The organism is Streptococcus sp. HMSC073A12, assembly GCF_001812815.1.
GTDB lineage: Bacteria > Bacillota > Bacilli > Lactobacillales > Streptococcaceae > Streptococcus > Streptococcus vaginalis.
In genome coordinates this window covers 1-57,106 of record NZ_KV810537.1, presented here as the reverse complement: position 1 = coordinate 57,106, position 57,106 = coordinate 1, and the positions used below count along the sequence as shown (strand labels likewise).

50 protein-coding genes, 8 pseudogenes and 2 riboswitches are annotated in these 57,106 nt (G+C 40.2%); of the genes and pseudogenes, 41 read left to right on the top strand and 17 right to left on the bottom strand.

All coding sequences use genetic code 11. From position 1 onward, the window contains the following. Positions 1–313: 313 nt before the first annotated feature. Positions 314–1,528 (bottom strand): serine/threonine transporter SstT, encoded by a 1,215-nt coding sequence (gene sstT, locus HMPREF2876_RS05265; protein WP_101749808.1) that lies wholly within the window; start codon positions 1,526–1,528, stop codon positions 314–316. Between the two features lie 155 nt (positions 1,529–1,683). On the opposite strand from sstT, the gene HMPREF2876_RS05260 reads away from it, so the two are divergent. Further along, entirely contained in the window at positions 1,684–2,541 is an 858-nt protein-coding gene (locus HMPREF2876_RS05260) for a mechanosensitive ion channel family protein (RefSeq protein ID WP_024052463.1), read from the top strand. A 17-nt stretch (positions 2,542–2,558) separates the two neighbouring features. Further along, entirely contained in the window at positions 2,559–3,146 is a 588-nt protein-coding gene (locus HMPREF2876_RS05255; RefSeq protein ID WP_024052462.1) for a DUF4352 domain-containing protein, read from the top strand. 71 nt (positions 3,147–3,217) lie between these two features. Here the strand turns inward: HMPREF2876_RS05255 and gdhA are convergent, their stop codons facing one another. Beyond that, entirely contained in the window at positions 3,218–4,564 is a 1,347-nt protein-coding gene (gene gdhA / locus HMPREF2876_RS05250; RefSeq protein WP_070242075.1) for an NADP-specific glutamate dehydrogenase, read from the bottom strand. A 337-nt stretch (positions 4,565–4,901) separates the two neighbouring features. Between gdhA and HMPREF2876_RS05245 the strand changes: the two genes are divergently transcribed. The 3 genes from HMPREF2876_RS05245 (at position 4,902) to HMPREF2876_RS05235 (ending at position 8,608) form a co-directional block, all read left to right on the top strand. Beyond that, positions 4,902–5,837, top strand: a complete 936-nt coding sequence (locus HMPREF2876_RS05245; protein ID WP_070584433.1) for a dihydroorotate oxidase — start codon at positions 4,902–4,904, stop codon at positions 5,835–5,837. A gap of 116 nt (positions 5,838–5,953) precedes the next feature. Continuing rightward, positions 5,954–6,889 carry a peptide-methionine (R)-S-oxide reductase MsrB gene (gene msrB / locus HMPREF2876_RS05240; protein ID WP_024052459.1) on the top strand — a complete coding sequence of 312 codons (936 nt, stop codon included), beginning with the start codon at positions 5,954–5,956 and terminating at the stop codon, positions 6,887–6,889. A gap of 227 nt (positions 6,890–7,116) precedes the next feature. Then, positions 7,117–7,219, top strand: a riboswitch (purine riboswitch). 123 nt (positions 7,220–7,342) lie between these two features. After that, entirely contained in the window at positions 7,343–8,608 is a 1,266-nt protein-coding gene (locus HMPREF2876_RS05235; protein WP_024052458.1) for a TRZ/ATZ family protein, read from the top strand. Between the two features lie 186 nt (positions 8,609–8,794). Here the strand turns inward: HMPREF2876_RS05235 and HMPREF2876_RS05230 are convergent, their stop codons facing one another. Then, on the bottom strand, positions 8,795–9,973 hold the full coding sequence (locus HMPREF2876_RS05230) for an ROK family transcriptional regulator (protein ID WP_024052457.1): 1,179 nt from the start codon (positions 9,971–9,973) through the stop codon (positions 8,795–8,797). Positions 9,974–10,145: 172 nt separating this feature from the next. Here HMPREF2876_RS05230 and HMPREF2876_RS05225 point away from each other — a divergent pair, with 172 nt between their 5' ends. The 6 genes from HMPREF2876_RS05225 to HMPREF2876_RS05200 all read left to right on the top strand — a co-directional run bounded on the left by HMPREF2876_RS05225 (position 10,146) and on the right by HMPREF2876_RS05200 (position 16,675). Further along, positions 10,146–11,411 (top strand): PTS sugar transporter subunit IIC, encoded by a 1,266-nt coding sequence (locus tag HMPREF2876_RS05225; protein WP_024052456.1) that lies wholly within the window; start codon positions 10,146–10,148, stop codon positions 11,409–11,411. Positions 11,412–11,423: 12 nt separating this feature from the next. Then, positions 11,424–12,320 (top strand): DUF7916 family protein, encoded by an 897-nt coding sequence (locus tag HMPREF2876_RS05220; protein WP_024052455.1) that lies wholly within the window; start codon positions 11,424–11,426, stop codon positions 12,318–12,320. Between the two features lie 38 nt (positions 12,321–12,358). Beyond that, on the top strand, positions 12,359–12,679 hold the full coding sequence (locus HMPREF2876_RS05215) for a PTS sugar transporter subunit IIB (protein WP_021002125.1): 321 nt from the start codon (positions 12,359–12,361) through the stop codon (positions 12,677–12,679). 9 nt (positions 12,680–12,688) lie between these two features. Then, the gene (locus tag HMPREF2876_RS05210) at positions 12,689–13,012 is read left to right on the top strand and encodes a PTS sugar transporter subunit IIA (RefSeq protein ID WP_003070913.1); all 324 of its coding nucleotides are present in this window, start codon (positions 12,689–12,691) and stop codon (positions 13,010–13,012) included. A gap of 319 nt (positions 13,013–13,331) precedes the next feature. Then, on the top strand, positions 13,332–15,254 hold the full coding sequence (locus tag HMPREF2876_RS05205; protein ID WP_070584430.1) for a beta-glucoside-specific PTS transporter subunit IIABC: 1,923 nt from the start codon (positions 13,332–13,334) through the stop codon (positions 15,252–15,254). Between the two features lie 155 nt (positions 15,255–15,409). Next, positions 15,410–16,675: a CapA family protein gene (locus tag HMPREF2876_RS05200; RefSeq protein ID WP_070584428.1), complete on the top strand. Its 1,266-nt coding sequence runs from the start codon at positions 15,410–15,412 to the stop codon at positions 16,673–16,675. A 79-nt stretch (positions 16,676–16,754) separates the two neighbouring features. Here HMPREF2876_RS05200 and HMPREF2876_RS05195 read toward each other — a convergent pair whose 3' ends face one another. Next, positions 16,755–17,264: an HXXEE domain-containing protein gene (locus HMPREF2876_RS05195; protein ID WP_024052452.1), complete on the bottom strand. Its 510-nt coding sequence runs from the start codon at positions 17,262–17,264 to the stop codon at positions 16,755–16,757. Positions 17,265–17,278: 14 nt separating this feature from the next. Then, a complete protein-coding gene (locus HMPREF2876_RS05190; RefSeq protein ID WP_024052451.1) occupies positions 17,279–18,148 on the bottom strand; it encodes an AraC family transcriptional regulator in 870 nt (289 codons plus the stop codon). Between the two features lie 111 nt (positions 18,149–18,259). Between HMPREF2876_RS05190 and HMPREF2876_RS05185 the strand changes: the two genes are divergently transcribed. Together HMPREF2876_RS05185 and HMPREF2876_RS05180 are read left to right on the top strand one after the other, a co-directional pair. Next, on the top strand, positions 18,260–19,699 hold the full coding sequence (locus HMPREF2876_RS05185; protein ID WP_024052450.1) for a glycoside hydrolase family 1 protein: 1,440 nt from the start codon (positions 18,260–18,262) through the stop codon (positions 19,697–19,699). After that, a pseudogene (locus HMPREF2876_RS05180) lies at positions 19,689–19,898 on the top strand (VOC family protein); the annotation flags it as partial. The gene HMPREF2876_RS05185 and the pseudogene HMPREF2876_RS05180, both read left to right, overlap by 11 nt. 289 nt (positions 19,899–20,187) lie before the next feature. Here the strand turns inward: HMPREF2876_RS05180 and HMPREF2876_RS05175 are convergent. Beyond that, the gene (locus tag HMPREF2876_RS05175; protein WP_024052449.1) at positions 20,188–21,333 is read right to left on the bottom strand and encodes a cobalamin-independent methionine synthase II family protein; all 1,146 of its coding nucleotides are present in this window, start codon (positions 21,331–21,333) and stop codon (positions 20,188–20,190) included. Between the two features lie 354 nt (positions 21,334–21,687). Here HMPREF2876_RS05175 and HMPREF2876_RS05170 point away from each other — a divergent pair. From HMPREF2876_RS05170 to HMPREF2876_RS05145, 6 genes and pseudogenes are all read left to right on the top strand, one after another. After that, a pseudogene (locus tag HMPREF2876_RS05170) lies at positions 21,688–22,317 on the top strand (HAD-IIB family hydrolase); the annotation flags it as partial. Between the two features lies 1 nt (position 22,318). Continuing rightward, a pseudogene (locus HMPREF2876_RS05165) lies at positions 22,319–23,452 on the top strand (thiamine pyrophosphate-binding protein); the annotation flags it as partial. Between the two features lie 255 nt (positions 23,453–23,707). After that, positions 23,708–24,560: pseudogene (locus HMPREF2876_RS05160) on the top strand (alpha-hydroxy-acid oxidizing protein). A 254-nt stretch (positions 24,561–24,814) separates the two neighbouring features. Then, positions 24,815–26,254: a 6-phospho-beta-glucosidase gene (locus tag HMPREF2876_RS05155; RefSeq protein WP_024052444.1), complete on the top strand. Its 1,440-nt coding sequence runs from the start codon at positions 24,815–24,817 to the stop codon at positions 26,252–26,254. A 201-nt stretch (positions 26,255–26,455) separates the two neighbouring features. Then, positions 26,456–27,133, top strand: coding sequence for a response regulator transcription factor (locus tag HMPREF2876_RS05150; RefSeq protein ID WP_024052443.1), 678 nt, complete (start codon positions 26,456–26,458; stop codon positions 27,131–27,133). Positions 27,134–27,135: 2 nt separating this feature from the next. Then, the gene (locus HMPREF2876_RS05145) at positions 27,136–28,002 is read left to right on the top strand and encodes a sensor histidine kinase (protein WP_024052442.1); all 867 of its coding nucleotides are present in this window, start codon (positions 27,136–27,138) and stop codon (positions 28,000–28,002) included. Between the two features lie 50 nt (positions 28,003–28,052). Here HMPREF2876_RS05145 and HMPREF2876_RS05140 read toward each other — a convergent pair whose 3' ends face one another. Together HMPREF2876_RS05140 and HMPREF2876_RS05135 are read right to left on the bottom strand one after the other, a co-directional pair. Beyond that, positions 28,053–28,811 carry an ABC transporter permease gene (locus tag HMPREF2876_RS05140; protein WP_024052441.1) on the bottom strand — a complete coding sequence of 253 codons (759 nt, stop codon included), beginning with the start codon at positions 28,809–28,811 and terminating at the stop codon, positions 28,053–28,055. Between the two features lie 13 nt (positions 28,812–28,824). Further along, the gene (locus tag HMPREF2876_RS05135; protein WP_024052440.1) at positions 28,825–29,733 is read right to left on the bottom strand and encodes an ABC transporter ATP-binding protein; all 909 of its coding nucleotides are present in this window, start codon (positions 29,731–29,733) and stop codon (positions 28,825–28,827) included. Between the two features lie 222 nt (positions 29,734–29,955). Between HMPREF2876_RS05135 and dexB the strand changes: the two genes are divergently transcribed. After that, positions 29,956–31,563, top strand: coding sequence for a glucan 1,6-alpha-glucosidase DexB (dexB, locus tag HMPREF2876_RS05130; protein ID WP_024052439.1), 1,608 nt, complete (start codon positions 29,956–29,958; stop codon positions 31,561–31,563). Positions 31,564–31,631: 68 nt separating this feature from the next. On the opposite strand, the gene HMPREF2876_RS05125 is transcribed toward dexB, so the two are convergent. Genes HMPREF2876_RS05125 through HMPREF2876_RS05115 form a run of 3 tightly spaced genes read right to left on the bottom strand, consistent with a single transcriptional unit; the run spans position 31,632 to position 34,178 of the window. After that, positions 31,632–32,285, bottom strand: coding sequence for an energy-coupling factor transporter transmembrane component T (locus HMPREF2876_RS05125; protein ID WP_070584426.1), 654 nt, complete (start codon positions 32,283–32,285; stop codon positions 31,632–31,634). After that, positions 32,282–33,616 carry an ATP-binding cassette domain-containing protein gene (locus HMPREF2876_RS05120; protein ID WP_024052437.1) on the bottom strand — a complete coding sequence of 445 codons (1,335 nt, stop codon included), beginning with the start codon at positions 33,614–33,616 and terminating at the stop codon, positions 32,282–32,284. Before HMPREF2876_RS05120 ends, HMPREF2876_RS05125 begins: the two co-directional genes overlap by 4 nt. 1 nt (position 33,617) lies before the next feature. Then, a complete protein-coding gene (locus HMPREF2876_RS05115) occupies positions 33,618–34,178 on the bottom strand; it encodes an ECF transporter S component (RefSeq protein ID WP_024052436.1) in 561 nt (186 codons plus the stop codon). A gap of 82 nt (positions 34,179–34,260) precedes the next feature. Then, a riboswitch (TPP riboswitch) is annotated at positions 34,261–34,348 on the bottom strand. A 265-nt stretch (positions 34,349–34,613) separates the two neighbouring features. On the opposite strand from HMPREF2876_RS05115, the gene metE reads away from it, so the two are divergent. The 7 genes and pseudogenes from metE to HMPREF2876_RS05085 all read left to right on the top strand — a co-directional run bounded on the left by metE (position 34,614) and on the right by HMPREF2876_RS05085 (position 40,810). Continuing rightward, a complete protein-coding gene (metE, locus tag HMPREF2876_RS05110; RefSeq protein WP_083306997.1) occupies positions 34,614–36,782 on the top strand; it encodes a 5-methyltetrahydropteroyltriglutamate--homocysteine S-methyltransferase in 2,169 nt (722 codons plus the stop codon). Positions 36,783–36,984: 202 nt separating this feature from the next. Further along, positions 36,985–37,851, top strand: coding sequence for a methylenetetrahydrofolate reductase [NAD(P)H] (gene metF, locus HMPREF2876_RS05105; protein ID WP_070242010.1), 867 nt, complete (start codon positions 36,985–36,987; stop codon positions 37,849–37,851). Between the two features lie 307 nt (positions 37,852–38,158). Continuing rightward, positions 38,159–38,613: pseudogene (locus tag HMPREF2876_RS11060) on the top strand (family 1 glycosylhydrolase); the annotation flags it as partial. After that, entirely contained in the window at positions 38,571–38,747 is a 177-nt protein-coding gene (locus tag HMPREF2876_RS11135) for a family 1 glycosylhydrolase (protein ID WP_117625225.1), read from the top strand. The pseudogene HMPREF2876_RS11060 and the gene HMPREF2876_RS11135, both read left to right, overlap by 43 nt. A 12-nt stretch (positions 38,748–38,759) precedes the next feature. Further along, a complete protein-coding gene (locus HMPREF2876_RS05095) occupies positions 38,760–39,602 on the top strand; it encodes a Cof-type HAD-IIB family hydrolase (protein ID WP_024052432.1) in 843 nt (280 codons plus the stop codon). Positions 39,603–39,613: 11 nt separating this feature from the next. Then, complete coding sequence (locus HMPREF2876_RS05090) at positions 39,614–40,207, top strand: histidine phosphatase family protein (protein WP_024052431.1); 594 nt, start codon at positions 39,614–39,616, stop codon at positions 40,205–40,207. Next, a complete protein-coding gene (locus HMPREF2876_RS05085) occupies positions 40,208–40,810 on the top strand; it encodes a histidine phosphatase family protein (RefSeq protein WP_024052430.1) in 603 nt (200 codons plus the stop codon). A gap of 226 nt (positions 40,811–41,036) precedes the next feature. Here HMPREF2876_RS05085 and HMPREF2876_RS05080 read toward each other — a convergent pair. The 3 genes and pseudogenes from HMPREF2876_RS05080 to HMPREF2876_RS05070 form a co-directional block, all read right to left on the bottom strand. Further along, positions 41,037–41,456 (bottom strand): annotated as a pseudogene (locus HMPREF2876_RS05080) (hypothetical protein). After that, positions 41,431–42,336 (bottom strand): phosphodiester glycosidase family protein, encoded by a 906-nt coding sequence (locus HMPREF2876_RS05075; RefSeq protein WP_024052428.1) that lies wholly within the window; start codon positions 42,334–42,336, stop codon positions 41,431–41,433. The pseudogene HMPREF2876_RS05080 and the gene HMPREF2876_RS05075 overlap by 26 nt, the downstream one beginning before the upstream one ends. Beyond that, positions 42,333–43,375 (bottom strand): annotated as a pseudogene (locus HMPREF2876_RS05070) (GtrA family protein). The gene HMPREF2876_RS05075 and the pseudogene HMPREF2876_RS05070 overlap by 4 nt, the downstream one beginning before the upstream one ends. 267 nt (positions 43,376–43,642) lie before the next feature. On the opposite strand from HMPREF2876_RS05070, the gene rpsF reads away from it, so the two are divergent. Genes rpsF through rpsR form a run of 3 tightly spaced genes read left to right on the top strand, consistent with a single transcriptional unit; the run spans position 43,643 to position 44,712 of the window. Further along, positions 43,643–43,933, top strand: a complete 291-nt coding sequence (rpsF, locus tag HMPREF2876_RS05065) for a 30S ribosomal protein S6 (protein WP_003026325.1) — start codon at positions 43,643–43,645, stop codon at positions 43,931–43,933. Between the two features lie 11 nt (positions 43,934–43,944). Beyond that, positions 43,945–44,436 (top strand): single-stranded DNA-binding protein, encoded by a 492-nt coding sequence (locus HMPREF2876_RS05060; RefSeq protein WP_003026323.1) that lies wholly within the window; start codon positions 43,945–43,947, stop codon positions 44,434–44,436. Positions 44,437–44,472: 36 nt separating this feature from the next. Then, complete coding sequence (rpsR, locus tag HMPREF2876_RS05055) at positions 44,473–44,712, top strand: 30S ribosomal protein S18 (protein ID WP_000068664.1); 240 nt, start codon at positions 44,473–44,475, stop codon at positions 44,710–44,712. A 179-nt stretch (positions 44,713–44,891) separates the two neighbouring features. Here rpsR and HMPREF2876_RS05050 read toward each other — a convergent pair whose 3' ends face one another. Then, a complete protein-coding gene (locus HMPREF2876_RS05050) occupies positions 44,892–45,569 on the bottom strand; it encodes a DUF1129 domain-containing protein (protein WP_024052425.1) in 678 nt (225 codons plus the stop codon). A 15-nt stretch (positions 45,570–45,584) separates the two neighbouring features. Further along, positions 45,585–46,529 carry a magnesium transporter CorA family protein gene (locus HMPREF2876_RS05045; RefSeq protein WP_003030529.1) on the bottom strand — a complete coding sequence of 315 codons (945 nt, stop codon included), beginning with the start codon at positions 46,527–46,529 and terminating at the stop codon, positions 45,585–45,587. Between the two features lie 122 nt (positions 46,530–46,651). On the opposite strand from HMPREF2876_RS05045, the gene uvrA reads away from it, so the two are divergent. Beyond that, positions 46,652–49,477 (top strand): excinuclease ABC subunit UvrA, encoded by a 2,826-nt coding sequence (uvrA, locus tag HMPREF2876_RS05040; protein WP_024052424.1) that lies wholly within the window; start codon positions 46,652–46,654, stop codon positions 49,475–49,477. A gap of 117 nt (positions 49,478–49,594) precedes the next feature. On the opposite strand, the gene HMPREF2876_RS05035 is transcribed toward uvrA, so the two are convergent. Then, entirely contained in the window at positions 49,595–50,347 is a 753-nt protein-coding gene (locus tag HMPREF2876_RS05035) for a DeoR/GlpR family DNA-binding transcription regulator (RefSeq protein WP_024052423.1), read from the bottom strand. A 175-nt stretch (positions 50,348–50,522) separates the two neighbouring features. Between HMPREF2876_RS05035 and HMPREF2876_RS05030 the strand changes: the two genes are divergently transcribed. The 10 genes and pseudogenes from HMPREF2876_RS05030 to HMPREF2876_RS10905 all read left to right on the top strand — a co-directional run. Then, positions 50,523–51,041, top strand: a complete 519-nt coding sequence (locus tag HMPREF2876_RS05030; RefSeq protein ID WP_070584423.1) for an RpiB/LacA/LacB family sugar-phosphate isomerase — start codon at positions 50,523–50,525, stop codon at positions 51,039–51,041. 38 nt (positions 51,042–51,079) lie between these two features. After that, positions 51,080–52,435: a PTS galactitol transporter subunit IIC gene (locus HMPREF2876_RS05025; RefSeq protein ID WP_070584422.1), complete on the top strand. Its 1,356-nt coding sequence runs from the start codon at positions 51,080–51,082 to the stop codon at positions 52,433–52,435. A gap of 24 nt (positions 52,436–52,459) precedes the next feature. Continuing rightward, the gene (locus tag HMPREF2876_RS05020; RefSeq protein WP_024052420.1) at positions 52,460–52,750 is read left to right on the top strand and encodes a PTS sugar transporter subunit IIB; all 291 of its coding nucleotides are present in this window, start codon (positions 52,460–52,462) and stop codon (positions 52,748–52,750) included. A gap of 9 nt (positions 52,751–52,759) precedes the next feature. Continuing rightward, positions 52,760–53,158 (top strand): PTS sugar transporter subunit IIA, encoded by a 399-nt coding sequence (locus HMPREF2876_RS05015; protein WP_024052419.1) that lies wholly within the window; start codon positions 52,760–52,762, stop codon positions 53,156–53,158. A gap of 71 nt (positions 53,159–53,229) precedes the next feature. Beyond that, a complete protein-coding gene (gene hxlB / locus HMPREF2876_RS05010; RefSeq protein WP_024052418.1) occupies positions 53,230–53,769 on the top strand; it encodes a 6-phospho-3-hexuloisomerase in 540 nt (179 codons plus the stop codon). Positions 53,770–54,153: 384 nt separating this feature from the next. Continuing rightward, positions 54,154–55,215 carry a M24 family metallopeptidase gene (locus tag HMPREF2876_RS05005; RefSeq protein WP_024052417.1) on the top strand — a complete coding sequence of 354 codons (1,062 nt, stop codon included), beginning with the start codon at positions 54,154–54,156 and terminating at the stop codon, positions 55,213–55,215. A 58-nt stretch (positions 55,216–55,273) separates the two neighbouring features. Next, positions 55,274–55,834, top strand: a complete 561-nt coding sequence (gene efp / locus HMPREF2876_RS05000; protein WP_003026309.1) for an elongation factor P — start codon at positions 55,274–55,276, stop codon at positions 55,832–55,834. A gap of 109 nt (positions 55,835–55,943) precedes the next feature. Next, a complete protein-coding gene (locus HMPREF2876_RS04995; protein WP_003037725.1) occupies positions 55,944–56,333 on the top strand; it encodes an Asp23/Gls24 family envelope stress response protein in 390 nt (129 codons plus the stop codon). Beyond that, a complete protein-coding gene (nusB, locus tag HMPREF2876_RS04990; RefSeq protein ID WP_003037723.1) occupies positions 56,326–56,751 on the top strand; it encodes a transcription antitermination factor NusB in 426 nt (141 codons plus the stop codon). The genes HMPREF2876_RS04995 and nusB overlap by 8 nt, the downstream gene beginning before the upstream one ends. A 216-nt stretch (positions 56,752–56,967) precedes the next feature. Further along, positions 56,968–57,106 (top strand): annotated as a pseudogene (locus HMPREF2876_RS10905) (sigma-70 family RNA polymerase sigma factor); the annotation flags it as partial.

Genomic DNA, 57,106 nt, shown 5'->3' with positions numbered 1-57,106 from the left:
GGCAAACTGATTGTCGTTCACTCCGTCCGCCCGGCAGACGAAGCAAACAAAAAGTAGTTGAGGTCATCCGCCGCGCTGACGGAAAAAGGAGAAGTCATTGAAACAGTCGCTTTAAGTGACAAGTAAAAAAGGAAAGAAGGAATTTATGAAGCAAGAAAAGCTCATTGGATTTAAAATTAGTAACCTTCCTTTCCGTGTTCAATAACAGCCGCAAGCACTATGCGGATATCCTTGCCCGTCGCAAGGGCAAAGAGCCTAAAGCAGAATTGGGTTAATTAAAAAATGAGGTTGGGACTTTTCCAACCTCATTGTATTACGCTTTTTTCCTTTTTCCCCAAATACTTTTTTCTGCAACTGCAGTAAAGAGGGCATCCGTTGAGGAATTGAGCGCCGTTTCACAGGAATCTTGGATAACTCCAATGATGAATCCTACCCCAACGACTTGCATGGCAACATCATTTGAAATACCGAAGAGACTACAAGCAACAGGAATGAGCAAAAGAGAGCCACCTGCCACCCCGGAAGCGCCACAAGCAGAGATAGCGGCGACAATACTGAGGATTAATGCTGTCGCAAAGTCGATCGAAATGCTTAATGTATTGACTGCAGCAAGGGTGAGCACATTGATGGTAATAGCTGCTCCAGCCATGTTAATAGTGGCACCAAGAGGGATAGAAACGGAATAAGTATCTTTGTTGAGTCCTAGTTCTTCACAAAGTTTCATGTTGACAGGAATATTAGCAGCTGAACTACGTGTGAAGAAAGCTGTCACACCACTGACTTTTAAACACCGCAAAACAAGTGGGTAGGGATTTTTTCTCATCAGAACAAAGGCAATGAAAGGGTTGACGACCAGAGCTACAAAAAGCATGATAGCGATTAAAACTGCTAATAAGCTGCCATAGTTAGCCAACACCGCCAACCCTTTGTCAGAAATCGTCTTAAAGACCAAACCAAGAATCCCAAAAGGAGCCAGATTGATAATCCATTCAACGACCTTAGAGGTTACACTTGCCATAGTTTGCAAAAGCTCTTTACTGCTTTTGCTGGCTTCACGCATGGCAAGTCCAAATACCACCGCCCAAGATAATATTCCAATATAGTTTGCGGTGATGAGAGCATTGACTGGATTGTCCACTACTTTGAGCAATAAATTACTGAGGACTCGCCCAATCCCATCTGGTGGTGTAATCTTGGTCTTTGACGCTGTGAGTGTGATGTGTAAAGGAAAAAGGTAGTTAGCTAGCACTGCGACTAAAGCTGCTGAGAATGTTCCCAAAAGATACAAGATAATGATAGTTTTCATGTTGGTTTCTTGTCCTTTTCGATGTTGTGATAGAGCATTGGTCACCAAAGCAAAAACCAACAGTGGAGCAATGCCCTTTAAGCCACCAACAAATATATCTCCCAATAAGCCAATTGCTGACAGCTTAGGACAGGTCAAGCCGAGGACAGCCCCTAATGCAATCCCGATAGCAATACGCTTAATCAAACTAGATTTTTTCCAAGCCAAAACTATTCTTTTCATATCATATAATCCCTTCATGATCATAATGTCTCCCATTATAGTATAAATATTCTGAAAAATCAATCTGTTTTAGATAGAATACACTGGGGGAGTTCGCATTCCCCTGATTCAATTAGGCTCAGATATGGTATAATAGAAATAAGTAGGAGGTAGCTATGCTATTTGCGAACAAGAATGTATTCTCTCGTTATTTTGAAAAACTCAACTGGTCTCATTTGGTAGATGATGTCTTTAGCAAGCTCGTTTCACTTTTGCTCTTGCTAGCTCTCTTTTACCTCGCTAAAAAGCTGGTACATGTACTCGTAAGAAAGATTATCTCACCCTCTTTGAAACTCTCCAGTCAAGACGAAGGGCGGCAAAAGACCCTCACTCGTTTGATTGAAAATTTGCTGAATTACACCCTTTACTTTCTCTTGATTTATTGGATATTAGCGATTTTAGGTTTGCCGGTGTCTAGTTTACTAGCAGGAGCTGGGATTGCTGGGGTGGCAATCGGGATGGGAGCGCAAGGCTTCTTGTCTGATTTAGTCAATGGTTTCTTTATTTTGTTGGAGCGGCAGTTGGATGTCGGAGACAGCGTTCGTCTGACTAATGGATCGATTAAAATTGCAGGAACAGTTGTGAGTGTCGGAATTCGGACGACACAAGTGCGCGATGCAGATGGCGCTTTGCATTACGTTCCTAATCGCAACATTACCGTCGTCAGCAATTTCTCACGCGGTAATATGCGAGCGCTCATTGATATTCCATTATACGCTCAGACGGATTTGGAGAAGGTCACTCGGATTATCCAGCAGGTCAATCAAGAATATGCGGGCAATCAAGTAGAAATTTTGCAGGAACCGACGATTTTAGGTCCGCAAGTTAGCGAAAATGGTCAATTTTATTTTCGTATTAGTATCACCGTCCAAAGTGGTAGCCAAAGCATCGTTTACCATCAATTTTACAGGCTGTATCATGACGCTTTATTAAAGGAAGGAATTGATTTGCCAACGATTTATGCACCAGCGTAAGCAGAAAGGAGATTATTATGGAAGAACAAGTACCGCATGAAATAAAAACCCCTGCCGGTCACGTCTATCGCTTGAAACAGCCCCTGTATAAGCAGCCTTTGTTTTGGACGACCATCATTAGCTGTGTCATGCTTGTATTCATGACCCTCGTGGTGGCTGGTTTAAGTATTTTTAACTTTGCCGTTCTAGGGCATGGTGCTCGAACTGCAGTTTATCAAGATAGTTATAAACATCACCGTCTGGGAGACAGCGTGCGTTTTGAAAATGGAATAAAAATCACTGTTCAATACATTCATGTGGACTCCAAAGAGCGGATGAAAGGGCAAGCAACAGGAGCAACGATTACCGCCAAAGTCATTATCGAAAATACCTCTAGCGAATCTCTCCCTCTCAATGTCTATGACTTTGATTTACAAGACGAAATGGGAGAATCCTATGTCTTGGATGACGCTACTTTTGACACTGCCAACATAAAAGAGGAGCTTGCGGTGGGCGAAAAGGTGGAATGGAAGCTGATGTATGACGGTGAGGACGGCTCGCAGCAGCCCTATACTCTCGCTTATGACAATGTCAGGTGGGGAGAAGCCAAAAGCGTGAAGTTTTAGAAATTTTCAGCAGAAGAACAGTAAAAGACTGTGGACGAATCTGTCCACAGCCTTTTATCATGCATGTTCGTTTAAACAATCCCTTGAGCAATCATAGCATTGGCGACATTTTCAAAAGCAGCGATGTTTGCTCCTGCTAGATAGTCTTTGCCAAGATTGTAGTTTTCAGCAGTTGTTTTAGCAGTGTTGAAGATGTTGGTCATAATGTCTTTCAGACGAGTGTCTACTTCTTCACGCGTCCATGAGAGACGGAGACTATTTTGGCTCATTTCGAGTGCAGATACAGCAACTCCACCAGCATTGGCGGCTTTAGCAGGACCATAAAGGAGATTATGTTCTTTGTAAACAGCAATGGCGTCAAGATTACTTGGCATGTTAGCACCTTCTGATACACAGAATACGCCTTGCGCTACCAAGCGTTTCGCTGCTTCACCATCGATTTCATTTTGAGTGGCACATGGCAGGGCAATGTCGAATGTACCGTCGTAAGTCCAGACAGAGCCTTCGTGATAAGTAGCACTTGCTCTTTCAGCAGCGTATTCTGTCAGACGAGCACGACGTTTTACTTTCACATCTACCAGAAGATCAAAGTCAATTCCGTCCTTGTCAATGATATAGCCATTTGAATCAGACACAGAAATGACTTTGGCACCGAGGGCAGTTGCTTTTTGCACAGCATATTGAGCTACATTTCCAGCACCGGATACGACAACGGTCTTTCCGTCAAAACTTTCACCGTTTGCTTTGAGCATTTCTTGCGTATAGTAAACAAGACCGTAACCAGTTGCTTCTGGACGGATTAGAGAACCTCCAAATCCAAGTGGTTTACCAGTCAAGACACCAGCATCAAATTGGCGTAGGCGTTTATACTGACCGTAAAGATAGCCAATCTCGCGTCCGCCAACCCCAATATCACCAGCAGGAACGTCAAGAGAAGGACCGATGTATTTTTGCAATTCTGTCATGAAGCTTTGGCAGAAACGCATCACTTCAGCATCTGTCTTGCCTTTCGGATCAAAGTCAGACCCACCTTTACCACCACCGATTGGCAGTCCAGTCAAAACATTTTTAAAGATTTGTTCAAATCCGAGAAATTTCAAAATCCCTTGATTAACCGTTGGGTGGAAACGAAGACCGCCCTTATATGGTCCAACTGAGGAATTAAATTGCACGCGGTAACCGCGATTGACTTGAACTTTGCCGTCGCGATCAACCCAAGGAACACGGAAACTAATCACACGTTCTGGCTCGGTAATGCGTGCCAGAATGTTTTCTTCAATGTATTCAGGATGTTTTTCAAAAACGGGTTCAAGCGTGTTTAAAAATTCTTCCACCGCTTGCAGAAATTCTGCTTCGTGAGCATTGCGAGCTTTCACCAATTCAAAAGTGTTTTGGATATATTCTTTAGCAGTTGTCATAGACTTCTCCTTAAATAAGATACGAGGACGAGTAAAAATCGTACAAAATAGGAGGCTGACGCCGTGTTCGATGAACACAAGGGAGCCTATCTTTTTTGCTAGACTTTCGTCCGAGTTCAGTGTATGTTATATTTTGTTACGTGTGTCATTATAGCAGAAAATTTTTGTGCTGTAAAGAAAAAGTTGAATTTTCTGAAAATTCCGACATAACATTTACAACAAAATCCTGCTCAGCAAAAATTCATTTGCTTATCCCGAACATTTTTTCCTTCTATTCCGTTAAAAGAGTCAGATTTTTGCTTTTAATGGTACAATAGAAAAATGAAAGGAGTATTTCATGTCATCAACTCAAACACAAATCGCTGGTTTTTCTTTTGACAACTGCCTGATGAATGCGGCTGGAGTGGCCTGCATGACGATTGAAGAGTTAGAAGAAGTTAAAGACTCAGCTGCGGGAACCTTTGTCACCAAAACAGCTACTTTGCAAGCGCGAGCAGGAAATCCCGAACCGCGCTACCAAGATGTGCCGCTTGGCTCGATCAATTCAATGGGGCTGCCCAATCATGGACTGGACTATTATTTGAATTACTTGTTAGAATTACAACAGACAGAACCAAACCGAACCTTCTTTTTGTCGCTGGTAGGTCTGTCGCTAGAAGAAACCCATGCTCTTTTGAAAAAGGTGCAAGCTAGTGATTTTAAAGGCTTAACCGAGCTCAATCTATCTTGTCCCAATGTTCCCGGCAAACCACAAATCGCTTATGATTTTGAGACGACGGAAAAGATCTTGAGTGAAGTGTTTGCCTATTTCACCAAGCCACTAGGCATTAAATTGCCACCATATTTTGATATGGCACATTTTGATCAAGCGACAGCTATTTTTAACAAATTTCCTCTTTCTTTTGTCAACTGTGTCAATTCAATTGGTAACGGGCTGTATATTAACGATGAAACAGTTGTCATTCGTCCGAAAAAAGGCTTTGGTGGTATTGGTGGTGAATACATCAAACCAACTGCACTTGCTAATGTTCATGCTTTTTATCAACGACTTAATCCTTCGATTCAAATCATCGGTACGGGCGGTGTATTGACAGGGCGGGACGCTTTTGAGCACATTCTTTGTGGAGCCAGTATGGTGCAAGTTGGAACAATGCTGCATAAAGAAGGTGTAGGGGCTTTTGAGCGCATTACAAATGAGCTGAAAGCGATTATGGAAGAAAAAGGCTATGAAAGCATAGAAGATTTTCGTGGGGAATTGCACTATCTGGACTAACCACAAGTGGTATTTGGCAGTTCATTGCCACATCATTCTCAAGAAAGTTCTAATCAAATCCTTATAACATTTTAGGAATTTGTGAGAAAATAAGAACAAAGAAATGAGGTATTTTTATGGCTGAAATTTATCTAGCAGGTGGCTGCTTTTGGGGTTTGGAAGAATATTTTTCCCGTATTACAGGTGTGACTGATACGACTGTCGGCTATGCCAATGGGCAGGTGGAATCTACCAATTACCAGTTGATTCATCAGACCGACCATGCTGAAACCGTTCATGTGACTTATGATGAAAATTTGGTTAGCTTGCGAGAAATTCTGCTCTATTATTTTCGGGTGATTAATCCGCTGTCCATCAATAAGCAAGGAAATGATGTCGGACGTCAGTACCGCACAGGGATTTATTATACAAAAGATATTGATGTATCAGTCATTAACGAAGTCGTGAAAGAGCAAAAGCGTCAATTCGGTCAGAAGATTGCGGTGGAAGTAGAACCGCTGCGCCATTATGTATTGGCAGAGGATTATCATCAAGATTACCTCAAGAAAAATCCTGGTGGTTATTGCCATATCAATGTTAATGACGCCTATCAGCCTTTAGTGGATCCGGGACAGTATGAGAAACCGAGTGAAAATGCTTTAAAGGAAAACTTGTCCGAGGAAGCCTATCAGGTCACTCAACATGCCGCAACCGAACGACCATTTCATAACGAATATTTTGCAACGTTTGAAGAAGGCATTTATGTGGATGTGACGACGGGAGAACCGCTTTTCTTTGCCAGTGATAAGTTTGATGCTGGTTGTGGCTGGCCGAGTTTTACAAGACCGATTGCCAAAGATGTGATCAAGTATTATCAAGATAAAAGTCACGGTATGGAGCGGATTGAGGTGCGGTCGCGTTCAGGAAATGCACACTTAGGTCATGTTTTCACAGATGGTCCACAGGATCAAGGTGGACTTCGCTACTGTATCAATTCTGCGGCATTGCGCTTTATTAAAAAAGAAGACATGGAAGCTGCAGGATATGGCTATTTACTTTCCTATATGAAGTAAAGTCGGTAGAATAAACAAGAAACGAAGTTAGACAATCCTAGTTGCTTCGCAATCACCTCTATAAGCGCAGGGCTGGACAATAATCGCCAGTTTGAAAACTGATTATGTACGAAACAAACGTTGTAGTGATTGATTGCTCAAAGTATTGCAGATAGGATTTGCGGAGTAAATTTCAATGTTTTTCCTATTTTTTAAAGCTTGCTATTTAGGGCAGATTTTGCTACAATAACTAAAAAATTCAATGAAAACATATAATCTCCATAATAAGGTTGGAGAGTTTCTACCGTCTTACCGTAAATAAGCGTGGCTTTGTCCTTAGTTATGTTGGCAGATACAAATAGAGCATAGGGTAATGTGAAATGATTGTCCCACACGATTTTTGTTTTTGCGATTGCTACGCTGACGAATGCGCAGTAATTGAATGCCTTGTGACTCTTATTTAAAGGAGAAGCGATGAAAGCATTTAAACAGGTGAATTTGGTGACATGTGACGCAGATTTTCATGTCTATCGAAATGGGCTGCTAGTGGTAAACGAGGACAAGATTGTTTATTGTGGGAATGAGGACGCCACTTGGGAAGCGCGGGCAGATGAGACAGTAGATTGTGAGGGAGCCTGGCTTATGCCTGGTCTAGTCAATTGCCATACCCACTCTGCTATGACCACCCTTCGTGGCATTCGAGATGACAGCAATCTCCATGAATGGCTAGAAGATTATATCTGGCCGGCAGAAAGCGAGTTTACACCAGAGGTCACAACAAAAGCTGTCAAGCTGGCGCTTACAGAAATGCTTCAGACTGGGACGACGACCTTTAATGATATGTACAATCCCAACGGTGTTGAAATTGGGCAGATTCATGAAGTGGTGGAACGCTCTAAAATGCGTTGTTATTTTTCACCGACTTTGTTTAGCTCCGATATGGAGACGACGGAAGAAACCTTAGCGCGTACTCGGACTATTATTGAGGAAATTCTGTCCTACAACGATGATCGCTTTAAAGTAATGGTAGCACCACATGCGCCATATAGTTGCAGTAAGGATTTGCTAAAAGGAAGCTTGGAGCTGGCGCGTGAATTACAACTGAAATTGCATATCCACGTGGCAGAAACACAAGCAGAAAATGGCATAATTTTAGAGCGCTATGGAAAACGCCCACTTGCTTTCTTGAAAGAATTAGGCTATCTGGAACATGAGGGGATTTTTGCCCACGGTGTGGAATTAAATGAGCGAGAAATTGAAGAACTAACAGCCTCTAAGATTCATATCGCCCACAATCCCATCAGCAATCTCAAATTAGCATCTGGCATCGCTCCCGTAACAGACTTGATTCAAGCTGGCGTGACAGTCGGACTTGCAACGGGCTCGGTCGCTTCCAATAATAATTTGGATATGTTTGAAGAAAGTCGTACTGCTGCTCTTTTACAAAAAATGCGCACAGGTGGCGCCACTCAATTTACCATTGAGCAGGCTTTGAAAACAATGACAATTGAAGGTGCCAAAGCGCTCGGCATGGATGATCAAATCGGCAGTCTAGAAGTTGGCAAACAAGCAGATTTTTTAATCATTCAGCCAAAAGGTAAAGTACATTTGTATCCAGAAGAAAAGATGCTTTCCCATCTCATCTATGCTGTCAAGGGAAATGATGTTAAAGATGTCTATATAGCAGGTGAGCAAGTTGTAAAAGACGGACAAGTCCTGACGATGGATGTAGTTATGTAAAAATGAAAGTTCTAAAGGAATCTTTGAAGAACCTCTTTGACACAATAGAGGTTCTTTCTTTATAAATATTTCAGACAAATTAGTAAGTCCATCTTGTATTGTATAGTAAAAATTAGAGGTTCGTAACAATTGTTCTAACCTCTAATTTTTGTAATAAGTATAACAAGCTTATGAGCCATAATGAAGCTAAATGGATAAAAACTCCTTTTGCAGACAAAGCGCAACACCAGCTGTTGCACCAGTGAAGTCATTGTAAGGCTCGATAATGAGTTCAGGCAAGTCTTTGAAGAGTAGTTTTGGTTGTTGTGAGATTTCTTGATAGAAAGCTGCAATGACTTTGTCATCAGTCAAGATGGGACTGTGCAGATAAATTTTCTTTGCATCAATCATCATGCTAAGGTTTAGCAGGGATTGTGCCAAATACTTAAATGCCAAATGAAGGAGATTGAGAATAGCTTGGTCTCCTAAGTTATATGCTGTGAGGATAGTTTGAATCGTGATCTCTTCTTTATCTGTGACAAGTGATTTTAAATGTGTCAACTCCGCAGTTTCAAAGATGATTTTTGCTTTTTTTATCAGCCAGCTTTCACTAGCATAAGTCTGCAAACAGCCTCTGCGTCCACAACCACAGACTTCTCCGTCAGGACAAACGACGGTATGACCAATTTCGCCGATGACAATATTGCTTTTGCCGTAGATTTTGCCATTGTACATATAAGAGCAGTGCATACCCCGTGCAAAATGAAAATAGATAAAATTCTCATCCAGTTGGTAAGCAGAAAAAAGGCGTTTTGCTAGTGCCATGCAATTGACATTATTAGAAAAGTAAATTGGAAAAGAAAACTCGTTTTTAATCTTCGCTAGATCAAATTGTTTCCATGTTTGATTGTTTGTTGTAATCAAATCATTGTGCAAATAGCGTCCAGGGATAGCTACTCCCACGGCTTGAATTGTATAGGAATTGTTCCGAAAAATAAATTGTTCAAGTAAATGACAAAATAAATCAGCGTCTTCTGCTAGAATTTTTTCCGAGGTGACGGTTGCTTTATCTTTATCAATCACATTTCCTGTATTATCACTCAACACAAAAGAAAAGTATTTTTCAGACAGTTCACAACCGATGAAATAAGAGTACTGTTTTTTTATACCCAAGAGGATTTTCTTTCGCCCGACTTTTGTGTGTTCTTCATCTTCCCCCAGCTCATACAGCAGTTTTTCTTGGATCAAACTTCCTGTAATCGCACTAACTGTAGCAGGAGTAATGCCCGTCTCTTTTGAAATATCAATGCGAGAAATTGGCCCCTTGGCGTAAATTTTATCTAAAATAATTGTTCGTAATTCAGCTTGTTTTTTCGTTTGATTCATTATCTACCATCCTTCCCTGCATCTATTATATATTGATTATAAAAAATTATCAAATATAAGTGAAAGCGCTTGACTTTTTGGGATAATTGTTTTAAAATATAATTAAAAAGCGAGATAAAGTTGATTTTGTCTGCTATTTAATAATATATTATAATCAAAGGAGATTGTAAAGATGGACAAATTTTTACAAGCAAAACTAATGCCTATTGCTATTAAGTTGGGGAACAATAAAGGCTTAGTAGCAATTCGAGACGGCATTACGCTTGCGGTACCATTACTGTTGATTGGTTCTTTGTTTATGGTCATTGCTAGTTTTCCTGTTCCAGGATGGGAAGCTTATTTGACAAAAATTGGGGTTTCTGCCTATCTATGGAAAGGCGTGGATAGTAGTTTTGGTCTGATTGGTTTGGTAGCCAGTTTTGGAATTGCCTACTATATGAGCCGTCAATACAAAGTGGATGGGATTCCTTCTGGGATTATCTCGCTTGCTGCCTTTATCACAGTGACACCATTTCTTGCTACTAAAACAGGAAATGGTGTTCCCACAGCATTTTTAGCTTCACAAGGCCTTTTTGTAGCAATCATTCTTGGTTTGGTAAATGGTTATATCTATCAATGGTTCATCAATCATAATGTCCAAATTAAAATGCCTGATGGTGTTCCACCGGCAGTTTCAAAAAGTTTCAGCGCCATTATTCCAGGTGCAGTGATTATCACAGGCTGGTTGTTGGTTTATGCCCTTTTAGCCAGTTTAAAACTACCAAATTTGCATGCGGTAGCTCAAACTGTTTTAGGAAAACCGCTAGGCCTACTAGGTAATAATTTATTTGGTTTGATGATTCTAGTTGCTTTAAATAGTTCATTCTGGTTTGTTGGACTTCACGGAGGAAATGTCGTCAATGCAGTTATGAAACCATTATGGCTTTCGAACCTCGATGCCAATAAAGTTGCTTATCAAGCAGGAGAAAAATTGCCGCATATTTTTACCAGTGTCTTTATGGATAACTTTGTCTTTATTGGTGGCGGAGGTGCTACCATTGGACTTGTATTGGCACTTGGTTATTTAGCGAAAAAGAAAAAATCAAGCAAACAAATCAAAGCACTGGCACCTATTACGGTAGTTCCAGGCTTGTTCAATATCAATGAGCCAACCATGTTTGGTGTGCCAATTGTCTTAAATATCTTGCTTCTGTTTCCATTCATTTTGGCACCGATTGCGAATCTCATCGTTGCGTGGTCATCCATGGCGAGTGGTCTGGTACCGTTAACATATACTGACCCAGGTTGGACAACTCCTCCGATTATTAGTGGCTTGCTGGCAACGGGAAGTTTTAAAGCGTCTATTTTACAAGCTGTTCTTATTGTGATGGATATTTTAATCTATATCCCATTTGTGATTGCTATTGAAAAACGCTTTAAAGCAGAAGAAAATCAGTAGGGAGATGAGAGTATGAAACGACTCATTAGTGCAAACCCTTCGGAAATTCTAAGCATGACTGCCCAAGAGCTTAAGCAAAGCATTCAAGCGAGTGAAGGGCGGGTTGTCTTATCTGAAAATGTGGTCATTCGTGAAACCTTTATCGGAGATATCACCAATGCTGAAATTGCAAGAGCTTTCGGCGCAGATATGATTTTACTGAATTGTTTAGATGTTTTTCAGCCAGAAATATTTGGTTTGGATTGTGAAAAAGAGAAAATTGTTCACGAATTGCATCGTTTGGTAGGCGCTCCAATCGGTGTGAATTTGGAGCCTATTGATCTACAAGCGGATATGTTGGAAGAAGTGCAAGTGATTGCTGCCGGTCGGCAAGCTAGTCAGGCTTCTTTTGAACAAATTGAAAAATTAGGTTTTGATTTTGTTTGTTTGACAGGTAATCCAGGAACAGGAGTTAGCAATAAAGAAATTATTGATGCAGTAAAATTAGCTAAGCAGCATTTTTCAGGTTTGATTATAGCTGGGAAAATGCACGGTGCAGGGGTATCTGAGCCGGTTGCAGACATTCAGATAGCTGAACAATTATTAGAAGCTGGTGCAGATGTGATTTTGGTGCCAGCGGTTGGTACAGTTCCTGCTTTTAGTGATGAAGAAATGAGAGCTGTCGTAGATCTAGTACATAGCAAAAGAGGTTTAGTCTTAAGCGCTATTGGCACTAGCCAAGAGACGTCAGATATTGAAACAATTAAACAAATCGCACTTCGTAATAAAATTTGTGGTGTTGATATTCAACATATTGGGGATGCAGGCTATGGTGGTTTGGCAGTAGTGGATAATATTTATGCACTGAGCAATACTATTCGTGGCATTCGACATACTGTGTCACGTTTAGCAAGATCCGTTAATCGGTAGAAAGGATCGTTGACTTTAATGAATAGAAAGGAACAATTATGACTAAAGTTACCATTATGTTGGCATGTGCTGCGGGTATGAGTACCAGCTTGCTTGTGACAAAAATGCAAGCTGCAGCCGATGAAAAAGGATTAGATGCAGAAATTTTTGCAGTTCCAGCACCAGAAGTAGATGATATCCTTTCTGAGAAGAAAGTAGATGTTTTGTTATTAGGTCCACAGGTGCGCTATCTTTTAGATCAATTCACAGAAAAGTTAGCTCAAAAGAATATCCCAGTTGGAGTTATCCCAATGGTGGATTATGGCATGATGAACGGTCCACAGGTGCTAGCGTTAGCTGAGGAACTGATCGGAGGCTAGAAGATTGATATGGAAAATTCAAATTTAGAAAGTATCATGTCCCTCATTATGTATGGTGGCGAGGCGAAGAGCAATGCTTTTGAAGCGATTCAAAAAGCTAAGAACGGTCTCTTTGAAGAAGCACATGAAAAGTTAAAAGCAGCAGATGAGGCATTAGTTTTAGCACACAAGTCACAGACAGTGATGCTGACACAAGAAGCTCAAGGTGAAAAAATTGAGCTCAGTCTTTTGATGGTGCATGCTCAAGATCACTTGATGACGAGCTTAACGTTTATTGATTTAGCAAAAGAAGTTGTTGCAGTGTATGAACGACTAAATCAAATGGTTAAATAATCTAATAACATTCTCTTTAAGAACTTTGATAGGTTGAACGACTTGTCAAAGTTTTTTTAAATAATTAACAGACGATTATTTTATTTATCACCTGATAATTATTTAAAAAAGTTTTAGAAACCGCTTGCAATAAAATAAATTTGTGCTATACTTAATTTACGGATTGTTACTGGTCATGCAGGCAAAACCTAGACAAATACGAGATATAAGGTAGGAAAGCTACTTTCTATTTGGTATGTGTTTAGGTTTTTTTGTTACCGTTGTTCTATATTTATATGTGCAACAACACAGCTGACCTAAAAAATAAAGGAGGTCCATTATGGCAAAAGATTATACTGACTTAGCTCAGGATATTGTTGCTCACGTTGGTGGTAAGGAAAATATTACCAAGTTAGTGCACTGTGTGACGCGTTTGCGTTTTTCTCTGAAAGATGAGAGCAAGGCAGATACGGAATACTTGAAAAATAGAGACGGTATTGTAACGGTTGTAAAAGCTGGTGGACAATACCAAGTGGTGATTGGGAACCACGTGCCAGATGTGTATGCGGCGGTCATTAAGGAAGCAGGTATTTCTGGTGAGGATAGTATTGATGTGGATGAAGGAGATGTTCCGCAAGGCAATCTCTTTGACCGATTTATCGCCTTGATCTCAGGACTTTTCCAACCAATGCTGGGAGCTCTTTCTGCAGCTGGTATGATCAAAGGTGTAGTTGCCATTATGGCAGTTTGTGGCGTTAAGACGACTGACGGAGCTTATGTCATCTTAAATGCCGCTGGTGATGGATTCTTCCAATTCTTACCATTGATTCTGGCTTTGACTGCTGCTAAGCGGTTTAAAATGGAAAAATTCACAGCGCTTGCGATTGGCTTTGCCTTGGTTTATCCCAATATCGCAGCTAGCTTTACAGGTGCCAAACCACTCTATACGCTATTTGCAGGAACTTTTATTGAGTCAAAAATCTACGCAACTTTCTTAGGTTTGCCGATTATCTTCCCTGCTTCTAGTTATCTATCAACTGTATTGCCAATCATTCTAGCAATTTGTGTCGGCTCAAAAATTGAAAAATTCTTTAAACAAATCATTCCAGATGTTGTCAAAGTCTTTATTGTTCCATTCTTTGTAATTTTAATTACTGTACCGTTATCATTTCTTGTCATTGGACCAGTCATGACATGGGCTTCTGATATAGTCGGTGCTATTTTCACAGGTATTTATAGCTTCAGCCCAATTATTTATGGAATTATTCTGGGTGCTTTGTGGCAAGTGCTGGTTATGTTCGGTCTCCACTGGGGATTGGTGCCGCTTGCAATTTTGGAATTACAAAAAGGACCAGGTGTCATTCTTGTAGCTTCTATTGCTATTTGCTTTGCGCAAGCAGGAGCATTGCTCAATATCTTCTTGCGTACAAAAGAAGAAAAAGTCAAACAATTGGCTATTCCAGCCTTTATCTCAGCTTTGTTTGGGGTAACAGAACCAGCCATTTACGGGATTACCTTGCCAATGCGAACACCATTTATTATGACTTGTATTGCCGGTGCGGTTCAAGGGGCTTATCTCGCTTTCTTTAATGCCAAAATGCAAGTAATGGGTGGAATGGGGCTCTTTGCGATTCCGTCTTTCATTGATCCAAAAGATTCACTATTGCTCATTCACTTCCTTGTAGCAATTGCAATCAGTTTTGTTCTTGGATTTGTATTGACCCAATTTACAAAGATTCCAACTCTCTATGGTGGAGCACAAGAAGTCGCTGCTGAAGAAATCAGTCTGCCAGTTGAAGAGATTGCTCCTGAGCAAGTCATCACAGCTCCGCTTAGCGGGAAAGTGGTCGCACTCGAAGATACGCCTGATGCTGTTTTTGCAAGTGGTGCAATGGGTCAAGGTATAGCAATTGAGCCTAGCGTTGGCGAAGTTGTCGCTCCTGCTGACGGTGTGATTCGTCTGCTTTTCCCAACCAACCATGCGATTGGCTTAGCGACTGATGATGGCGCTGAAATCTTGATTCACGTGGGCATGGATACAGTCGCTCTTGAAGGAGAAGGCTTTATGGCACATGTTACTCAAGGCTCAAAGGTCAAGGCGGGTCAATTATTGCTAAGCTTTGATATAGATGCTATCAAAAAAGCAGGTTATCTTGTTACAACTCCAATCATTGTGACCAATATAGCTGATTATAAGACAGTTGAAACATTAGCTGACGGCGATGTGAAACTAGGCGATGATTTGCTGAAAGTAAGTGAATAATCTAAGAAAAGGACAAGCAAAACTTGTAGAGTTCTAAACAGTTGGTCGAAAAAATCAACTAGAGCTACAAGCATGCTTCGTCCTTTTTATTATTTATCATTTCCTGCGTCATGTTCGCTTCTTTATGCTACAATGTAGATAGAGGAGAATAGAACATGAAAAGATCAGAACGGGAAATACAGTCAGCAACTAATTGGCAGTTTATTTTAGGCTTGCTTTGCGTAGTGTTTTTAGTAGCAAGTGGGATTTTATTAGCTGAGAAAATAAACGATAGCGTTAAGATTAAGGCAAAGTCGACAAAAACAGGTGTTGTACAAAAGAAAAAAATGTCTTCTACCCCAAATGGTGTACAGACGGCTCGTATCATGGCAAATGGAGATCTGCTATATCATGATCTTCTATATATGAGCGCCTTACAGTCAGATGGGACGTATGATTTCACAGAAAATTATCAATATGTCAAACCTTGGCTGAAAAATGCGGACTTGGTATTAGGAGATTTCGAGGGGACTATCCGACCAAATTATCCTTTGGCGGGTTACCCACTGTTCAATGCGCCAGAGTCGGTGGTGTCAGCTATCAAAGATGCTGGTTATCAAGTTGTGGATTTGGCACACAATCACATTTTGGATTCCCAATTGGAAGGTGTTTTTTCAACAGCAAAAGCATTTGAGCAGCACGGAATTACACCGATTGGGGTTTATACACATAAAAACAGGGATAAAGCCTCGCTTGTGATTAAAAAAGTGAATGGGATTAAAATTGCGCTCTTAGCTTATTCCTATGGGTTTAACGGCTTGGAGGAAAATATCTCTCATGCAGACTACAATCATCATTTGTCGGATTTAAATGAAGAAAAGATGAAAAAAGAAATTAAGCAAGCCGAAAAAGAAGCTGATATAACCGTTGTCATGCCCCAGATGGGGGTTGAATATCAATTGGAACCGACACAGGAGCAAAAAAATCTTTATCATAAGATGATTGAGTGGGGAGCAGATATTATTTTCGGCGGACATCCGCATGTCGTTGAGCCGTCAGAAGTCGTCACACAAAATGGACAAAAGAAATTCATTATCTATTCTATGGGTAATTTCATCTCCAATCAGCGAATTGAGACGATGGACGGTGTGGAAAATAAGAAATGGACAGAACGCGGCGTGCTCATGGACGTGACGGTTGAAAAATCAAAGAAAGGGACGATTATCAAGGAGGTACAGGCACATCCGAGTTGGGTGAGTCGTGTGGCGAAAGGGACGTATTCACCGGAAGGCTATCCTCTCTACACCTACCAGACCTATATTTTAGAAGATTTCATTGAAGGTGGAAAATACCGTAATCAATTAGACCAAGCTACCAAAGAACGAATTGATACGGCTTATCAGGAAATGAATGAGCATGTAAATTTGAAATGGGATAAATAGTTAAGATTAAAATAAAAAGCGCTTAAATGAGTCTTGCTGTAGACAACGTTTAAGCGTTTTTGAATATTTTAAAGTGGTTCTAGCTCATCAACTTGGAAAACTGTTTACCTAACCAGAGTGCAAAAAAGAGATTGCTGATAATGATGAGAACGCCAATGAGACTGAAAACAAGAAGTTCAATTGTGTTGATATGAAGTAAAGTGGTGGTTTTCCAAATGATAATACTGCTAACTGGTAAGCATAGGATAGAGGTCGCAAGAGCTGGGATATAGCGCCTAAGCCAGATAGCTTGCAGGATATGAGTCACCAAATGAAGAGCAAAAGCCACAAATCCTCCCAGCCAGATGAGATAAAGTAGGCGGGTGTGGTAAAAAAGAGCAAAGAAAGAAATGAGGGATACCACGACAAATTCCTCTGCCACGGCTAGTGCGAAACCTTCTGTGGATAAGCTTTTGTGGGTATTTAAAATGAAGACAGCTTTTTTCTCCAGTAGTTTTTCATTCCGCTCTATCCATGGCATGAAGCCGATGATTTCTTCTAAATCATGAAAAATGAATAGCAGCGGAAACAACCAGATAGTATCTTTCATTGAATGCCTCCTTGTTATTTTTTCCGATATTGACTAGGAGTTATTTGGTAATACTTTTTAAACTGACGATTGAAGTTGGAGAGATTGTTAAAGCCAGACTGTGTAGCAATTTCTAGGACGGGCAAGGTAGAGTGTTGCAAGAGTTCAGCCGCTTTTCGCAAGCGAAATTGAATCACGTATTCCATGCAAGATACCCCAAGATGTTTCTTAAAGAAATTCATGAAATGGGTATCGCTGTAACCACAAATTTGAGCAAGCTGATCAATCGTGAGTTCCTCTTGATAATGACTACCGATATAGTCAATGATGGTACGGATTTTTTCTTCCTTGCGATAGCCTTCTAAGGATTGCTCTTTTGAAATCACATAGCCATTTTCAAATAAGAGAAAAAAGAGTTGGTTGAGCTGGGCTTTGAGCTGAAATTCAAAATACTCTGTACGATAATAGCCTGTTTTCATGGCATCAAGTAGACACTGCCGAATGTCTGCATAGGCTGGCTGATTGGGCTTGATGACACGAACAAAATCCAGCTGACCATTATAAAGCGGCTGCAAATATTCAATACTAGCTTGATCCATCGCAGAATAGCCCATTAAGTCTAAATGAAAGTTGATTGCATCCATATAGTGGCGACGATTTTCAATCGGGTGAATGGAGTGAAGAGCATTGGGACGAATGAGGATAATATCACCTGCTTCACTATTAAAGTAATCATAATCAATGTGAAACTGCGCAGTTCCCTCATGAACATAAACCAGTTCAACATCCGTATGCCAATGAAAGAGAATGTCCGGCTGACCGTTTTTTGTAATGGTTCGTGTGAGAGAATAAGGAGTGCCTTGAGTTTTGTAAACGATATCTTTGTGTAATGTTCTCAGATCCATAAGTGTTGCCTCTTTCGTAGAATAATACCAATTTATAAGAGAATTGTGTTAGAAAATACTCTTGTCTAAGATTATAATATAATTAAGTAAAAAATAAAAGAGGTAAAAGTCATGAGTAAATTTCCAGCAGATTTTCTTTGGGGCGGTGCAACAGCTGCCAATCAATACGAAGGAGCTTACAATGTGGACGGGAAAGGTCTTTCAGTTCAAGATGTGACACCAAAAGGCGGCATGCCAGCTAAAGCAGGTGATCTCAATCCTTTGATTACAGATGAGCCAACACTAGACAATCTTAAATTAGAAGGGATTGACTTTTATCATCGTTACAAAGAAGACATTGCCCTTTTTGCAGAAATGGGCTTCAAGGTCTATCGTACTTCCATTGCATGGTCACGGATTTTCCCAAATGGTGATGAAACGGAGCCAAATGAAGCAGGTCTAAAGTTTTATGATGATCTCTTTGATGAATTGGCAAAATATGGTATTGAGCCTTTAGTGACTTTGTCGCACTATGAAACACCGCTACACTTGGCACGCAAGTACAATGGTTGGGCAAATCGTGATTTGATTGGTTTTTATGAGCGCTATGTTCGCACTGTCTTTACTCGCTACAAAGACAAGGTGAAATATTGGTTGACCTTTAATGAAATCAACTCCGTTCTTCATGCGCCATTTATGAGCGGAGGGATTGCAACACCCGTAGAAGAATTGTCCAAGCAAGATCTTTATCAAGCAGTTCATCACGAACTAGTGGCATCAGCTCTTGCAACGAAGATTGGGCATGAAATCAATCCAAACTTTAAGATTGGTTGTATGGTACTGGCCATGCCGGCTTATCCGATGACGCCAAAACCAGAGGACGTACTGGCTGCCCGTGAGTTTGAAAATCAAAACTATCTCTTTTCAGATATTCATGTGCGTGGAAAATACCCAGCATATATGAACCGTTTCTTCAAGGAAAATGGAATTGAGATTCAATTTGCGCCGGGTGATAAGAAATTGATGGCAGAACATACCGTGGACTTCATCTCCTTCTCTTATTATATGAGTGTGGTTCAAGCTCATGATCCAGAAAGTTATTCTTCTGGTCGTGGAAATGTTCTAGGTGGTCTGCAAAACCCTTATCTAACTGCTTCAGAATGGGGGTGGCAAGTTGACCCAATCGGTCTGCGTCTGGTCCTCAATGCTTTCTATGACCGCTACCAATTGCCGCTCTTTATCGTAGAAAATGGTCTCGGTGCTAAAGATGTCTTGGTGGATGGCCCTAATGGTCCAACTGTTGAAGATGATTATCGTATTGATTATCTTAAACAACATTTGCAACAGGTCGGCGAAGCGATTGAAGATGGTGTTGAGCTCTGGGGCTATACCACTTGGGGCTGTATTGACCTCGTGTCTGCTTCAACAGCTCAGATGAGCAAGCGTTACGGATTTATCTATGTTGACCGCAACGACGATGGAACAGGGTCTTTGGATCGCTACAAGAAAAAATCATTTGATTGGTATAAAGAAGTTATTGCAACGAACGGAGAAAAACTCTATGAAGATTGAACATACAGCCCTTTATGTTCGAGATTTAGAAGGGGCTAAACGCTTCTTTGAAACGTATTTTGAGGCAAAAAGTAACCAGCTTTACTATAATCAGAAAACAGGTTTTCAATCTTACTTCCTCAGCTTTGACGAAGGAGCAAGATTGGAAATCATGACCCGAAAGGAAGGTTTAGCGGATAACAACCAACCACTGCATTTTGCAAGCTAAACGATAAAATACATGAGGCTGGGAACTTTTGTCCCAACCTCCTTTTTCGTGTTAAACAAATGAACTGAAAGTTGTAACATAGATATCAGGAGGAAAATGTCCAAGTGCCGCTCTCTGTTGTTTTTACCTTAAAAATTTGCCAAATAGAGAAATCATTTTGATTTTACTTTTTTTCAGTCGTATTTATTTTTGAAAGTTAAAAAGACAAACCTCAAAAAGAAGTTTGTCTAGCGTTTTATAAGGATTTACTAAACAGTCATAAGATGTCGTCACGTACAACTTAATCCCAAAACTTTTTAGCGATTTCTTGACCTTGTTTGATTTTGGCCCATTGTTGTGGAATAGCTAGTTCATTGCCTGAATCGCAGGAAGCAAAACCGCATTGATGTGACAGCAGGAGACGATCCTTAGGAAGGATAGTGCTGGCTTGTTCTAATAAACGAAGTACACGTTCTTCATCATCTAGATCAGTTGTCTTACTAGAAAGAAGTCCAAGAACAACTTCGGCATCTTTATCTTTAAGAGAAGCAAGAGCCTTCAAATCACCAGATACATCACTGTCCCATTCTAAGAAAAAGCGGTCATAGTGTTGATCACGTAAGAATTTTTCCGCAATGGCTTCATAAGTTCCGCCTGATGCCGAACGGCTTTCATAATTTCCGCGGCAGTTGTGTGTCCAAACTTTCAGTCCTAATTGATGTCCATAATCAGCCACTTCGTTATTGATTGCAATGAATTCATCAGCTAAATCAGCCAGCGCAGCATTGCCATCGGCAAAAAATGAAGCAGGATTTGATTCGTCAAAAAGTTCCCAGAGGCAGTCGTCAAACTGGATAATTTCACCGCCAGCTTCTTTATATTCTGTCAAGAATTCTTTGTAAGCCTTGATGAGACTGGCCTTTAATTCTTCATTTGTTTTGTAAACTTGATCATCGCCAGCTAGCCCATCAAAGATAGCCAGTTCTGTGTAAGCATGAGCAGGACCCCAAATGGTTAATTTGGTTTGCGTATTACCAGCTTCTTCCTTGAGCAATTTGTAAATGTCTAAGAAATGATGATTCTTCCCTGAAAGAGGTTCAGTGATACGGATACCAATGTCTTTGCGGGTCTCGTACTGTCCGCCATCATGGTCTTGGAAAGTGTAACCATGGTCAGCAATGTAGCGCTCAATGCCTTTAAGACCCCAAACAAAGTCTAAGTGCCACATTGATTTCGAGTATTCGCCGTCTGTCAGAATATCAATATCGTTTGCCTTTTCATCAGCAATCACTTTTTTTATCGCTGCTGTCTCTGTTTCAAGATAGCCGGGAAAACTGTCGTAAAATGGATAGTGAATATCATCACGATGTTCGATTTTATTTTTGTAGGCAAGGAGATTGGCTGGGCGAAGAAGAGAGCCAACAAGTTGAAATTTTGATTGTGTCATGTCAAAAGCCTCTTTCTAAATTTCTTACTTTTTATTGTACACAAGCTAAGCACTTTTGAAAAATAGTTAATTTAGAGGAAGGGATATAGCTTAAAACTATATCTAAAACGACCAATCCTTGCTTGAATACAATTGTTTCTTTTTCACCCCTCTTTTTGATAAAATAGAAGAAAAAGGTTTATTTACTATTTTTTAAATGTGCTATAATCCTTTTGAAATAGGATGTAAATGTAGCCAATCCTGTACTGTATTATCCGAGCAAAATTACAGAAATAGCAAAAGGATAGTTGTCATCATGAAATAAATGAACGACGAGATTTGAATTTGAAATGGATGATTGTTAGAGGTGATAACATGACAATTAAGATGGTTGTGACCGATATGGACGGCACGCTCTTAGATGAAAAAGGGGAATTCGATCGAAGTCGGTTGAAAAATATATTGGATGAGCTGGACAAGCGGGAGATTCGGTTTGTGGTGGCAACGGGCAACGAAATTCACCGAATGCACTTGTTATTTGGTGATTTGTTGGAGCGCGTGACCTTGATTGTTGCAAATGGTGCGCGGATTTTTGATAAAAACGAGGTACTGCTGGGGACATGTTGGTCTCAAGACCTAGTGGCACAGGTCTTGTCTTACTTTGAAGGGAGAGAACGTGATGTGCACCTCGTTGTCACAGCTGAAAATGGCGCTTTTGTCAAAACGGGAACGATTTTCCCTATGATTGAAAAAGTCATGACAGCAGAAATGGCGCAAGAATTTTACCGAAAGATAAACTTTGTCGAAACATTACGTCCAGACGATTTTCCGCAAGTTCTGAAAATGAGTATGGTGGTAAACGAGCAAGTAGCAGTTCAGGCTACTCGACAGCTCAATCAGGATTTTGCAGACACATTAAATGCAGTCACAAGCGGCTATGGAGCGATTGACATTTTGCAAAAAGGAATCCATAAAGCTTGGGGGGTAGAGCAATTGATGCAAAAAATTGATAGAACTGTCTCAAAAATTGTAAATTCCGATTGCTGTAGCGGGTCTGGCTAAGGGCAAAATTCCAGATGACTTTGAAGCCAACTTAGGAACATTGAATCGTGCCGCCTCTAAGGTTGGTGATGAAGCTTTTGCGGCAGCTGATCTGGTGATTGCTCTTGGGACAAACTTCCCATTTGCCAACTTAGTTTATCGTTCTCATGATTTTAAGTTTGTTTCTATTGATATTGATGCTGCTAATTTTGGTCGTCATCACTACTTGGATTTAGGAATTTTATCAGATTCTGGAAGTTTTCTGAAAAAAGCCTTGGAACGTAGTGAAGCAGTCGCTCCACAACCATTTTATCAAGCAAGTGTGGCAGCTATGAAAGATTGGAAAGCTTATCTGGAACGTTTAATGCAAAAAGCAGACGGACCACTAGAGTTTGAGCAAGTTTATCGCGAAATCAACCACATTTCAGATGCCAATGCTGTCTATGGTATTGATGTTGGGGACAATATTATCAATAGCTTCCGCTTCTTAAACTTTACATCAGAGAAGAAATGGACAATTTCAGCTCTCTTTGCTACGATGGGGTATGGCTTACCAGCTTCTATCGCAGGTCAATTTGGTTTTCCAAATCGTCAAGTTTTCAATATTGCTGGAGATGGTGCGTTTTCAATGGTCATGCAAGATCTGACGACCCAAGTCAAATACCAGTTGCCAATTATCAATATTATCACTTCTAATAATTCACTCAACTTTATCAAGTCTGAACAGGAAGATTTGGTCATGAACTTTTCAGGCGTAGATCTCTACGAAGTAGATTTTGCGAAAGTCGCAGAAGGAATGGGAGTAGAGGGAATAACAGTTAAAACTTTAGAGGAATTGCCAGCTGCATTTGACCGCGCACTTGAAGTTTCAAAATCTGGAAAGCCTGTTTTGATTGATGCTAAAATCACAGACAAATGTGGTATCCCTGTGGAAGAGTTGGAATTGGATATTGTTGATGGTGACTTTGTAGAAAAAATTTCTACTGGTTATCAAGAAACACATGGTCAAATGAGTCCAGAAGAATTCTTTGCGGCTTATGATGGGCAAGAGCTGCGACCTATTACAGCTTATTTCAAAGAATATGGTGTCAAGCCATAACGTGATCCACAGCTTATCTTAATTTACCACTGTCTATAGTAGTTAGAGCGGGAGGGCATCCCTCTCTAACTCTACTATAAATTGTAGAAGCTGTTTCACTTTATTAAATTGGTATAAATTTTATACAAATTCTTATTATTCTGATCTGTTAGATAGACTGATTGAATTTTTTGTTTCGAAAAAATGAAAGCGTTTGCTTCTCGAAAGTTCAATCTGACTTTCTCTGCAGATATGCATTAGATAGGAGGAAACATTATGTCTTACCAAACTAGTAGTGCTGAAGGTCCAGTTGATTTCATTAACACTTATGATTTAGAGCCCATGGCTCAGAAGGTCATTCCCAAAGCTGCATTTGGCTATATTGCAAGTGGAGCCGAAGATACTTTTACTCTGCGGGAAAATATTCGTGCCTTTAACCATAAGCTAATCGTACCTCATACGCTTCGCAATGTGGAAAATCCAAGTACAGAGATTGAATTTGACGGAGATAAACTATCGTCTCCAATTATTCTAGCTCCGGTAGCGGATCATAAGCTGGCGAATGTACAAGGAGAAGTGGCTTCCTGATGGTGCAGGCAAGACAATGGACTTCGTTTACAAATCAGCTAAGCAAAAATTATCCCCTCGTGATGTGGAATTTATCGGGTCTTACTCAGACCTTCCTGTCTATGTCAAGGGTCCACAATGTCGTGAAGATGTAGAGCGCTCGCTTGATGCCGGTGCTTCTGGTATTTGGGTGACCAACCACGGTGGACGGAAAATTGACGGCGGTCCGACAGCATTTGATTCATTGCAAGAAGTGGCTGAAACAGTTGATAAACGTGTACCAATTGTTTTTGATTCAGGTGTCCGTCGTGGTCAGCATATCTTTAAGGCACTCGCTTCTGGGGCAGATTTAGTGGCCATTGGACGACCTGTGATTTATGGTCTAGCTCTTGGTGGTAGTGTTGGTGTCCGCCAAGTCTTTGAGCATATCAATGATGAATTAAAAACAGTGATGCAATTATCTGGTACTCAAACGATTGAAGAAGTAAAACACTTCAAACTTCGTCATAATCCTTATAATCCAACTTTCCCAATAGACCCACGGGATTTGAAATTGTACTAAAATGGATAAATTATCATCCAACTCTCTTTGGCGTTTCAAAGGGAGTTTTGTTATGCTAAGCGATAGAGAAATGAAGTCAGATATCCGATTTTAATAAAAATGTTCAGTTCTAAATGACAAAAGTTAGCAAAAGTCATTAATGCACTTGGAAAATAGAATAGTATCACTATTTGACAGTTTTTTATAAGAAAATTTCTTATTTGTTTGTTATAATATAAAATGTAGAAAACGTTTTATATTATAAGGAGGAAAAAATGACAGAAAAATTGACTTTTCCAGATGGATTTTTATGGGGCGGAGCGACCGCTGCCAACCAATGTGAAGGGGCCTATGATGTTGATGGTAGAGGCCTTGCAAATGTCGATGTGGTGCCGATTGGTGCGGATCGTTTCCCGATTATTGCTGGTAAGAAAAAGATGTTTGACTTTGAGGAAGGCTATTTCTATCCGGCAAAAGAGTCCATTGATATGTATCATCATTTTAAAGAAGATATTGCGCTTTTTGGCGAAATGGGCTTTAAGACTTATCGACTCTCTATCGCATGGTCTCGGATTTTTCCAAAAGGAGATGAGCTGGAGCCCAATGAAGCAGGCTTGAAATTTTACGAAGACCTCTTTAAGGAATGCCACAAGTATGGCATTGAGCCCTTGGTGACTATCACCCACTTTGACTGTCCTATGCACTTGATTGAGGAATACGGGGGCTGGCGCAGCCGCAAAATGCTGGAATTTTACGAGCGCCTCTGCCGCACTCTTTTTACCCGCTACAAGGGGCTAGTCAAATACTGGCTGACTTTCAATGAAATCAACATGATTCTCCATGCGCCTTTTATGGGAGCAGGACTTTACTTTGAAGAAGGGGAAAATGAAGAGCAGGTCAAATACCAAGCAGCTCATCATGAATTGGTGGCCTCAGCTATTGCGACCAAGTTGGCTCATGAGATTGATCCTGAAAACAAGGTTGGCTGCATGCTGGCAGCTGGTCAGTATTATCCAAATACAGCCAATCCGGCAGATTACTGGGCAGCTTTGCAGGAAGATCGGGAAAGCTATTTCTTCATCGATGTCCAATCCAGAGGAGAATATCCAAACTATGCCAAGAAGAAATGGGAGCGTTTGGGTATTGAGGTTGAAATGACAAAAGAAGACCTAGACTTGCTCAAGACCTATACGGTGGATTTTATTTCCTTCTCTTATTATTCTAGCCGTGTGGCTTCTGGTGATCCAAAGGTCAATGAAAAAACTGCCGGAAATATCTTTGCCTCGCTTAAGAATCCTTACCTAAAATCTTCTGAGTGGGGCTGGCAGATTGATCCGCTGGGCTTGCGAATTACCCTTAACGTCATCTGGGATCGCTATCAAAAGCCGATGTTTATCGTGGAAAACGGGCTGGGAGCAGTTGATACGCCAGATGAAAATGGCTATGTCGAAGATGACTACCGTATTGACTATCTAGCAGCCCATATCAAGGCTATGCGCGATGCGATTAATGTAGACGGTGTAGAACTTCTAGGATACACCACTTGGGGCTGTATTGACCTCGTTTCCGCTGGAACCGGTGAGATGAAAAAACGCTATGGCTTCATCTATGTAGACCGGGATAACGATGGGAAGGGCACACTTAAACGTTCCAAGAAAAAATCGTTCAATTGGTATAAGGAAGTCATTGCGACTAACGGGGCAAGTGTGAAATAGAGCAATTGGGGCGTGAGACAAAATTTAAAATCATTTTAATCGGCTCTCTTATTTCAAGAATTCGGTGAGAGTGGGGCAGAAATCAGTAGCTTCGTAGAAACTTGATTTCGTCATCCCACTCTCTTTTTTTGCTTTCCGTTGACTTCCGTCTTTTTCCTTGTTACACTATGGATAAGAGATTTTACTGGAAATGGATGTAATATGGCTACTATTTTAATCATCGAAGATAACAACGATATTCATGACATTTTAAAAGATTTATTTGAAACTGAGCACAGAGTTTTCTCGGCTTATTCTGGAACGGAAGGGTTGCTGCTTTTTGCGCAGGAAGCAATTGATTTGGTATTGCTGGACATTATGCTGCCAGGGAAAAACGGTGATCAGGTCTTGGCAGAAATTCGCAAAAACAGTCAGATTCCAGTGGTCATGCTGACAGCTTTGGGTGAGAAATCGCTGGTTAGTCAGTATCTGTTGGACGGCGCTAATGATTATATTGTCAAACCGTTCGATCTAGACGAGGTTTTTGCGCGTGTGACGGTGCAGCTGCGCAATCATCTTTCACAAAAGCAAGCGACGGAAATTCAAGGGATAAAAAATATCCGTCTTTCATCAGAAACATTTGAAGTAGTCAATGGCGAGAAACGGGTTCGTTTAGGCAAGAAAGAGTATCAGATACTTCAAACCTTGCTTCATCATCCGAAGAAAATTTACACAAAGGAAGAACTGTTTGAGTTGATTTGGGAAGAGGCATATTTGCCGGGAGACAACACGCTCAACACTCATCTCAGCAATCTTCGTAAGAAATTGGCACAAGTAGATGATTCGGAAGAATATATAGAAACAATTTGGGGATTAGGTGTACGGCTCAAGGAGGGCTGAGAATGCTTGATGTTATACTAATTATGTTCATCAGTCTGCTTGGAATTTTGCTGTTACGTTATCATTTGGCAGTGAGAAATCTGGCGGCACAGATTCGAGAAAAACGAAAAACAAGCAGTGAAATTCGTTTGGCACCTCAAAACCACAGCCAAACGATTGTTGAGTTGGCAAATGAAGTTGAAAAGCTCTTTCAAGAAGTAGAGCAGACACGTTTTATAGCTCGTCAGGAAAAGAAAACCTTAGATATGGCGATTAGCAATATTGCTCATGATATTCGCACACCCTTGACCATTGCTAGTGGCTATACCCAAAAGCTTATAAAGGGAAAAGAAGAAAATGAACAGCTGTTGAAAATTGCGACCAATCTGTCCGTTGTTTCCAATCGTTTAGAAGCGCTCATGGAATACCGTCGTCTTATGGAAGGTGCTGTTCGACCACAATTTCGACAAATAGATATTTCCAAGCTGATTGCAAAGCAAATGCTTCCTTTTTATGATGCCTTTCAAAAGCAAGGAATTGAATTGCAAGTAAATTTGCAGGAGGGGTTAGTAATAAAGTCAGATCCAGAAATTTTAGAGCGGATTGTCCAAAATATGTTGAGCAATGTCCTCAAGCATGGAAAGGAAACTGCCCAGCTATCTTTAATCCGAAAAGATGCGGCTATTCTTTTAAGTGTAAAAAATATTGTCAGTCAACCAATTCAGCATTTGGAAAAATTAACCAATCGCTTTTATTCTGAAAATCTCTCTAACATGGAAGAATCCTCTGGTTTAGGACTTTATATCACTCAACAACTGGTAGATATTCTTGGCGGTGATTTAACCATGAAAACTGAAGGAGAATGGTTTGGATTGCTTATCCGTTTGTGAATATTTTATACAGAAAAACAGCTAATCATTTGACTAGCTGTTTTCTTTTGTTATAAATCTTTTCTTTTAAACACTTGCAAACCACTAAATGCAAAAAGAAGTGTGATGAGAAGAGCGATGGTTATGGTTTTGAAGACCATATCCTGTTTAGAAACCATGTCAAAATAGAATTGCATGTTCAAGTATTTTAACCAGTCAATATCTGGGTAAAAGGCAGTTGGCAAACCTAGCAGGGAAGCGCCGACAAAATAGGTGAAAATAGCAGCTATAATAGAATTTGTAGCATACAGTACGAAAGAAATAAGACTAACCCAAGCAAGCGTACAAATAAATTGAACCCCTATCGTAATGAGAAAATTAGAAAGGAAATGTTTGGGTGCGGTTCCAATACCATTGATGAGTGTAGCAGGAATAAATGAGGAATAGGTTAGAATCAATTGGAGTACGATGAGACTTGCCAGAACAAAGAACTTAGACAAATAGAATTCTGTCCGTGAGATACCACTAGTGATAGAATTTTTATATAATTTCTGAGTGAGATCAATTCCAATCAATAAAACAACAAGGATAATAGTAAAAATAATGGTATTACTAAAATTATCAGAAGTTTTGGTGATAGCCTCAAAACCAGTCCAGCCTCCGTTGTCGCCCAGTTTTTCTAAAGCTTTTGTATCTGTATGGACCCCGACATTGCCTATGACACCATAGAACACACCTAATAAGAGCGTGGTGATAAAAAGGGTTTCTGTAATCCAAAAACCTTTTGAACGGAAAAGACGATAAAAGTCTGCTTGAATAGTATGAAACATGATAAACCTCCCTCTATTCTACTAAATCTGTAAAGTATTTTTCTAAATCTTGGCGAGCATAGTAGATTTCATTGATAGTAATATTCGCCTTTCCTAGCTCTTGAATAATCTTGTTAATTTCGTGTGAGTGAGTGAAAATATGCAGCTCGTCTGTTGCGTTTACAACTTTGAGGCGGTAACCTAGTTGATCGTGAAGAATTTTGCTTGCTTCAGCAAGATTATTTGTTTTCAAAACGATATAATCTTCATTTTGCTCTTCAAATTCTGCTTTCGTAATTTCTTTGATGAGATGACCATTTTCAATGATGCCGAATTTTGTAGCGACCAAGTATAGTTCACTTAAAATATGACTGGAAATGATGAAGGTCATATTTAATTCTTCATTGAGACGTTGCACCAACTGGCGGAATTCTTTGATTCCGACAGGGTCAAGCCCGTTAATCGGTTCATCCAAAATTATCAAATCTGGTTTTGACAGAAGAGCAATAGCAATGCCCAAGCGCTGTTTCATTCCAAGAGAAAAGTCTCGGAATTTTTTCTTGCCAGTATTGGTTAGTCCGACGTAAGAGAGAGTTTCTCGGATAACCTTGTCCGCATTTGGGATATGCCGTATCTTGCAGCAATAGTTTAAGTTTTCATAAGCCGTCAAGTGATTGTAAGCAGCGGGTGCTTCAATGACAGAACCAACTCGTTTGAGAGCGTGCGTCCATTCGGATTTATTAGAAGAGCCAAAGAGAGCGACCGTACCGCTATTGGGCTGAATCAACTGGGTAATCACTTTGATAAGCGTTGTCTTACCAGCTCCATTTTTCCCAATTAGCCCGTAAATTTCTCCTTGCTTCACGGTGAGACTGACATCATTCAAAGCGAGTTGTTGTCCAAATCTCTTGCTGATGTGTTTCACATTTACAACAGTTTCCATAACGTGACCTCCATTTTTTCTATCGTAGAGTTCCCCTTTTTTCGCTATTTAGTATACAAAATGCTTGTCAAATAAGTCTCAAGCAATTCTCAAATATTTCTAAAATTGACAGAGTCAAAATTTTTACATACCAAAAAGAAATTAAAATTCAACGCAAACGCTTGCAAAGAAGTGAAAGATTATATAGTATGGAAGGTGAAAAAGATGAAAGTGAGATGCATAATGCAAAGAAAATGGTGGCATGATGCCGTGATTTATCAGATTTATCCAAAGAGTTTTATGGATAGTAATGGAGATGGAATTGGTGATTTAAAAGGAATTACAAGTAAATTGGATTACTTGAAGAAACTTGGGATTACTGCTATTTGGCTTTCTCCGGTTTACAAGAGTCCGATGGATGATAATGGCTATGATATTGCGGACTATGAAGCAATTGCGGATATTTTCGGATCTATGGAAGATATGGAGAACTTGATTGCGGAAGGGCAGAAGCGCGATATTAAAATTATCATGGACTTGGTGGTCAATCATACTTCTGATGAGCATGCTTGGTTTGTAGAGGCGCGTGAAAATCCAGATAGCCTGGAGCGCAATTATTACATCTGGCGAGATGAGCCGAATGACTTGGACTCTATTTTTGGTGGCTCTGCTTGGCAATATGATGAAAAAGCTGGACAATATTACCTGCACTTCTTTAGCAAAAAACAACCTGATCTCAACTGGGAAAATGAAGCCCTACGTCAAAAAATCTACAAGATGATGAATTTCTGGATTGACAAGGGAATTGGTGGTTTTCGTATGGACGTGATTGACATGATTGGCAAAGTACCCGGCCAGAAAATTGTCAATAACGGACCAATGTTGCACCCTTACTTGCAGGAGATGAACCGTGCAACATTTGGGGAGAAGGATTTACTGACAGTTGGCGAAACTTGGGGTGCCACTCCTGAAATTGCAAAGCAGTATTCCGATCCAAAGAATCATGAATTATCCATGGTGTTCCAATTTGAACACATTGGTCTTCAATACAAACCGAATCAACCCAAATGGGATGTGGCAGATGAATTGGACGTTCCTAAGCTCAAAGAGATTTTTGCTAAGTGGCAAAATGAACTAGGCGTAGAAGAGGGTTGGAATTCGCTCTTTTGGAATAATCATGACCTTCCGCGTGTTGTCTCTATCTGGGGAAATGCTACGAAATACCGCGAGAAGTCAGCCAAGGCTTTGGCAATTTTACTTCATCTGATGCGTGGCACTCCTTACATTTATCAAGGAGAAGAAATTGGTATGACTAATTATCCCTTTAAGACCTTGGAAGAAGTGGAAGATATTGAATCTCTCAATTATGCTCGTGAAGCCCTTGAAAAGGGGGTACCGCTGGATAATATTATGGCAAGTATTCGCGCGATTGGGCGGGACAATGCTCGCACACCCATGCAGTGGAATGCCCATCAACAGGCAGGTTTTTCAACCGGTCAATCTTGGCTAGCTGTCAATCCTAACTATTCAACGATCAATGTAGAAGCAGCTCTGGAAGATTCAAATTCTATTTTTTATACTTATCAAAAATTAATTCAATTGAGAAAAGACAATGATTGGTTGGTGACAGCAGATTTTAAACTACTTGAAACGGCTGATAAGGTGTTTGCTTATTTACGAGAAACGACAACAAAGAAATATCTGATCGTGATGAACTTCTCAAATGAAGAGCAAAGTTTTGTCTTGGAAAATACTGTAAAGGAAGTTTTGATTGCTAACACAGATGTAACTAAGATACTTCAAACCCATAAATTACAGGGCTGGGATGCTTTTTGTGTGGAAATTGAGTAGAAAGATTGGCAAGAACAAAGACATAAAAAATACTGTGAGAAATTCCACAGTATTTTTTATGTCGAGTTCTATCTTGGGATCAAAAGAGTCAAATTGATAAGGAGGAAAATCAAGAAGCAAGCAAGGGTGGTGCTTTTTTGTGTTTCTAAATGTCGGTAATAGCTTCGCTTGATAGTCTCATCAAATCCGTGGGCGTACATAGCTTCTACATAGGAATCTCGCCAGTTGAAAGCGATAAAAATTGCTTTGATATAAAAGATTGGCGACCAGAAATGTAAGGTTTTACCTCGCAAGAGACTAGCTTCGCGAACAGCTTGGATTTCTTTTTGAATGACTGGAATGGCGTTTAAGACAACGAGCAGTCCGTAGGTAAAATGACTCGGAAGCCCTTTTTGATGTCCATAGCGCAAGAGTTGATTGAGATTGACGCCGTATAAAAAGGTCATTCCCAGAGCCGCTAAAGCAAAGGAGCGCGTAAAAAGAACAATCGCTTGATTTTTGTCGCCGTGAAGCTGGATAGCCCAGAAATTTGCCAACGCTGGAAGCAATGGAAGAAGGAACATCCAAAGAATGCCCCACCATTTGCTAAGGTAAGTAAGGTAGATAAGTGTTCCTGCGACAATAGCGCAGTTGAGCCATGTTGAGCGGACAAAGGAAATTTCTAGCGTCAATACAATGAGAAGGAGCAAGAGTGCTAGGACATTTGTTTCTTCTTTTTTCATAGCGCTCTCCTCTCTGTCAGCCCGTGAGACGTCAGCTCTACCAAATGATCACTAATGCCGTCCAAGGGCTCCAAACGATGAGAAATGATAATAAAGCTCTGTTGTGCAGCTTTTTCCTTAATCCAATTAGCAAAAAAATCACAGGCTTTTTTATCTAAGCCAGTAAAGGGCTCATCCATGAGTATGACAGGAGTTTCCAAGGTCAAGATAGCCAATAATTGAATGATTTTTTTCTGTCCACCACTCAAGTGAAAAAGACTAGAATCCATTTTGTCCTCTAAGCCAAATAAATCCAGGGCTTCTTGTACCTTTGCTTGGTTTTCACTGGAAAGAGAGGGCAGGTTTAATTCCTCTGCGGGGGTCGTCTGAATGAATTGCTTTTCAGCATCTTGAACAACGGCAGTAATATGGCGGTACAATTGTTTGCTTTTCTTGAGTTTTTGCCCCTGATAACTCATATTGCCTTTGTATTTTTGCAATTGCAAAATAGCACGAAAGAGAGTGGACTTGCCGACACCGTTAGCTCCGATGAGAGTTGTAATACCTTGTTGAAAAGTAAAGTCCTCAATTGTAAAAAGTATTTTTTTGTCAAATTGACAGGAAACGTGCTGTAATTGTAAGAGAGGATTCCGCTGGGTATTTTCGCATGCCAGCTGATAGCTTGGGAGTTCCTTTTTTAAAAGAGCTACATCTCGTTCAAAAAGTTCCCCATTTTTTAATTCAACAAGGTGGTCAACGCAGTCCGCATAGAGACTGCGGTCGTGGTCGCACAGAATCACCATTTTCCCCATTTTTGTCAAATCTGATAGTAAATGAATCAAGCGCTTGCGTGCTTCTTGATCGACAGAAGCAAAGGGCTCGTCCAATAGAATAATCTGCGAATCCATAGCCAACAGAACCGCCAGAGAGACTTGTTGCTTTTCTCCACCAGATAAGGTCAGAAAGTCTCGATGAAGCAGGTGCTCTACTTTGCCAAGTGCAATCGCATGCTGGATTTTTTCATCAATCTGGTCAGAGGGTGTTTGGAGATTTTCTAAGGTAAAAATCAATTCCTCATAGAGAGTTGGCATGGTGAATTGACGGCTTGGATTTTGAAACATCATGCTGAGGTAGGTGACTCGTTTATGAATAGGTAAATGAGATAGTAGTGTATCACCTAGTTTGACCTCTCCAGAGAAGTCTAGTTCATTGAAATTCGTTAAAATCCGAAAAAGGGTTGATTTGCCAGCACCGGTATCGCCAATTAAGAGTGTCATTTTGCCTGTTTCAAAGGCGAAGGTTAAATCTTTAAAGACATCTCTAAAATAAATGTGTTCTAATGTTAGTTTCATCTTATTTACCAGCAGCTTGGTTAATCTTGTCGTAAAGATTCATAATGATTTTAACCAGAACAGCACAGAAGAAGAATACCGAAAGAAAACGAACAACAAACAATGCTAAAACAAACTCAGGTTTGAAAGCATAGTAACCAATCTTGAAATATTCATAGGCAAAGCTCAAAAGGGTCGTACCAATTGCGCTGTAAGTAAGTGACAACCAATCATAGCGTTTGTATCTGGTCGCAGCAAACCCAAGCTCGCTACCAAATCCTTGTATGAAGCCAGAAATCAAGGTGCTCATGCCAAATTGGCTACCATATAGTACCTCTGCGAGGGCTGCAAGCACTTCTCCAATCGTGGCGCTACCAGTTTTGCGAATGAGTATAGCTGACATAGGAGCTGCCATGCACCAAAGTCCGAACAAGACTTCATTGGCGAAAGGCTCCAAACCTGCTGGCGCTAAAATAGCTGTCAAAATATTGTAAAGAAAACCTGAACCGACAAAAATCCCACCGAAAAGAATAGCTAAAAGAGCTAAGAGGATAACATCTCGTAAACTCCATTTTTCAAACATAAAAAACTCCTTCTAACAAAGCAGATGAGGAGTTTTAGCACGACAAAATAAAATCTAATCACATAAATGATTAGAACGGTTTGGTCTTTCTTATACATTTCCCTGCGGCAGCATTAACTGCATCAGGTTCCATGGGTATAATCTCAGCCTTAGCACCCCAAATGTTCTTTGCTTTTTATTATGTTGCTATTCTAACATCTATTTTCAAAAATAGCAAGAAAAGGATTTTCAAAAATTTTGATGTATGCGGCTGTCATAGCCTTAAACTATATCAAATCATAAAATGTTAAACGACATGCGATGAAATCAATGTTTAATATATATTTGGAATCTCATTATAGTTAAAAACTATAATGAGATTCCTAGAAATTCCAATTATACAGAGCTTAGATTTTCTGTTAAGATAGTGTCGACAAAAAATTTTGGAGGATGACTATGTCAACTACGATTATCGGCTTCCCGCGTTTGAGAGAATTCCGAGAATTAAAATTCACTGCTAAAAAATACTTTAGGAATGAAATTTCAACTCAAGAGCTCCTGACTGCTGCCAAGGACCTGCGCGCCAAGCACTGGAATATCGTCAAAGAGCACGGGATTACAGAAGTACCGTCCAACGACTTTTCTCACTATGATAATGTTTTGGATGTCGCCTTCCTCTTTAACGTAGTGCCGTCCTCTGTTCAGGGCCTGGACCTGTCTGATCTGGAGCGTTATTTTGCTCTGGCCCGCGGTTACCAAGGGGAAAAAGGGGATGTTCGAGCCCTGCCGATGAAAAAATGGTTCAACACCAACTACCACTACATTGTGCCTAAGTTTGAAAAGGATACTCAGGTTAAATTGTCCGACAGCAAGATCTTTGATGAATTTGCGGAAGCCAAGGAGCTAGGTCTGGATACCCGTCCGGTCCTGGTAGGTCCCTTCACACTCCTGCAGCTGTCCGACTTTGAAGAAGGGGTAGAACCTGCCCAGTTTGTGGATGCCCTGGTCAAGACCTATCAGGAAGTCTTTGCCAAATTGGCCGACCTTGGTGCCGGCCGCATCCAGCTGGATGAGCCTGCTCTGGTCAAGGACCTGTCTGCCGAAGAGAAGGTCTTCTTCCTTGATCTCTACAGGAAAATCCTGGCGGACAAGAAAGGACTGGAAGTCCTAATCCAAACCTACTTCGGCGATGTTCGGGATATCTACTCCGATTTGATCGAACTGCCGGTTGATGCCATCGGTCTGGACTTCGTTGAAGGCAAGAAAACTCTGGAGTTGGTCAAGTCCGGCTTCCCGGCCGACAAGACCCTCTATGCCGGGATTGTCAACGGTAAGAATATCTGGCGCAATAATTATGAAAAGAGCCTAGCTGTCCTGGAGCAGATTCCGGCTGAAAAGCTTGTGCTGACCAGCTCCTGCTCCCTGCTGCATGTGCCTTTCACCACAGCCAATGAAGACTTTGAAGAAGCCATCCTCAAGCACTTTGCCTTTGCGGTGGAAAAGCTGGATGAGATCCGGGATCTGGATGCCATCCGCAATGGCGGCGGAGCAGAAGCTCTGGCTGCCGACAAGGAACTCTTTGGGACAGAGCGTGTCGGTAGAAATGCTGAATTGGCGGCCCGCCTGGCCGGTCTGACCGATGCCGACTACACCCGCCTGCCGGCCTTCGCAGAACGCGAGGCCATCCAGGAAGAAGCCTTCAAACTGTCGGTTCTGCCGACGACAACCATCGGTTCCTTCCCTCAGACCAAGGAAGTTCGGACCAAGCGCCTAACCTTTCGTAAGGGAGAACTGTCCCAGAAAGACTATGACAAGTTCCTAGCTGAGCAGATCGACGAATGGATCAAGTGGCAGGAAGAAGTTGGTTTTGATGTTCTGGTTCACGGGGAATTTGAGCGTAATGACATGATAGAATACTTCGGTCAAAACCTGTCCGGCCATCTCTTCTCCAAGAACGGCTGGGTGCAGTCCTACGGTATGCGTGGGGTAAAACCGCAGATTATCTGGGGAGATGTAACCCGCCTCAACCCGATTACTGTTAAATGGTCCAGCTATGCTCAAAGTCGGACTGACAAGCCGGTTAAGGGAATGCTGACGGGACCTGTAACCATCCTCAACTGGTCCTTCCCACGGGAAGATATTCCCATCAAGGACTCTACCCTGCAGATTGCCCTGGCCGTTAAGGACGAAGTTCTGGACCTGGAAGCTACCGGCGTTAAGATTATCCAAATCGATGAAGCCGCCCTGCGTGAAAAGCTGCCGCTCCGCCGCAGCGACTGGTATGAGGATTATCTGGATTGGACCATTCCGGCCTTCCGTCTGGTCCACTCTACCGTTGCACCGGATACGCAGATCCATACCCACATGTGCTACTCAGAGTTTACCGATATCATCCCAGCCATTGATAACATGGATGCGGATGTCATCTCCTTTGAGGCTAGCCGCTCAAATCTGGAAATTCTGGATGAGCTCAAGGCCAAAAACTTCCAGACAGAAGTGGGACTTGGAGTTTACGATATCCACTCTCCTCGTGTACCGAATGAAGGGGAAATCGACCACACCATCGAGGCCATCCTGGTCCGCCTGGTAGAGGCAGCCAAGGCAGCACGCCAAGGTTTGAAATAAAAAATAGAGACTGACAATCTTGCAAAGGTTCTGATACTCAATGAAAATCAAATTTCTTTGACAGTCGCTTTGCGACTTCTATCCACAACCTTCAACAATCTCCTAGATTGTTGAAGGTTGACAAAGTTTGAAGAGATTTTCGAAGAGTATAACTTGCGGGATTGTCACATACTCTCGTAAATATCGAAAGGAATTGTAAAACATGTCTATCCAAAGCCCGTCTCTCTCTTTTGAAGTATTTCCTCCAAATCCAGCAGTAGGCAATGAAAATATTATGGTGGCCCTGAAGGAAATGCAGGACCTGGCGCCTCATTTCATCAGTGTCACAGCTAGTAATAATAAGTTCAATATCGAAGAAACGACGGTGCGTCTGGCGGACTTCATCTGCAATGGTCTGCACATCCCGACCATTGCTCACCTGCCTGCGGTTTATCTGACTAAGGAAATGGTTACAGAAACTCTGACAGTACTTGATAAGATAGGTGTTCATAAAGTATTGGCGCTCAGAGGGGATATCCTTCGAGATGTGGAACCCCAAAAGGACTTCGTCTACGCAACAGATTTGATTGAGTATATTAAGAAAGAAGCTCCTCACTTTGAGATTATCGGGGCCTGCTATCTAGAAGGTCATCCTGATTCACCAGACCGAGTTTCAAATATCAAGAATCTCAAAAAGAAAGTAGATGCAGGCTGTTCGAGTTTGGTCACTCAACTCTTCTTTGATAATGAGCGTTTTTATGATTTTCAAGAAAGATGTACTCTGGCTGGGATTGAAGTTCCGATTCATGCGGGGATTATACCGATTTTAAACCGTAATCAGGTTCTTCGTTTGCTCAAAACCTGTGAAAACATTTATTTACCACGAAAATTTTGCTCTATTCTAGATAAATATGAACACGATCCAGAGTCACTCAGAGCAGCAGGATTAGCCTATGCGATTGACCAAATTGTTGACTTAGTCACTCAAGATGTGGCAGGTGTTCATCTATATACAATGAACAATTCCAGTACTGCTCATCAAATTTATCAGGCGACACATACATTCTTTAATAATAAAGTGTCAAGCTAGGGCGTGAGACAGTCTGGGAGACTAAGAAAACAAAGTTTTCGTCAAAGGTAGTCTTCCGAGTTTAAAAAGCGAACAACATTGAGTCTTGCTTCGTATGCTCTATCTGTAAGTTCAAAGCAGTGTTTTAAGCAATCAGCCACTACCTTGTGTACTTTGAAGCTGGAGACTTTTGTCCCAGCTTTTTTCATGATTGTGTAAAATGCTCATTCTTCTAGGAAAGAATAGTATCAGTATTTATGACTATTTTACAAGAAAGGGGTCACAAAAAAGAGTATAATAGAAGTAACGAAAGAACGAGGTGAATGAAATGACAGAAAAACAGTTTCCGAATGGCTTTTTGTGAGGTGGCGTGGTCCGGCTACGTCTGATACAGCCAAAGCTGTACGCCCTGAGGAGCGTCAAAATATGGAAGGTTTTGCCGCACCCATGACCAGAGAAAAAGTAGAAGCTGCTCTTAATGATAAGGAAGGACTCTATCCTAAGCGCTGGGGCTCTAACTTTTATCATCGTTACAAGGAAGATATTGCTCTTTTTGCAGAAATGGGCTTTAAAACTTTCCGCCTCTCTGTCGCTTGGAGTCGAATTTTCCCTAATGGAGACGATGTAGATCCTAATGAAGAAGGGCTGGCTTTTTACGATGCGGTCTTTGACGAACTCTTGAAATATGGCATTGAGCCTTTAGTGACGTTGTCACACTATGAGACACCGATTCATTTGGCATTAGAGTACGGTGGCTGGAAGAATCGCCGAGTTATTGGTTTTTTGAGCGTTATGGATTTATCTATGTAGATGCAGACGATGAGGAAAATGGAAGCTATGACCGCTCCCGTAAGGATTCTTTCTTCTGGTATCAGAAAGTGATTGAAACCAACGGGGCAGCGGCCTTAGAAGAATAGAGAGGTCAACAGATGAGCAGAAAAATTATCTTTTTAGATGTAGACGGAACTTTGGTGGATTATGACAATCGCATTCCAGAATCCGCTATCCAGGCTATTCGTCAGGCGCGGGGAAATGGGCATTTAGTCTATGTTTGTACAGGGCGTAGTAAGGCGGAAATACCAGAGGAAATCTGGGCTATCGGTCTAGACGGTATGATTGGCGGGAATGGTTCTTGTGTGGAGCATGAAGGTCAGGTTATCATGCATCAGCTGATTCCTTTAGAAGTGGAAAAGAGAGTTGTAGACTGGTTGCATGAGAGAGGATTGGAATTTTATTTAGAAAGTAACAACGGTCTCTTTGCTAGTGAGTATTTTCGTGACGCAGCGCGTCCGGTCATGAAACTTTATGCCAAGAAAAAAGGAAAAACAGATGCGGAAGTTGAACATCAAGAGGTTGAGGATGTGATGCATGGCATGGTCTTTGGTGGCAAGCTTTACCGAGATGATCTAAATAAAATCAGCTTTATTCTCACTTCTTATCAGGATCACTTGGACTCTAAGGAAGCTTTTCCAGAGCTCAAGGCTGGTACATGGGGTGGTCGTGGAGAGGAATCTCTCTTTGGCGACTTAGGAGTTAAGGATATTACGAAAGCTCATGCGATTGATGTGCTGTTAGAACATTTAGGGGCGAAAAAAGAAGATACGATTGCTTTTGGAGATGCCAAAATTGACATTCCGATGTTGGAATATTGTCAAGTTGGGGTTTCTATGGGAAATGGTGGTCCAGAAATATTAGCCATGGCGGATATGGTGACAGATGACGTGGCTGAGGACGGTCTCTACAATGCTTTTGAAAAATTAGGACTTCTTTAGAGGAACGGTTTATGACAAAAACACTTTATTTGATGCGACACGGGCAAACTTTATTCAATAAACGGCATAGGATTCAAGGTTGGTGTGATGCCCCTTTAACGGACTTAGGAGTGTATCAAGCTCAGGTGGCTGGGTACTATTTCAAAAATGCCGGGATTACGTTTGATGCAGCCTACAGTTCAACATCTGAACGAGCCTGTGACACTTTAGAAATTGTCACAAATTGCAGCCTTCCTTATCAACGAGTGAAAGGTCTCAAGGAGTGGAACTTCGGGACCTTTGAAGGGGAAAGCGAGGATCTTAATCCGCCCCTGCCCTATAAAGATTTTTTTGTGACCTATGGGGGTGAATCGCAGGAACAGGTGCAGGCGCGTATGGCAGCGACCATTCTTCAGCTCATGCAAGAGACAGATGGTCAGTCCGTGCTCATGGTCTCTCATGGCGCAGCTATGGCCAATTTTGCCAGAGCTTGGAAGAAAAATTGGCGTCTGGAAAGTCTAGGTCACATGACCAATTGTGGTATTTTGAAGTTTTCTTTCGAAGATGATCAATTCTATCTGGAAGAAGTCATCAATCACGATTTTAGCAACTGGGAGGAAAAATAAATGAAAGATTTATATTTGATGCGGCATGGTCAGACTTTTTTCAACCAAGAAGGCTTGGTGCAAGGAGTGTGTGATTCACCGCTGACTGATTTAGGTATAGAGCAAGCCGAGCAAGCGCGAGATTTTTTCGAGAAAAATGGCATTGAATTTGGCGGTATCTACTCTTCCACTCAAGAGAGGGCTTCTGATACCTTGGAAATTGTGACGGGTCGAACAGATTACACCCGTCTCAAGGGGGTGAAAGAGTGGAATTTTGGACTTTTTGAAGCTCAGCCAGAAAGATTGCAGCCAAAGTTTCGAGCCGGTGCGGTGTCTTTTGAAGATTTATACGTGCCTTATGGGGGTGAAGATGTGATTCAAGTAGGAGAACGCATGCTGACCACTCTGACAGAAATCATGAAAAAAACGCCTACTGTTGAAAATCCAATATTGGTCGTCAGCCACGGTGGCGCTATGTGGGCTTTTTATCTAAAAGTAGGTTATTTGCCTGATCCTAATATTTATTTCAGTAACTGTGCCATTTGTCATTACCAATATGAAAACGACCAGTTTCTGCTTCGACAAGTTATTGACCCATTGGCTAAAACGGTCTATGACTTGTAACGGCGACTTACTTGTTCTCGCTTGATTTCTTATAGAGAAAATAGTATAGAGTGGCTGTTTAATAGTTGAATAAAAGAAAGAAAATGATGACCAAAACCATCATTTTATATCTTTTTATATGTAATTTTCTCAAATTTCCTTTTTCTGCAGGTGATTGCATTAGTAAACTATCCTGGGCTCAAGTATTTTATGAAAAATCTCGAAGAATTTTTCGAGATTTGCAAGATTATAAAAACTGTTCTTCTGTCATCCACACGCTTCTGGTGAAGATCATGGAGAGCAGGGCTAATCCAGCAAGTCCAATTCCCATGTACTAGTAGGGGAGATCCATTGTGGTGGAGCGTCCAGACAGGTTGACAATACCACGAAAGAGCACACCCGTAGCAATGGTTGCAACCGCAGAATTCCAAAGATTGAGACTGAGCCGTGAAAGATTAGGAATCATTTTTTGAAAAATCAGAAGCACCATCCCTCCAATTAGTGGCACTCCAAAGAGATAATGCATATAGACCGAAGTCTCACCAAAGCTGAAGTGCTCGTAAATACGGCTGAAAATGAAGAAAAATACTGTGATTAAGGCATAGACAACGGCTGTCTTTTTGAGCCGTTTCTTGCTTGCTTTAGTAACCGATGTAGACAATGTCACTCACCGCCCTTTCTGAAATCGTTCCGTTCGTCGTTGGTTTATTGACGACTTTTCCATTGAAGTAAAGAGTAGACGAACCACCACCATCCAGATTGTAGGCTGTTTTCACACCGTAAGACTTCATAACTTCTGCGAGTTCGTAAAGAGAAAGTCCCGCACTTTCTGAAGTTCGACCGTCTGATACGACGATAATATAGTGGTTTTTATCAATAATCCCAATAGCTGTACGTGGATTAGAAGACATGGATTGCCCCACTTCCGAATTGCTTGAAACAGCAATCTTACCATTTTCAACCAAAGTCGGACCAAAGGCAAGAAGGTTTACAACACCATTTTTAACCAAGTCTTCAGCAGAAACATCATGTTCGTAAACAAGTCCGAAACTCCCATCTTTATAGATTGCTAAATCACCATTGCTAGCATCTTCACGAACGGTATTTCGATGGACGACACCGTTACGTATGACATAGCCAGTCGTGTTGGCTCCGTAGTAGTCTCCGTTGATAGCAAGAATGGCATTGTTATTGGCAGCTGTGACAGAAGTCTTAGCTGTCACATTATTTCCATATGTATTTTGTGCTAGAGCGGTTTTTAGATATTCAGATGAGCTGACCGTAATATCTGCAATGTACACTTTTGTGTTGCTGACGTTTTTTGTAGTTAGGTTAATAGAAATGTTATTATCCTTATAGCTTGTATCAGTCGTTGTTGCATTTGTTGCGGTTTTAGCAGTTGTTGTGCTCGTTGAGTTAGAAGAACTTTTGACCGTTGTAATAGCCTCTGACAGGACAAAGGTTTTTAACATTGAGTAGGTAAACGACCCTGTCAGCAAAATACCAAAGAGACTAGCATAAGCATAGGATTTTTTTAAAAATTTCATGATAAGGTGTGAGTCCTTTCTTTGAAAATAATTTTTTTTGAACGAGCCAAGATAGGCAAAAGAGCAGCGCTCCGACGAGGATTTTAATAATCAGCAAATTGAGACCGAAAACGGCGTAAAATAGTCTGATTAGAAGAGTATCGAGGATAAATAAGCCCAAAGCTAGCCCGAAATAACCAGTACCCGTTTTAACAACACTGTCTTTATTTTTAAAGACCAATCTTTTGTTTGTGGAGTAATTAAAAATCGAGCTAGTGACACGAGCCACTCCGTTTGCCAGTAAAATTTTGAGACTAGTTGGTACCGCAGCAAGTACCAAGAGGGCGAGAGCATAGACGATATAGTCAATCAAAAAACTACTAATTGAAGAGGGAGCGAACTTAAACATATCTTTATAAATCATGAGCCCGTCTCGTACCGGTCTAAAGTGAGAAGCTTGATTATCATTAATATAAACTGTCTCAATTGGAACTTCAATGATAGGGTATTCTTTGGAAGCAGCTAGTAGCATATTCATTTCATATTCATAACGCTGCCCTTCAACCTTCAACATAAATGGGATCATGTTGGTTGTAAATCCGCGAAGTCCTGTTTGGGTATCTGTCACGGAAACACCAGTCTGTTGCTTAAACAGAAATCGTGTTAATTTATTTCCAAAAGCCGAACGCAAAGGAACGTTGCCAGAAAAAGAACGCGCTCCTATAATCAAGTGATTGGGGTTTTCTTGAGCCTTTTTGCTCACTCGGAAAATATCCCATACGTTGTGTTGACCATCTGCATCAGCTGTGACCACTGTCCCATATTACCCTAAGGAATCAATATAAGAAAAAACTGTTTTCAGCGCTTGCCCTTTCCCTTGATTTGTTGTATGGCATAGAATAGTAGCATATTTCTGTGTTTCTCGAAAAATGGAATCATCGTTAGCTGGACTGCCGTCATTTACCACGATGATTTGCAGCGAACTCTTTTCCTTCACCTTTTGCAACAAATGAATAAGATGAAGGTCGGGTCTGTATGCGGGAATGACTAAATAGTTCATGTGTTTACTCCTTTCTTAGAAAAGTGATAGAAAATTTACACAACAGTATATAGAGCATAGCTTAAAACTAACTGATATCAGCTTTTTTTAAGGTTTTGGAATGGAATGGGTAATGGAGTATAGGGAAAAACTGTGCTTTTTACAAAAACAAAAATCGAATTTTTCTTGCTATTTTCCAAAAAGTTTAGTATAATAGTTATTCGTGAGAAAACCTCACTTACCCCTTGCAATGGCTGGGGGTCATTAGACCAAAAGGAGGAAAAATCAATGGCTAAATACGAAATTCTTTATATTATTCGTCCAAACATTGAAGAAGAAGCAAAAAACGCTTTGGTAGCACGCTTTGACTCTATCTTGACTGACAACGGTGCAACTGTTGTTGAATCAAAAGACTGGGAAAAACGTCGTCTTGCATACGAAATCCAAGATTTCCGTGAAGGACTTTACCACATCGTAAACGTTGAAGCTGAAGACGCAGTCGCTTTGAATGAATTTGACCGTCTTTCAAAAATCAACGCTGACATTCTTCGTCACATGATCGTCAAACTTGACGCATAAGAAGGGTTGCTATGATAAATAACGTTGTACTTGTGGGTCGGATGACCCGAGATGCCGAACTTCGCTATACTCCGCAAAATCAAGCGGTCGCAACTTTTACTCTTGCTGTCAATCGCAACTTTAAAAATCAAAGTGGCGAGAGAGAAGCAGATTTCATTAACGTTGTAATTTGGCGCCAGCAGGCAGAAAATCTTGCAAATTGGGCTAAAAAAGGAGCTCTCATCGGAATTACTGGTCGGATTCAGACACGTAACTACGAAAACCAGCAAGGTCAACGTGTCTATGTGACAGAAGTGGTAGCTGACAATTTCCAACTGCTAGAAAGTCGTGCCAGCCGTGAGGGTCAATCTTCTGGTGGCTACACTTCTAATAATTTCGGAAATTCATCATCCAACTTTGGGAACTCAACTTCTGCCAATCAAGTACCCAACTTTTCTCGTGATGAAAATCCATTTGGTAATACCAATCCAATGGACATCTCAGATGACGATCTACCATTTTAATGGACAAACAGAATAATGATATAAAGGAGAAAGAACATGGCTCAACAACGTCGTGGCGGATTTAAACGCCGTAAAAAAGTTGATTACATCGCAGCAAACAAGATTGAATATGTTGATTACAAAGATACTGAGCTTCTTAGCCGTTTCGTTTCAGAACGTGGGAAAATCCTTCCTCGTCGTGTAACAGGAACTTCAGCTAAAAACCAACGTAAAGTAACAACAGCAATAAAACGCGCTCGCGTAATGGCTTTAATGCCTTTCGTAAACGAAGACTAAAATATAAAAATGAGCATGAATTTCATAAAATCATGCTCATTTTTTAAAACTCAATCAGCAACTAAATAGATTGCTTTTCTTATGCTCAAAATTGTTTGAAACGGTTGTCAAAAATACTTATTAGATCTTATTAAAACATCCACCTGTTGAAACAAGCGGATGTTCAAATAAAAATATGACTAAAGTTGTCTTGGTGCGGTTAAAGCACTGCGGATATTGAATTTCTTTTTGAGATAGAAACGAAGTGCCAAAGTTCCTCCACCAAACACAAGGATAAATAAGTTCGGCAGTTTTGGATTTAAAACTGCTGGCAACAGGAAGGTTGTGCCGTAAAGAACAACAGCCCACAAAATCGTAGCAGCTGAAATGATAAGAAGCGATTTGAAAAATGGTGGTTTCTGACTTTGGTCCTGGTCGGCATAATAAAAACGGTAAATAAAGTAATACATACCATAAAATACGAGTGCCCCTACTGCGCTACCAAGTACAATCGTCACAATACCATAATTGCTAGGATTTTTGGAGAATAAGTTAACACTACTATTTAAGATAGCAAATAAACTAAAGACAAATAAGAAAGCATCCATAATCATGAGATACGGATTGGTATTTTCTTTGATAGTTTGAGCTTCTTTTTGTTTTGCTTCTGAAAAATTCGCTGCCCAAACAGTAGGTGCTCCATAAAGTCCGCGAGCGGTAATTCCTTTTGCTTGATTTTTAAGAATCGTTGGGATGATTTCCTCTAGCAGGGCTTTGATTTCTTCGTCTGTCTTTCCATCTTTGATGAGTTGGTGGGTTGCGATATGGACAAATTCTTGATTTTTTTTGCTGAGTTTATCCAAAGAAACTTGTGTCATAAGATCTCCTTTTAATTAAAATAATTTTTTGTGAATGAGGTAAACTGTCAGTGAAACACTGATCGCAAAGGCGATGAAAATAATAATCCAAAAAGCATGTGGCTCCCCATTGAGTGGTAAGTCATTGTTTTTGAAGTTCATTCCATAGGCTGAGAAAATCATAGTTGGAATGGACATGACAATCGTCACTAAAGCTAGAGCTTTCATGATGTTATTTTGATTATTTGAAATGATAGAAGCAAACGTATCTGTCATACTGTGCAAGATATTTCCATAAATATCTGCCATCTCAATCGCCTGCTGGGTCTCGATGAGTGTATCTTCCAACAAATCTTCATCTTCCAAATATTTCTTAATATTGCTGGTGGCACTGGTCAGCTTTTTAATCACGCGCTCATTGGTTTTCAAGGAAGCCTTGAAATAAACAATCGTTTTTTCAAGCTCCATGAGTTCAATCAATTCTTCATTGCGAGTGGACTTGTGCAGTTGACTTTCAATCTGCTCACTCTTGCGGTCAATGGAGCGCAACGCTGTCAGATAAAGCTCGGCATTGCGGTAAAGAATTTGGAAAATAAAGCGCGAACGCATGAAAGTATAGAAATTACGCAGCCGTCGATTGATAAAAATATCCAATAAAGGGAGTTTTTCCAAACAGGTGGTAATAATCGCCTCTTCGGTAATAATAATCCCTAGAGGAATAGTCACATAATAAGTCTGATTATTTCGTTCTTCTGTAATTGGAACATCCACGATAATCAAAGTATACTCATCTTCAATAGTGACACGAGACATTTCTTCTGCATCGAGCGGCGCCCTCAAGTCCGTAATGTCAATATCAAAAGCGTTGGCAATTTCAGTAGACTCGCTTTGAGAAGGGTTGACCAAATTGATCCAAGTCCCCGACTCAAGTGTATCAATTTCTTTAAATTCAGTTGTTGTCGATAGAAAGACTTGTTTCATATTTTCCTCCTTCAGTTATTTGCACACCGTATTATTATACTACAAAATTCCGAGTTTTTGGGTAAAAGATTGCAGAAAATTTTGTTATAATAAAAAGAAGTTTAAAATAAAGTGTGGTAAGGATGCAGGATAAAATTATCATTCATGGAGCGCGAGCTCATAATTTAAAAAATATTGATGTCACAATTCCGCGAGACAAGCTGGTTGTCGTGACTGGTTTGTCTGGTTCAGGCAAATCTAGCTTAGCTTTTGACACTCTCTATGCAGAGGGGCAACGTCGCTATGTAGAAAGTTTGTCTGCTTATGCTCGCCAATTTTTGGGCAATATGGAAAAACCAGACGTGGATTCAATTGACGGACTTAGTCCAGCCATTTCTATTGATCAAAAAACGACCAGCAAGAATCCGCGGTCAACGGTTGGAACAGCTACGGAAATCAATGATTACCTTCGTTTGCTTTATGCACGTGTGGGAACTCCTTACTGTATCAATGGGCATGGAGCTATTACCGCTTCTTCTGTGGAGCAGATTGTCAATCAGGTTTTGGAATTGCCAGAGCGTCAGCGGTTGCAAATCCTAGCGCCTATTGTTCGCAAGAAAAAAGGGCAACACAAGACAATTTTTGAGAAAATTCAAAAAGACGGATACGTGCGTGTGCGCGTGGACGGAGATATTTATGATGTCACAGAAGTTCCAGAGCTTTCTAAAACAAAAAAGCACGATATCGAAGTAGTGGTAGACCGGATTGTCATTAAGGACGGTGTACGCAGTCGGTTATTTGATTCGATTGAAGCAGCCTTAAGAATTGCAGACGGTTATGTGGTGATTGACACGAGGGATGACAAGGAATTACTCTTTTCCGAGCATTATGCTTGTCCAGTCTGCGGCTTTACGGTACCTGAGTTGGAACCTCGTCTCTTTTCTTTTAATGCACCATTTGGCTCTTGTCCTGATTGTGACGGTCTGGGTGTGAAGCTGGAAGTGGACTTGGATATGGTGGTTCCTGACAGTAGTAAGACCTTGCGGGAAGGCGCCTTAGCTCCATGGAATCCTATTTCTTCAAATTATTATCCTCAAATGCTAGAACAGGCAATGACGGAATTTGGTATCGATATGGATAAGCCATTTGAGGAACTGACCGAAGATGAACAACAACTAATCTTCTTTGGTTCTGAAGGACGAGAATTTCATTTTCATTATGAAAATGAATTCGGTGGCGTGCGAGATATCGACATCCCTTTTGAAGGAGTGGTAACCAATATAAACCGTCGCTACCATGAGACCAATAGTGATTTCACTCGTACCCAGATGCGAACCTATATGAATGAGCTGACCTGTGCAAGTTGCCATGGTTATCGATTGAATCCACAAGCCTTGTCTGTTAAAGTGGGGGGTGAAGGTGGTCTTAATATTGGGCAAGTATCTGATTTATCTATTGCAGATCATTTAGAATTACTTTCTCATCTGACTTTGACTGAAAATGAAGTAGCCATTGCAACACCAATTATCAAAGAAATCCGAGATCGCTTGACATTTCTTAATAATGTCGGACTTAATTATCTAACTCTATCTCGTTCTGCAGGCACGCTGTCTGGTGGTGAGAGTCAGCGGATTCGCTTGGCGACTCAAATCGGCTCTAATCTCAGCGGTGTTCTTTATATCTTAGATGAGCCTTCTATCGGTCTTCATCAGCGCGATAATAATCGCTTGATTGCCAGTCTCAAAAAAATGCGTGATTTGGGCAATACTCTCATTGTGGTTGAACATGATGAAGATACTATGCGCGAAGCTGATTGGTTGATTGATGTTGGACCTGGAGCAGGTGTTTTTGGTGGTGAAATTGTTGCGGCAGGCACTCCAGAGCAAGTTGCAAAAAGCAAGAAATCAATTACAGGTCAGTATTTATCGGGCAAACGTGAAATTCCAGTGCCATTGGAGCGCCGCGTAGGAAACGGCCGCTTTATTGAAGTAATAGGTGCGCGAGAGCACAATTTGCAAAACATCACGGCCCGCTTCCCGTTAGGAAAATTTATAGCCGTGACGGGGGTTTCTGGTTCTGGTAAATCCACCTTGGTTAATTCCATTTTGAAAAAAGCAATCGCTCAAAAACTCAATCGTAATTCAGACAAACCGGGTAAATTCAAAAATATTTCAGGAATTGAGCATATTGATCGTTTGATTGATATTGACCAGAGCCCGATTGGCCGAACACCAAGATCCAATTCAGCGACGTATACTGGCGTCTTTGATGATATTCGCGATCTCTTTGCTAAGACCAACGAAGCTAAGATTCGTGGGTATAAAAAGGGGCGTTTCTCTTTCAATGTGAAGGGGGGACGCTGCGAGGCCTGCTCTGGGGATGGAATTATCAAGATTGAGATGCACTTTTTACCAGATGTTTATGTCCCTTGTGAGGTTTGCCATGGAACACGGTACAATAGTGAAACCTTGGAAGTGCACTACAAGGAGAAAAACATTGCTCAAGTTTTGGATATGACGGTCAATGATGCAGTAGAATTTTTTAAGCATATTCCAAAAATCGAGCGGAAGTTGCAGACGATTAAAGATGTTGGGTTAGACTATGTGACCTTGGGGCAACCTGCCACAACTCTGTCTGGTGGGGAGGCTCAGCGGATGAAACTAGCCAGCGAACTTCATAAGCGCTCAACAGGTAAGTCTTTCTATATTCTGGATGAACCAACTACAGGTCTGCACACGGAGGATATTGCGAAACTTCTCCAAGTGCTATCACGTTTTGTAGATGATGGCAACACGGTTCTCGTCATCGAGCATAATTTGGACGTTATTAAGACGGCCGATCACATTATTGACCTTGGACCAGAAGGTGGTATTGGTGGAGGTACTATTATCGCAACTGGCACACCAGAAGAAGTAGCTGGAAATCCAGAAAGCTATACAGGTCAGTATCTAAAAGAAAAATTGAGCTGAAAAGTTTAACACGTTGCTGACCTATCTAGCAATAAAGAAAAATTAAACCGCACCCAAAAGTTGGATAAAGGAATCTAACTTTTGGGCGCGGTTTAATAATTTTATAGATTTTTAAGGCTACGAAAGAATAACTTTTGTTTGTTTCCCAATATTTAGACACTTAGCTTCATCCGCATCTGAATCTGTAATCAGAGCAGTGATATCTGACCAATCACAGATTTTATAGAGACTTTTTCTTTCAAATTTACTAGAGTCGGATAGGATGTAAGCTTTGTCGGCTTGTTTTATTATTTCTCGGTCAATAAACACATCTGAAGAAGACGGACTTGAAGGGCCGTCAATATTTGAAAAACCATCTGAACCGAGGAAGCAAATATCAACGAAAACTTGTTTTATCTGTGAAATAGTCCACCCTCCAAAGACTGATGAGCTTTTAGGGCGGAATTCTCCACCAAAAAAGAATAGTTGATTATCTGAATTAACTAAAGCATTTGTGACAGGTAAAGAATCTGTAAAAATCTTATAGCCAGATTTTTGAGCTAGTAAATAGGCTAATTCGACAGTTGTACTACCTGTTCCAATGATTATTGAAGCATTTTCTGGAATGAGTTCAAGAGCTTTTTCGGCAATTCTTTTTTTATTAGAAGTATTTTCTTTTTCGCGTGTATTATAAGATAATTCAATAGCATTTTGTTTTAAAATAGCTCCACCGTGACTTTTTATGAGCAATCCTTTTGTTTCAAGATATGATAAGTCTTTGCGAATCGTTTCGTAGCTAACTTCAAACTGTTCAGACAGTTTGCTGACATAGACAGTTCCATTATTTTTTAATTCATCAAGAATGAGTTGGCGTCTTTTTTCCAATAACATTATGTTCACCTCACTTGTTTCTAAATATAATTATATATCAAAACTAACAAAAAACAAGTTTTTTTGTGTGAAAACCAATAAAAAATAATAAAAACCATCAAAAAACTATTAATAACAACCAAAACCAATGATATAATATAGACATAAAAAGAAAACGATTACAAGGAGACGGAAAATGAAAACAAAAATCGCAATTGCCTGTGATGATTTGGGCTTTGAAACAAAAGAAGCTCTCAAACACTATCTTATTGAAGAAAAAAATGCTGAGATAGTTTATGATCCTGTAAAAGTGCCAGAAGATGATGTTAATACTTTTGCAGTTCTGGCGGATGAAATGGCTGAGACTATTCAACGTGATAAATGTCGATTAGGAATTTACATCTGTGGTACTGGAATTGGATTTACTTGTCAAATCAATAAGCATTGGGGAATTAGAGCGGTAGCTGTAACGAATCCTTACTCAGCAAAACGTGCAAGACTTAGTAATAATACACAGGTTATTGGTCTTGGTTGCCGTGTCAATGGTCTTGAATATCTTAAACAGATTGTAGATGCTTGGTATGATGAACCATTTTGTTTTAGTACAGCTCGTGAAAATTCAAAGAAAAATTTATTGGAAGCAGAAGCTGATGATAATCGTCTATTGAAAAAGCCTGATTATGTCGCGTGGAACATGGGCTTTAGACCTGAATAGTAAAGGAGGAGGCTAGTTATAAGCTGGCTAGTAGAAAAATGGAAGTTATTACAAATTTTATTAATAATTTAGGAAATTTTATTTTTATTCCACTAATTTTCTTGGTTTTCATGCTGATTTTACGCAGACCGCTTTCTGAAGCGATTCAATCAGCAATGAAAGTTGGGATTGGTTTTATTGCTTTATCTCTTGTCATTAATTTTATGTTAGATAAAATGGAGCCAGCCATCACCGGGCTAGCAGAAAAGACAGGCTCTTCTTTAAGTGCTATTGATGTTGGTGGTGCTGCGACTGCGGTTATGGGATTTGGTTCAAATATGGGAGCAATTATTATTCCACTATGTGTTGGTATTAATATTCTTCTTCTTGTTTTGAAACTGACGGACTGTGTTAATGTTGATGTTTTTAACCTTCATCAAAATGCATCAATGGGAGCAATTGTTGCTGTTTATTCTGGTAATTTTCTTTATGGTGTTTTAACAGCAGGACTTTTCCATGTCTGGGCACTTATTGCATCTGATTTAGGTGCAAAACGTAATAATGAATTTTTTGGATTACCAAAAGGAGTTTCAATTTCACACCCTGTTGCTAATACTTATCTTTTATTTGCCTATCCGTTTAACTGGATTTATGATCATATCCCTGGTTTGCGTCATTGGAATGTTACCGCAGAGTCTATTCAAAAACGTTTTGGAGTATTGGGTGATCCAACAGTTGTAGGTTTTATTCTTGGTGTGCTTTTAGGGTTATTTGGTTATGATTGGAGTAACCCTTATACAACAATTATCTCAAGCTTACAACTTGGTATGTATTTGGCAGCTGTTATGCTTCTTCTTCCTAAGATGACTTCAATCATGATGGAAGGACTTGTTTCGCTTTCAAATGCTGCGCGTAAGAAATTGGTTAAAAAATTCCCAGACCGAGAAATTACAGTTGGTATGGATACGGCACTTATTGTTGGTAATCCATCAGTTATCGCTCCAGCCTTACTTCTTATTCCTGTAATGGTGATTCTAGCAGTAATTTTACCTGGGAATAAAGTCATGCCGTTAGGTGATTTATCACAGTTTGTCTTCTTCATTGCGTGTATGGTTCCTGTTTTTAATGGAAATATTATTCGTACTTGGTTGACTTCAGTGATTCTATTTGGTGGTGGTCTCTATATTGCATCATGGATGACACCAGCAACTAACGAGGTCTTCCAAAAATTTGGTGCAGGTGCTAAAGAAGGTGTTATGTATTCTTCTTTAAACCCATCCGCTAATCCTTTTACAGGTCTCTTTGCGGCAGTATCACATATTGGATTAATTGGTTATATTTTAGTTGGAGCAATTCTTGTTGCAGTAGGCTATCTACTTAAGAAAAAAGAACATGCTCAAATCGAAAATGCTTAATAAATAGAAATAGAGGTAATCATTATGGCTAAAAAAATTCTTGTTGTTTGTGGAAATGGTATTGCTTCATCATCAATTATGGTGTCAGTTTTACAAGATTTCTTAAAAGATGAAAAAATTGCTGATGTTCAAGTTGATAAAGCTTCTCTCATGGATTGTTCAACTGAAAAGTTCAATAGCTATGATTTAGTTGTTTCATCTACAAAACTTGAAAATGAAGGTTTAACAGTTCCAGTTATAGTTGGAGCAGGTTTACTTACTGGTATTGGTGAGGATGAAATCTTTGATGCTGTTAAAGGTGAAATGACTAAATAGGGGTTTATTATGGTTTATGTTGTAGTGAATGATGCAGACGAAACTGTAAAAGATTATCAATCGGCAATTCGTTTTGCGGGAGAAGCTCTTCTTAAAGTAAATAATATTAAAAGTGACTATATCCAAGCATGTATTGACCGTGAGGTTGATTTTCCTACAGGTTTATCGTTGGCAAGTGGACAAGGCGTAGCAATGCCACACGGTAATTCTGATTTTGTGACTGAAGATAGCGTAAGCGTTGTACGTTTATCAGAGCCAGTTGTTTTCGGATTAATGGAAGATAAGAATCAGAAAGTTGGTGTTACATTAGTTTTTAATCTAGCTTTGTCATCAGGAAAACAGCATATTGCAGTTTTACGTAAAGTGATTGCTCTTTTTCAAGATGACGTGTTTATTAAGAAATGCTAAAAAAATAGTGTTGAAGAAGTAGCTAGTAACATTAAAGCAAAACTAGATTCTTAAAAGTTGAGGTAGACAAAATGGAAGAATCTCAAATTATTCTATCTGATATTGAAAAAGCGGTAAATCAGATTGACGATGAGAAATTGGATGATTTGGCGAATAAAATTGTAAATTCACATCATATTTTTTTAGCAGGTATGGGAAGGTCAGGTTTGATGATTCGTGCATTTGCTAATCGGTTAATGCATTTAGGATTATCAGTAAGCCTTGTTGGAGACATTAATTCCCCCCACACACAGCTAAATGATTTAGTGATTATTGGCTCTGGTTCTGGAGAAACAGATAGTTTAGTTTCATTGATAAAAAAAGCTAACACGTTATCGTTAGATTCAGCTCTTATTACAACAAATTTATCATCTACAATTGGGAGATTATCAAATTTAGTTTTGGTGATTCCTGCTCAAAATAAAGCTAGTGAGCAAGTTGGAAAACAACCTATGGGTTCAGTATTTGAACAGTCTAGTCTGGTTTTATATGATATTCTTATTTTAAAATTAATGAAGATTTTAAATGAATCTAATGAAACTATGGCAAAACGTCATGCAAATTTAGAATAGTCATCTCTTCTCTAAGCTAAAAATACTTCTTTTAAGTTTGTATAGTCCCCAAAAGCTAGATAAAAACTCAAGAAAACCGTAAAAACTCAGAATCAGTATTTTTACTAACCTGATTCTGAGTTTTTTGGATTATCATTTTAAAAGTTATTGGATAGTTTCTCCTTTTTTAACAAACTTTTCTGATTTTTACTTAGAAAACCTTAAAAAAGATAGATACATAGAGAATTCAATCCTTTATATTTTGCTATCTCCATAAAAGATATCAGTAAAGATTGTTTTTAAAAATCATTTTCAACAGTTAAATGTATTTTGTAACTATAAAGGTTATACCATTTACAACTTTTTTTGATATAATAATTTTAATCATTTTACGGAGGGATTTTTATGTTATCAAGAGTAAATAAATTAGAAGCAGCACTTGCGCAAACGGATTGTGATGCTGTTTTAGTAACCAATCTGAAGAATATTTACTATCTAACGGGTTTTAGCGGAACAGAAGCGACAGTTTTCATTAGCAAAACGCGACGGATTTTTTTGACAGATTCCCGCTATACCTTGATTGCCAAAGGTGTGGTAAAAGGTTTTGATATTGTCGAAACACGTGATGCTTTGTCAGAAATTGCGAAGATCATTGCAAATGATAAAATAGAAACTATTGGATTTGATGACGAAATTTCTTATCATTATTTCAAAACTCTTGAAGAGCTTTTTTCAGGTTATAAGCTGACAGCAATGACTGCTTTCATTGAAAATCTACGCATGATCAAAGATGAAGGAGAAATTGCCACGATTCGAAAAGCTTGTCAAATTTCTGACCAAGCCTTTCTAGATGTCTTGGATTTTATCAAGCCGGGGCAAACAACGGAGCTACAAGTTATGAACTTTTTAGATGCTCGCATGCGGCAACTGGGCGCATCGGGAGCCTCTTTTGACTTTATTATTGCATCAGGTTATCGCTCTGCTATGCCGCATGGAGTAGCTAGCGAGAAGGTCATTCAAACAGGTGAAACCTTGACAATGGATTTTGGTTGTTATTATAATCACTATGTTAGCGATATGACGCGAACCATTCATGTTGGTCATGTGACGGATGAGGAGCGCGAGATTTACGATATTGTGTTACGGAGCAACCAAGCTCTGATTGAAGCGGCGAAAGCTGGTATGAGTCGTATTGAGTTTGATCAAGTACCGCGCAAAGTGATTAACGATGCAGGTTACGGACAATATTTCACGCATGGAATTGGACACGGAATTGGTCTTGATATTCATGAGATTCCTTATTTTGGTAAATCCTCTGAGCCGATTGAAGTGGGTATGGTCTTAACAGATGAGCCGGGTATTTATTTGGATGGGAAATACGGTGTGCGGATTGAAGATGACATTCTCATCACAGACACAGGCTGCGAACTCCTAACGCTCGCGCCAAAAGAGTTAATTGTTATTTGAGAATTGTCAATGTTTATGATAAAATAAAGAGAAATCTATTTTAAAAGAGGTAATAATAATGATTGAAGCAAGTAAGCTGAAAGCTGGTATGACGTTTGAAACAACGGACGGAAAATTGATTCGTGTCCTTGAAGCAAGCCATCATAAACCAGGTAAAGGGAATACTGTTATGCGTATGAAATTACGGGATGTACGCACAGGTTCAACTTTTGACACAACTTACCGTCCTGAAGAAAAATTTGAACAAGCAATTATTGAAACGCGCCCAGCACAATATTTGTATCAAATGGATGATACAGCCTATTTCATGGATACAGAGTCATTTGAGCAATATGAAATCCCAGTAGCGAATGTAGAGCAAGAATTGAAATTTATTCTTGAAAATTCAGAAGTGAAAATTCAATTTTACGGAAGCGAAGTTATCGGTGTTACAGTTCCAACGACTGTAGAATTAGTCGTAACAGATACACAACCTTCTATTAAAGGAGCAACGGTGACAGGTTCTGGTAAGCCAGCTACTCTTGAAACAGGTCTTGTGGTCAACGTACCGGACTTTATCGAAGTTGGACAAAAATTGATTATCAATACGCAAGAAGGAACTTACGTTTCTCGTGCATAATTTATGTTGAGAACTAGAAGTTCTTAATTACTATCAAATTCAGACTGAGAGCCTGACAAATATTGAACAGACTCCTTGAATGTCTTTGTGTCTTAAGAAAGGACAAGTTATGGCAACTGAACAATTAGGCGAAATCGTTATCGCACCGCGTGTCTTAGAAAAAATTATTGCCATTGCAACGGCTAAAGTGGACGGTGTTTACTCTTTCGCAAATAAAAGCATGTCTGACAGTCTTGCAAAACGTTCTTTAGGACGTGGCGTCTATCTTCATACCGCCAGTGATGGCGAAGTAACTGTTGACATTTATTTATACTTAGAATACGGTGTAGGGGTGCCAGCAGTAGCTGTTGCTATTCAAAAAGCCGTTAAAAGTGCTGTTTCTGATATGGCAGAAGTTGAATTATCCGCAGTGAACATCCATGTAGCGGGTATTGTGCCTGAAAAAACACCAAAACCAGATTTAAAAGATTTGTTCGATGAGGATTTCCTCAATGACTGATGTACAACTGGAAGCAAGAAGAGAACTACGTGAACGTGCATTTCAAGCATTAATGAGTTTGGAATATGAAAAAGATATTGTAGAAGCGTGTCGTTTTGCATATCTCTATGATAAAGATATGACAAACGATTCTGATGTGGAAATTCCAGCCTTTTTATTGAACCTCGTCACGGGTGTTGAACAGTCTAAAAACGAGTTGGATGACAAGCTTAGCCAGTACCTAAAAGAAGGTTGGACTTTGGAACGTCTTACATTGATAGAAAAAAATATTCTTCGCTTGGGATTGTTTGAGATGACAGAGTTTGATACACCTCAACTAGTCGCAATCAATGAAGCAATTGAGCTATCTAAAAAATTCTCAGATGAAAAATCGAGCAAGTTTATCAATGGTATTTTAAGTAAATTTGTTATAGAATAAATTTTAAGAAGAAATGAATACAGGATTGAGAGGACGAACTTCGTTCTCTCTTTTTCAATTTTATCCGCTAAACAGCTTCAGAAAACCTCTGAAGTGACAGGGATGCTGCTCACGAGACCCAGAAGAGATGCAATAAGATAAAAAATAGATAGAAGAAAACCAAAGGGTTCTCCTTCATGCTATCCTTAAAAGGTAAGTAAAAGGAAGGAGAAGGAAATGGAGTTCAAGGAGTTATATGCCAAGGTGAGAGGAATCGTACTGAAATGTCGGAGGGAATATTATATCCACCTGTGGGAGTTAAGTGATTGGGACCAAGAGGGAATGTTGGTGCTCTATCAGTTGGTAAGCCAGTATC

Bases quoted from the DNA above. Each gene is read 5' to 3' on its own strand.
- HMPREF2876_RS05025 (WP_070584422.1), top strand. From the start codon at position 51,080: ATGGAAGTTATTACAAATTTTATTAATAATTTAGGAAATTTTATTTTT.
- HMPREF2876_RS05230 (WP_024052457.1), bottom strand. From the start codon at position 9,973: ATGAATCAAACGAAAAAACAAGCTGAATTACGAACAATTATTTTAGAT.
- HMPREF2876_RS05125 (WP_070584426.1), bottom strand. From the start codon at position 32,285: ATGAAAAAAGAAGAAACAAATGTCCTAGCACTCTTGCTCCTTCTCATT.
- HMPREF2876_RS05255 (WP_024052462.1), top strand. From the start codon at position 2,559: ATGGAAGAACAAGTACCGCATGAAATAAAAACCCCTGCCGGTCACGTC.
- uvrA (WP_024052424.1), top strand. From the start codon at position 46,652: ATGCAGGATAAAATTATCATTCATGGAGCGCGAGCTCATAATTTAAAA.
- metE (WP_083306997.1), top strand. From the start codon at position 34,614: ATGTCAACTACGATTATCGGCTTCCCGCGTTTGAGAGAATTCCGAGAA.
- HMPREF2876_RS05195 (WP_024052452.1), bottom strand. From the start codon at position 17,264: ATGAAAGATACTATCTGGTTGTTTCCGCTGCTATTCATTTTTCATGAT.
- msrB (WP_024052459.1), top strand. From the start codon at position 5,954: ATGGCTGAAATTTATCTAGCAGGTGGCTGCTTTTGGGGTTTGGAAGAA.
- HMPREF2876_RS05175 (WP_024052449.1), bottom strand. From the start codon at position 21,333: ATGACACAATCAAAATTTCAACTTGTTGGCTCTCTTCTTCGCCCAGCC.
- HMPREF2876_RS05210 (WP_003070913.1), top strand. From the start codon at position 12,689: ATGGAAAATTCAAATTTAGAAAGTATCATGTCCCTCATTATGTATGGT.
- HMPREF2876_RS05190 (WP_024052451.1), bottom strand. From the start codon at position 18,148: ATGGATCTGAGAACATTACACAAAGATATCGTTTACAAAACTCAAGGC.
- HMPREF2876_RS05085 (WP_024052430.1), top strand. From the start codon at position 40,208: ATGAAAGATTTATATTTGATGCGGCATGGTCAGACTTTTTTCAACCAA.
- HMPREF2876_RS05120 (WP_024052437.1), bottom strand. From the start codon at position 33,616: ATGAAACTAACATTAGAACACATTTATTTTAGAGATGTCTTTAAAGAT.
- HMPREF2876_RS05185 (WP_024052450.1), top strand. From the start codon at position 18,260: ATGAGTAAATTTCCAGCAGATTTTCTTTGGGGCGGTGCAACAGCTGCC.
- HMPREF2876_RS05115 (WP_024052436.1), bottom strand. From the start codon at position 34,178: ATGTTTGAAAAATGGAGTTTACGAGATGTTATCCTCTTAGCTCTTTTA.
- HMPREF2876_RS05225 (WP_024052456.1), top strand. From the start codon at position 10,146: ATGGACAAATTTTTACAAGCAAAACTAATGCCTATTGCTATTAAGTTG.
- HMPREF2876_RS05200 (WP_070584428.1), top strand. From the start codon at position 15,410: ATGAAAAGATCAGAACGGGAAATACAGTCAGCAACTAATTGGCAGTTT.
- HMPREF2876_RS05235 (WP_024052458.1), top strand. From the start codon at position 7,343: ATGAAAGCATTTAAACAGGTGAATTTGGTGACATGTGACGCAGATTTT.
- HMPREF2876_RS05135 (WP_024052440.1), bottom strand. From the start codon at position 29,733: ATGGAAACTGTTGTAAATGTGAAACACATCAGCAAGAGATTTGGACAA.
- HMPREF2876_RS05005 (WP_024052417.1), top strand. From the start codon at position 54,154: ATGTTATCAAGAGTAAATAAATTAGAAGCAGCACTTGCGCAAACGGAT.
- HMPREF2876_RS04995 (WP_003037725.1), top strand. From the start codon at position 55,944: ATGGCAACTGAACAATTAGGCGAAATCGTTATCGCACCGCGTGTCTTA.
- HMPREF2876_RS05155 (WP_024052444.1), top strand. From the start codon at position 24,815: ATGACAGAAAAATTGACTTTTCCAGATGGATTTTTATGGGGCGGAGCG.
- HMPREF2876_RS05140 (WP_024052441.1), bottom strand. From the start codon at position 28,811: ATGTTTCATACTATTCAAGCAGACTTTTATCGTCTTTTCCGTTCAAAA.
- HMPREF2876_RS05090 (WP_024052431.1), top strand. From the start codon at position 39,614: ATGACAAAAACACTTTATTTGATGCGACACGGGCAAACTTTATTCAAT.
- HMPREF2876_RS05060 (WP_003026323.1), top strand. From the start codon at position 43,945: ATGATAAATAACGTTGTACTTGTGGGTCGGATGACCCGAGATGCCGAA.
- HMPREF2876_RS05150 (WP_024052443.1), top strand. From the start codon at position 26,456: ATGGCTACTATTTTAATCATCGAAGATAACAACGATATTCATGACATT.
- HMPREF2876_RS05030 (WP_070584423.1), top strand. From the start codon at position 50,523: ATGAAAACAAAAATCGCAATTGCCTGTGATGATTTGGGCTTTGAAACA.
- HMPREF2876_RS05075 (WP_024052428.1), bottom strand. From the start codon at position 42,336: ATGAAATTTTTAAAAAAATCCTATGCTTATGCTAGTCTCTTTGGTATT.
- HMPREF2876_RS05095 (WP_024052432.1), top strand. From the start codon at position 38,760: ATGAGCAGAAAAATTATCTTTTTAGATGTAGACGGAACTTTGGTGGAT.
- metF (WP_070242010.1), top strand. From the start codon at position 36,985: ATGTCTATCCAAAGCCCGTCTCTCTCTTTTGAAGTATTTCCTCCAAAT.
- sstT (WP_101749808.1), bottom strand. From the start codon at position 1,528: ATGAAAAGAATAGTTTTGGCTTGGAAAAAATCTAGTTTGATTAAGCGT.
- HMPREF2876_RS05015 (WP_024052419.1), top strand. From the start codon at position 52,760: ATGGTTTATGTTGTAGTGAATGATGCAGACGAAACTGTAAAAGATTAT.
- HMPREF2876_RS05035 (WP_024052423.1), bottom strand. From the start codon at position 50,347: ATGTTATTGGAAAAAAGACGCCAACTCATTCTTGATGAATTAAAAAAT.
- rpsR (WP_000068664.1), top strand. From the start codon at position 44,473: ATGGCTCAACAACGTCGTGGCGGATTTAAACGCCGTAAAAAAGTTGAT.
- HMPREF2876_RS05020 (WP_024052420.1), top strand. From the start codon at position 52,460: ATGGCTAAAAAAATTCTTGTTGTTTGTGGAAATGGTATTGCTTCATCA.
- dexB (WP_024052439.1), top strand. From the start codon at position 29,956: ATGCAAAGAAAATGGTGGCATGATGCCGTGATTTATCAGATTTATCCA.
- HMPREF2876_RS05045 (WP_003030529.1), bottom strand. From the start codon at position 46,529: ATGAAACAAGTCTTTCTATCGACAACAACTGAATTTAAAGAAATTGAT.
- hxlB (WP_024052418.1), top strand. From the start codon at position 53,230: ATGGAAGAATCTCAAATTATTCTATCTGATATTGAAAAAGCGGTAAAT.
- gdhA (WP_070242075.1), bottom strand. From the start codon at position 4,564: ATGACAACTGCTAAAGAATATATCCAAAACACTTTTGAATTGGTGAAA.
- HMPREF2876_RS05245 (WP_070584433.1), top strand. From the start codon at position 4,902: ATGTCATCAACTCAAACACAAATCGCTGGTTTTTCTTTTGACAACTGC.
- efp (WP_003026309.1), top strand. From the start codon at position 55,274: ATGATTGAAGCAAGTAAGCTGAAAGCTGGTATGACGTTTGAAACAACG.
- HMPREF2876_RS05145 (WP_024052442.1), top strand. From the start codon at position 27,136: ATGCTTGATGTTATACTAATTATGTTCATCAGTCTGCTTGGAATTTTG.
- HMPREF2876_RS05205 (WP_070584430.1), top strand. From the start codon at position 13,332: ATGGCAAAAGATTATACTGACTTAGCTCAGGATATTGTTGCTCACGTT.
- nusB (WP_003037723.1), top strand. From the start codon at position 56,326: ATGACTGATGTACAACTGGAAGCAAGAAGAGAACTACGTGAACGTGCA.
- HMPREF2876_RS05215 (WP_021002125.1), top strand. From the start codon at position 12,359: ATGACTAAAGTTACCATTATGTTGGCATGTGCTGCGGGTATGAGTACC.
- HMPREF2876_RS05260 (WP_024052463.1), top strand. From the start codon at position 1,684: ATGCTATTTGCGAACAAGAATGTATTCTCTCGTTATTTTGAAAAACTC.
- HMPREF2876_RS05220 (WP_024052455.1), top strand. From the start codon at position 11,424: ATGAAACGACTCATTAGTGCAAACCCTTCGGAAATTCTAAGCATGACT.
- HMPREF2876_RS05050 (WP_024052425.1), bottom strand. From the start codon at position 45,569: ATGACACAAGTTTCTTTGGATAAACTCAGCAAAAAAAATCAAGAATTT.
- rpsF (WP_003026325.1), top strand. From the start codon at position 43,643: ATGGCTAAATACGAAATTCTTTATATTATTCGTCCAAACATTGAAGAA.